This window comes from Dyella silvae, assembly GCF_026421305.1.
Taxonomy (GTDB): Bacteria; Pseudomonadota; Gammaproteobacteria; order Xanthomonadales; family Rhodanobacteraceae; genus Dyella; species Dyella silvae.
The window spans coordinates 684,845-739,419 of the sequence record NZ_JAPJBQ010000002.1 but is presented as its reverse complement, the minus strand read 5'-3'; the positions used below and the strand labels follow the sequence as shown (position 1 = coordinate 739,419).

At 63.4% G+C, this 54,575-nt stretch carries 60 protein-coding genes (2 of these 60 running past the window's edge); 26 read left to right on the top strand and 34 right to left on the bottom strand.

The features are described from left to right. The 6 genes from OQE56_RS07570 to efp all read right to left on the bottom strand — a co-directional run. Nucleotides 1–498 carry the 5' portion of a squalene/phytoene synthase family protein gene (locus tag OQE56_RS07570; protein ID WP_267223062.1) on the bottom strand. Its footprint begins 342 nt before the window's first position, so the window shows 498 of its 840 coding nt (coding positions 1–498); it begins with the start codon at nt 496–498; its stop codon lies off the left edge, out of view. Next, nucleotides 495–1,175 (bottom strand): HAD family hydrolase, encoded by a 681-nt coding sequence (locus tag OQE56_RS07565; protein WP_267223061.1) that lies wholly within the window; start codon nt 1,173–1,175, stop codon nt 495–497. Before OQE56_RS07565 ends, OQE56_RS07570 begins: the two co-directional genes overlap by 4 nt. Then, nucleotides 1,172–1,894 (bottom strand): bifunctional 2-polyprenyl-6-hydroxyphenol methylase/3-demethylubiquinol 3-O-methyltransferase UbiG, encoded by a 723-nt coding sequence (gene ubiG / locus OQE56_RS07560; protein WP_267223060.1) that lies wholly within the window; start codon nt 1,892–1,894, stop codon nt 1,172–1,174. Before ubiG ends, OQE56_RS07565 begins: the two co-directional genes overlap by 4 nt. A gap of 30 nt (nt 1,895–1,924) precedes the next feature. Continuing rightward, nucleotides 1,925–2,179, bottom strand: coding sequence for a YciI family protein (locus OQE56_RS07555; protein ID WP_267223059.1), 255 nt, complete (start codon nt 2,177–2,179; stop codon nt 1,925–1,927). Nucleotides 2,180–2,189: 10 nt separating this feature from the next. Beyond that, nucleotides 2,190–3,530 carry a TRZ/ATZ family hydrolase gene (locus OQE56_RS07550; RefSeq protein ID WP_267223058.1) on the bottom strand — a complete coding sequence of 447 codons (1,341 nt, stop codon included), beginning with the start codon at nt 3,528–3,530 and terminating at the stop codon, nt 2,190–2,192. Between the two features lie 250 nt (nt 3,531–3,780). Next, a complete protein-coding gene (efp, locus tag OQE56_RS07545) occupies nt 3,781–4,350 on the bottom strand; it encodes an elongation factor P (protein WP_109125560.1) in 570 nt (189 codons plus the stop codon). A gap of 83 nt (nt 4,351–4,433) precedes the next feature. Between efp and epmB the strand changes: the two genes are divergently transcribed. Then, complete coding sequence (epmB, locus tag OQE56_RS07540) at nt 4,434–5,444, top strand: EF-P beta-lysylation protein EpmB (RefSeq protein ID WP_267223055.1); 1,011 nt, start codon at nt 4,434–4,436, stop codon at nt 5,442–5,444. A gap of 147 nt (nt 5,445–5,591) precedes the next feature. Then, nucleotides 5,592–7,640 carry an EAL domain-containing response regulator gene (locus OQE56_RS07535; protein ID WP_267223053.1) on the top strand — a complete coding sequence of 683 codons (2,049 nt, stop codon included), beginning with the start codon at nt 5,592–5,594 and terminating at the stop codon, nt 7,638–7,640. A gap of 1,041 nt (nt 7,641–8,681) precedes the next feature. Here OQE56_RS07535 and rplS read toward each other — a convergent pair. From rplS to ffh, 5 genes are all read right to left on the bottom strand, one after another. Beyond that, nucleotides 8,682–9,071 carry a 50S ribosomal protein L19 gene (gene rplS, locus OQE56_RS07530; RefSeq protein ID WP_019463592.1) on the bottom strand — a complete coding sequence of 130 codons (390 nt, stop codon included), beginning with the start codon at nt 9,069–9,071 and terminating at the stop codon, nt 8,682–8,684. A 27-nt stretch (nt 9,072–9,098) separates the two neighbouring features. After that, nucleotides 9,099–9,866, bottom strand: a complete 768-nt coding sequence (gene trmD, locus OQE56_RS07525; protein ID WP_267223050.1) for a tRNA (guanosine(37)-N1)-methyltransferase TrmD — start codon at nt 9,864–9,866, stop codon at nt 9,099–9,101. Nucleotides 9,867–9,899: 33 nt separating this feature from the next. Beyond that, nucleotides 9,900–10,415, bottom strand: coding sequence for a ribosome maturation factor RimM (gene rimM, locus OQE56_RS07520; protein WP_267223048.1), 516 nt, complete (start codon nt 10,413–10,415; stop codon nt 9,900–9,902). A gap of 2 nt (nt 10,416–10,417) precedes the next feature. After that, nucleotides 10,418–10,672, bottom strand: a complete 255-nt coding sequence (rpsP, locus tag OQE56_RS07515; protein WP_038616072.1) for a 30S ribosomal protein S16 — start codon at nt 10,670–10,672, stop codon at nt 10,418–10,420. Nucleotides 10,673–10,813: 141 nt separating this feature from the next. Continuing rightward, nucleotides 10,814–12,205 carry a signal recognition particle protein gene (ffh, locus tag OQE56_RS07510; protein ID WP_267223045.1) on the bottom strand — a complete coding sequence of 464 codons (1,392 nt, stop codon included), beginning with the start codon at nt 12,203–12,205 and terminating at the stop codon, nt 10,814–10,816. A gap of 176 nt (nt 12,206–12,381) precedes the next feature. Here ffh and OQE56_RS07505 point away from each other — a divergent pair, with 176 nt between their 5' ends. The 3 genes from OQE56_RS07505 to OQE56_RS07495 are packed head-to-tail and all read left to right on the top strand — an operon-like array spanning nt 12,382 to nt 14,660. Beyond that, nucleotides 12,382–13,182 carry a cytochrome C assembly family protein gene (locus tag OQE56_RS07505; protein WP_267223043.1) on the top strand — a complete coding sequence of 267 codons (801 nt, stop codon included), beginning with the start codon at nt 12,382–12,384 and terminating at the stop codon, nt 13,180–13,182. Further along, nucleotides 13,179–14,039 carry a formyltetrahydrofolate deformylase gene (gene purU / locus OQE56_RS07500; RefSeq protein WP_267223041.1) on the top strand — a complete coding sequence of 287 codons (861 nt, stop codon included), beginning with the start codon at nt 13,179–13,181 and terminating at the stop codon, nt 14,037–14,039. Before OQE56_RS07505 ends, purU begins: the two co-directional genes overlap by 4 nt. Before the next feature lie 12 nt (nt 14,040–14,051). Continuing rightward, complete coding sequence (locus OQE56_RS07495) at nt 14,052–14,660, top strand: glutathione S-transferase family protein (protein WP_267223039.1); 609 nt, start codon at nt 14,052–14,054, stop codon at nt 14,658–14,660. Nucleotides 14,661–14,744: 84 nt separating this feature from the next. Here the strand turns inward: OQE56_RS07495 and radA are convergent, their stop codons facing one another. Further along, complete coding sequence (gene radA / locus OQE56_RS07490; RefSeq protein ID WP_267223037.1) at nt 14,745–16,127, bottom strand: DNA repair protein RadA; 1,383 nt, start codon at nt 16,125–16,127, stop codon at nt 14,745–14,747. 170 nt (nt 16,128–16,297) lie between these two features. Here radA and OQE56_RS07485 point away from each other — a divergent pair, with 170 nt between their 5' ends. Continuing rightward, nucleotides 16,298–16,519, top strand: coding sequence for a DUF3079 domain-containing protein (locus OQE56_RS07485; RefSeq protein WP_267223035.1), 222 nt, complete (start codon nt 16,298–16,300; stop codon nt 16,517–16,519). 15 nt (nt 16,520–16,534) lie between these two features. Here OQE56_RS07485 and alr read toward each other — a convergent pair whose 3' ends face one another. From alr to OQE56_RS07450, 7 genes are all read right to left on the bottom strand, one after another. Then, a complete protein-coding gene (gene alr, locus OQE56_RS07480) occupies nt 16,535–17,623 on the bottom strand; it encodes an alanine racemase (protein WP_267223032.1) in 1,089 nt (362 codons plus the stop codon). A gap of 217 nt (nt 17,624–17,840) precedes the next feature. Then, nucleotides 17,841–18,050, bottom strand: coding sequence for a SadB/YajI family lipoprotein (locus tag OQE56_RS07475; protein WP_267223030.1), 210 nt, complete (start codon nt 18,048–18,050; stop codon nt 17,841–17,843). Nucleotides 18,051–18,221: 171 nt separating this feature from the next. Next, a complete protein-coding gene (locus OQE56_RS07470) occupies nt 18,222–19,658 on the bottom strand; it encodes a replicative DNA helicase (protein ID WP_267223028.1) in 1,437 nt (478 codons plus the stop codon). 211 nt (nt 19,659–19,869) lie between these two features. Then, on the bottom strand, nt 19,870–20,319 hold the full coding sequence (rplI, locus tag OQE56_RS07465; protein ID WP_267223026.1) for a 50S ribosomal protein L9: 450 nt from the start codon (nt 20,317–20,319) through the stop codon (nt 19,870–19,872). Nucleotides 20,320–20,423: 104 nt separating this feature from the next. After that, complete coding sequence (rpsR, locus tag OQE56_RS07460; protein ID WP_017462785.1) at nt 20,424–20,654, bottom strand: 30S ribosomal protein S18; 231 nt, start codon at nt 20,652–20,654, stop codon at nt 20,424–20,426. Nucleotides 20,655–20,669: 15 nt separating this feature from the next. Next, a complete protein-coding gene (gene rpsF, locus OQE56_RS07455; RefSeq protein ID WP_267223020.1) occupies nt 20,670–21,107 on the bottom strand; it encodes a 30S ribosomal protein S6 in 438 nt (145 codons plus the stop codon). Between the two features lie 167 nt (nt 21,108–21,274). Further along, complete coding sequence (locus tag OQE56_RS07450; RefSeq protein WP_267223018.1) at nt 21,275–21,601, bottom strand: HesB/IscA family protein; 327 nt, start codon at nt 21,599–21,601, stop codon at nt 21,275–21,277. A gap of 126 nt (nt 21,602–21,727) precedes the next feature. Between OQE56_RS07450 and asnS the strand changes: the two genes are divergently transcribed. The 7 genes from asnS to OQE56_RS07415 all read left to right on the top strand — a co-directional run bounded on the left by asnS (nt 21,728) and on the right by OQE56_RS07415 (nt 27,831). Further along, nucleotides 21,728–23,128, top strand: coding sequence for an asparagine--tRNA ligase (gene asnS, locus OQE56_RS07445; RefSeq protein WP_267223016.1), 1,401 nt, complete (start codon nt 21,728–21,730; stop codon nt 23,126–23,128). A 14-nt stretch (nt 23,129–23,142) separates the two neighbouring features. Beyond that, a complete protein-coding gene (locus tag OQE56_RS07440; protein WP_267223014.1) occupies nt 23,143–24,018 on the top strand; it encodes a MalM family protein in 876 nt (291 codons plus the stop codon). A gap of 36 nt (nt 24,019–24,054) precedes the next feature. Then, on the top strand, nt 24,055–24,369 hold the full coding sequence (locus OQE56_RS07435) for a hypothetical protein (RefSeq protein ID WP_267223012.1): 315 nt from the start codon (nt 24,055–24,057) through the stop codon (nt 24,367–24,369). A gap of 50 nt (nt 24,370–24,419) precedes the next feature. Further along, nucleotides 24,420–25,208, top strand: a complete 789-nt coding sequence (locus OQE56_RS07430) for an SDR family oxidoreductase (protein WP_267223011.1) — start codon at nt 24,420–24,422, stop codon at nt 25,206–25,208. Between the two features lie 76 nt (nt 25,209–25,284). Next, the gene (locus tag OQE56_RS07425; RefSeq protein ID WP_267223010.1) at nt 25,285–26,736 is read left to right on the top strand and encodes an aldehyde dehydrogenase; all 1,452 of its coding nucleotides are present in this window, start codon (nt 25,285–25,287) and stop codon (nt 26,734–26,736) included. 10 nt (nt 26,737–26,746) lie between these two features. Continuing rightward, nucleotides 26,747–27,415 carry a carbonate dehydratase gene (can, locus tag OQE56_RS07420; RefSeq protein ID WP_267223008.1) on the top strand — a complete coding sequence of 223 codons (669 nt, stop codon included), beginning with the start codon at nt 26,747–26,749 and terminating at the stop codon, nt 27,413–27,415. Further along, nucleotides 27,412–27,831: a RidA family protein gene (locus tag OQE56_RS07415; protein ID WP_267223006.1), complete on the top strand. Its 420-nt coding sequence runs from the start codon at nt 27,412–27,414 to the stop codon at nt 27,829–27,831. Before can ends, OQE56_RS07415 begins: the two co-directional genes overlap by 4 nt. A gap of 115 nt (nt 27,832–27,946) precedes the next feature. Here the strand turns inward: OQE56_RS07415 and OQE56_RS07410 are convergent, their stop codons facing one another. From OQE56_RS07410 to OQE56_RS07395, 4 genes are all read right to left on the bottom strand, one after another. Then, the gene (locus tag OQE56_RS07410; protein WP_267223004.1) at nt 27,947–28,201 is read right to left on the bottom strand and encodes a hypothetical protein; all 255 of its coding nucleotides are present in this window, start codon (nt 28,199–28,201) and stop codon (nt 27,947–27,949) included. Between the two features lie 186 nt (nt 28,202–28,387). Next, the gene (gene hutG, locus OQE56_RS07405) at nt 28,388–29,170 is read right to left on the bottom strand and encodes an N-formylglutamate deformylase (RefSeq protein ID WP_267223002.1); all 783 of its coding nucleotides are present in this window, start codon (nt 29,168–29,170) and stop codon (nt 28,388–28,390) included. Nucleotides 29,171–29,283: 113 nt separating this feature from the next. Next, entirely contained in the window at nt 29,284–30,630 is a 1,347-nt protein-coding gene (gene gorA, locus OQE56_RS07400) for a glutathione-disulfide reductase (RefSeq protein WP_267223000.1), read from the bottom strand. A gap of 59 nt (nt 30,631–30,689) precedes the next feature. After that, nucleotides 30,690–31,949 carry an NAD(P)/FAD-dependent oxidoreductase gene (locus OQE56_RS07395; protein ID WP_267222999.1) on the bottom strand — a complete coding sequence of 420 codons (1,260 nt, stop codon included), beginning with the start codon at nt 31,947–31,949 and terminating at the stop codon, nt 30,690–30,692. Between the two features lie 53 nt (nt 31,950–32,002). Here OQE56_RS07395 and OQE56_RS07390 point away from each other — a divergent pair, with 53 nt between their 5' ends. The 4 genes from OQE56_RS07390 (at nt 32,003) to OQE56_RS07375 (ending at nt 35,106) form a co-directional block, all read left to right on the top strand. After that, nucleotides 32,003–33,352, top strand: coding sequence for a hypothetical protein (locus OQE56_RS07390; RefSeq protein ID WP_267222997.1), 1,350 nt, complete (start codon nt 32,003–32,005; stop codon nt 33,350–33,352). A 94-nt stretch (nt 33,353–33,446) separates the two neighbouring features. Next, nucleotides 33,447–34,019, top strand: coding sequence for a C40 family peptidase (locus OQE56_RS07385; protein ID WP_267222995.1), 573 nt, complete (start codon nt 33,447–33,449; stop codon nt 34,017–34,019). A 202-nt stretch (nt 34,020–34,221) separates the two neighbouring features. After that, nucleotides 34,222–34,674, top strand: a complete 453-nt coding sequence (locus OQE56_RS07380; RefSeq protein ID WP_267222993.1) for a MarR family winged helix-turn-helix transcriptional regulator — start codon at nt 34,222–34,224, stop codon at nt 34,672–34,674. A gap of 3 nt (nt 34,675–34,677) precedes the next feature. Next, nucleotides 34,678–35,106 (top strand): organic hydroperoxide resistance protein, encoded by a 429-nt coding sequence (locus tag OQE56_RS07375; RefSeq protein ID WP_267222991.1) that lies wholly within the window; start codon nt 34,678–34,680, stop codon nt 35,104–35,106. Between the two features lie 1,267 nt (nt 35,107–36,373). Here OQE56_RS07375 and OQE56_RS07370 read toward each other — a convergent pair. Continuing rightward, entirely contained in the window at nt 36,374–36,859 is a 486-nt protein-coding gene (locus tag OQE56_RS07370) for an FKBP-type peptidyl-prolyl cis-trans isomerase (RefSeq protein ID WP_267222989.1), read from the bottom strand. Nucleotides 36,860–36,877: 18 nt separating this feature from the next. Beyond that, nucleotides 36,878–38,152, bottom strand: a complete 1,275-nt coding sequence (locus OQE56_RS07365; RefSeq protein ID WP_267222987.1) for an MFS transporter — start codon at nt 38,150–38,152, stop codon at nt 36,878–36,880. A gap of 164 nt (nt 38,153–38,316) precedes the next feature. On the opposite strand from OQE56_RS07365, the gene OQE56_RS07360 reads away from it, so the two are divergent. From OQE56_RS07360 to OQE56_RS07350, 3 genes are all read left to right on the top strand, one after another. Next, entirely contained in the window at nt 38,317–38,997 is a 681-nt protein-coding gene (locus OQE56_RS07360; protein WP_267222985.1) for a methyltransferase domain-containing protein, read from the top strand. 177 nt (nt 38,998–39,174) lie between these two features. Beyond that, nucleotides 39,175–40,509 (top strand): DEAD/DEAH box helicase, encoded by a 1,335-nt coding sequence (locus tag OQE56_RS07355; RefSeq protein ID WP_267222983.1) that lies wholly within the window; start codon nt 39,175–39,177, stop codon nt 40,507–40,509. 118 nt (nt 40,510–40,627) lie between these two features. Further along, nucleotides 40,628–41,116 carry a hypothetical protein gene (locus tag OQE56_RS07350; RefSeq protein ID WP_267222981.1) on the top strand — a complete coding sequence of 163 codons (489 nt, stop codon included), beginning with the start codon at nt 40,628–40,630 and terminating at the stop codon, nt 41,114–41,116. A 45-nt stretch (nt 41,117–41,161) separates the two neighbouring features. On the opposite strand, the gene OQE56_RS07345 is transcribed toward OQE56_RS07350, so the two are convergent. From OQE56_RS07345 to OQE56_RS07335, 3 genes are all read right to left on the bottom strand, one after another. Then, nucleotides 41,162–41,713: a GNAT family N-acetyltransferase gene (locus tag OQE56_RS07345; protein ID WP_267222979.1), complete on the bottom strand. Its 552-nt coding sequence runs from the start codon at nt 41,711–41,713 to the stop codon at nt 41,162–41,164. Then, nucleotides 41,710–42,558, bottom strand: coding sequence for an S-formylglutathione hydrolase (fghA, locus tag OQE56_RS07340; RefSeq protein WP_323748566.1), 849 nt, complete (start codon nt 42,556–42,558; stop codon nt 41,710–41,712). Before fghA ends, OQE56_RS07345 begins: the two co-directional genes overlap by 4 nt. Before the next feature lie 335 nt (nt 42,559–42,893). Next, complete coding sequence (locus OQE56_RS07335) at nt 42,894–43,643, bottom strand: SDR family NAD(P)-dependent oxidoreductase (protein ID WP_267222977.1); 750 nt, start codon at nt 43,641–43,643, stop codon at nt 42,894–42,896. Nucleotides 43,644–43,762: 119 nt separating this feature from the next. Here OQE56_RS07335 and OQE56_RS07330 point away from each other — a divergent pair, with 119 nt between their 5' ends. Together OQE56_RS07330 and OQE56_RS07325 are read left to right on the top strand one after the other, a co-directional pair. Further along, nucleotides 43,763–45,643 (top strand): DEAD/DEAH box helicase, encoded by a 1,881-nt coding sequence (locus OQE56_RS07330; protein WP_267222975.1) that lies wholly within the window; start codon nt 43,763–43,765, stop codon nt 45,641–45,643. Between the two features lie 200 nt (nt 45,644–45,843). Beyond that, nucleotides 45,844–46,644 (top strand): dioxygenase family protein, encoded by an 801-nt coding sequence (locus OQE56_RS07325; protein WP_267222973.1) that lies wholly within the window; start codon nt 45,844–45,846, stop codon nt 46,642–46,644. Here the strand turns inward: OQE56_RS07325 and OQE56_RS07320 are convergent. Then, nucleotides 46,631–46,984, bottom strand: coding sequence for a cupredoxin domain-containing protein (locus OQE56_RS07320; protein WP_267222971.1), 354 nt, complete (start codon nt 46,982–46,984; stop codon nt 46,631–46,633). The genes OQE56_RS07325 and OQE56_RS07320 overlap by 14 nt on opposite strands. Next, nucleotides 46,981–47,922 (bottom strand): metallophosphoesterase family protein, encoded by a 942-nt coding sequence (locus OQE56_RS07315; RefSeq protein ID WP_267222969.1) that lies wholly within the window; start codon nt 47,920–47,922, stop codon nt 46,981–46,983. The genes OQE56_RS07320 and OQE56_RS07315 overlap by 4 nt, the downstream gene beginning before the upstream one ends. A 153-nt stretch (nt 47,923–48,075) precedes the next feature. Between OQE56_RS07315 and OQE56_RS07310 the strand changes: the two genes are divergently transcribed. Together OQE56_RS07310 and OQE56_RS07305 are read left to right on the top strand one after the other, a co-directional pair. After that, nucleotides 48,076–48,645 carry a sigma-70 family RNA polymerase sigma factor gene (locus OQE56_RS07310; RefSeq protein WP_267222967.1) on the top strand — a complete coding sequence of 190 codons (570 nt, stop codon included), beginning with the start codon at nt 48,076–48,078 and terminating at the stop codon, nt 48,643–48,645. Then, nucleotides 48,632–49,408 (top strand): anti-sigma factor family protein, encoded by a 777-nt coding sequence (locus OQE56_RS07305; protein WP_267222965.1) that lies wholly within the window; start codon nt 48,632–48,634, stop codon nt 49,406–49,408. Before OQE56_RS07310 ends, OQE56_RS07305 begins: the two co-directional genes overlap by 14 nt. Before the next feature lie 9 nt (nt 49,409–49,417). Here OQE56_RS07305 and OQE56_RS07300 read toward each other — a convergent pair whose 3' ends face one another. Together OQE56_RS07300 and ypfJ are read right to left on the bottom strand one after the other, a co-directional pair. Then, complete coding sequence (locus tag OQE56_RS07300; protein ID WP_267222963.1) at nt 49,418–49,777, bottom strand: YkgJ family cysteine cluster protein; 360 nt, start codon at nt 49,775–49,777, stop codon at nt 49,418–49,420. A gap of 173 nt (nt 49,778–49,950) precedes the next feature. Next, nucleotides 49,951–50,823 (bottom strand): KPN_02809 family neutral zinc metallopeptidase, encoded by an 873-nt coding sequence (gene ypfJ, locus OQE56_RS07295; protein ID WP_267222962.1) that lies wholly within the window; start codon nt 50,821–50,823, stop codon nt 49,951–49,953. A gap of 115 nt (nt 50,824–50,938) precedes the next feature. Between ypfJ and OQE56_RS07290 the strand changes: the two genes are divergently transcribed. Continuing rightward, entirely contained in the window at nt 50,939–51,334 is a 396-nt protein-coding gene (locus tag OQE56_RS07290; protein WP_267222960.1) for an MAPEG family protein, read from the top strand. Nucleotides 51,335–51,367: 33 nt separating this feature from the next. Here the strand turns inward: OQE56_RS07290 and OQE56_RS07285 are convergent, their stop codons facing one another. Beyond that, on the bottom strand, nt 51,368–52,927 hold the full coding sequence (locus OQE56_RS07285; protein ID WP_267222959.1) for a TerC family protein: 1,560 nt from the start codon (nt 52,925–52,927) through the stop codon (nt 51,368–51,370). A gap of 218 nt (nt 52,928–53,145) precedes the next feature. Here OQE56_RS07285 and OQE56_RS07280 point away from each other — a divergent pair, with 218 nt between their 5' ends. Continuing rightward, nucleotides 53,146–53,952, top strand: a complete 807-nt coding sequence (locus tag OQE56_RS07280) for a CPBP family intramembrane glutamic endopeptidase (protein WP_267222958.1) — start codon at nt 53,146–53,148, stop codon at nt 53,950–53,952. Nucleotides 53,953–54,016: 64 nt separating this feature from the next. Here OQE56_RS07280 and OQE56_RS07275 read toward each other — a convergent pair whose 3' ends face one another. After that, nucleotides 54,017–54,575 carry the 3' portion of a Maf family protein gene (locus OQE56_RS07275; protein WP_267222956.1) on the bottom strand. Its footprint extends 11 nt past the window's final position, so the window shows 559 of its 570 coding nt (coding positions 12–570); its start codon lies off the right edge, out of view; it ends in the stop codon at nt 54,017–54,019.

Below are 54,575 nucleotides of genomic sequence, written 5' to 3'. Positions count from 1 at the left end.
CAGACGCAACAGCGAAAACAACAGATGTGAAAGCGTCGCTACCCTCGCGGCCCGCTCGCTGGCGGTGCCCTCACCAAACCACCACGCGGTTTCCAGCGAGGCGATGGCTCCATGCAGCAACGAACTGGCAGCGAGCTGGGCAGGAAAATCGGCTGCCGTGCCCTCCTCCAGCTGCGCCATGGCCGCCAGCACGGGCGCCACCCATTGCTCGCCCGGCAAGACGTGGGCACGGTCGTCGTCAAACAACACCTGGGTCAGCGGGTGGCGTCCGCCGCTGGCCGCCGCGCCCGAGAGTTCTTCGGCCCACCAGTTCAACTTGCCGGCTGCCACCTGCGGTTCACGGATGCCGTACGCGGCGGCGAGCAGTTCCTGCTCCAGCGCTGCCAGCGCAATATGGCCGGGATAGTTGTTCTGATCGACGAAGGCGAGCGCGATGCGCTGCTGTGGCTGTACCGCGAGCCACTTGTCGATATAGCTCTGCAGGGCGCTATCGCTCATGCCGTGACCTGCAACTGGCGCAGGCGCGCCGTCAGATCAGACGGCTGGTTGAGCACAAGATCGGCGTTCCACTGATGCGGATCGCCGCCATCCAGATAGCCCCAATGCACGGCGATGGTGTACATGCCGGCAGCGCCGCCAGCGAGAATGTCGCGCCGGTCGTCACCTACGAAGAGGCAGCGCGCAGGGTCCAGCCCCGCGAGTTCGCAAGCCAGCAGCACCGGCGCCGGATCCGGCTTCTTTACCGGCAAGGTATCGCCCGAGATCACCGCCGCCGCGCGATGTCCCCAGCCGATGCGCTGCACCAGCTCATCGGTGAGAAACGCCGGCTTGTTGGTGACGATGCCCCACAGAATGCCCTGCGCCTCGATCGTCTCCAGCAATTCGTCGACACCTTCGAAGGGGCGCGTATGCTCCGCCATCACCGCCTCGTACAGTGCGAGGTAGCGTGGCACCAGCTGCAACAATTGCGCTTCGTCAATGTCGGGAAAGGCGCAGCGCAGAATCGCTCGCGAACCGCGCGATACCACTTCGCGCACGGGCTCGAATGGCGGCACGGCCACACCCATTTCCTCGCACTGCAACTTCAACGCGCCGTACAAGTCGACGGCGCTGTCGAGCAAGGTGCCATCGAGATCGAACAGCACGCCCTGGATAGCTTGTGGAAAAGGCTTCATGCGGGCTTTCGGGCGCTGATCAGGTAGTTCACCGCGGTGATGCGGCTGAGCCACGCCTTGCGGTTGATGGGGTTGTAGCCAAGGCCCGAGACGTCTTCCACTTCGAGGCCCGCGTGACGCATCAGACGCCCCAGCTCGGACGGCTTGAGGAACTGCGCATAGTGATGCGTGCCACGCGGCAGCATCTTCATGATGTATTCCGCGCCGAGAATGGCCGCACCGAACGCGGCCGGCGTACGGTTGAGCGTGGACATCACCACGATACCGCCCGGCTTCACCATGCGTGCCAGATCGTTCACCAGCGCTTCGGGATCGGGCACATGCTCGATCAGCTCCATGCAGCAGACCGCATCGAAACTCTCCGGCTCGGCCGCGGCAAGATTGGCCGATGACTGCACGCGGTAATCCACATCGAGCGCCGGTGTTTCCAACCGCGTTTCGTGCAGATGCAGTGTCGCGATCTCGATGACCTTCTCACCCATATCGATGCCTGTGACGTGCGCACCGGCCTTCGCCAGCGCTTCGCTGAGCAAGCCACCGCCACAGCCGACGTCAGCCACGCGTGCGCCGCGCAGGTTCAGGCGATCGGCAACGTAGGCCGCGCGCACCGGATTAAGGTCATGCAACGGCCGGGACTCGCCATCCGGATCCCACCAGCGCGCGGCGAGCTTGCCGAAGCGGGCGATTTCCTCAGGACTTACATTGGTTGCGGCTTGCATCGAGAGCATCCTTGGGAACGTGCGCGCAGCTTAACGCGCGTTCCATTCGTAGACCGTGATGTCCCAGCCGCCACTGGTGTAGGCCGGGTCTGTATGAACGATACCGCGTGCTTCATCCATGTCGTTGGCGAACAGCAGGTAGGCGCCTCCGGATTGGTCGCTGAAACCACCGGACATTTCCAAACGGCCACCGGCACGCAGACCTTCGAGGAAGTCCTTGTGGGGCTGCACGACCGCCGGATCGAAATCCGGACGGCGCATGGCCATGACGAGATAACGATTCATCGTCGTTCCCTCAGCACGCATCAATGGCAGCGATGCGCTCGCGCCAGGCATGCGTCTTGGCCAGCACGGCATCGGTATCGATGTCAGTCAGTACGCGGCCGGCCAGCTTGCGCACGCCGTTGATCCACACGTCGGTGACCTGATGACGGCCGGTGGCGTAGGCGAGCTGCGAAGCGATGTGGAACAGCGGCTGAGTTTCCAGATCCGACAGGCGCACGGCGGCGAAGTCGGCCTGTTTGCCCGCCTCGATGGAGCCGATGCGATCTTCCAGCCCCATGGCGCGCGCGCCGTTGAGCGTCGCCGCGCGCAGCGCATAGGCTGCGTCGAAGGCCGCCGCATCACCCGCCACCGCCTTCGCCAGCAGCGCCGCCGTGCGCATCTCACCGAACATATCGAGGTCGTTGTTAGACGCGCAGCCGTCCGTACCGATGGCGACGTTCACGCCAGCCTGGCGCAGCTTTTCCGCCGGGCAGAAGCCCGAAGCGAGTTTGAGATTGGATTCCGGGCAATGCACCACGGAGACACCCGCTTCCGCGCACGCAGCGATCTCTGCGTCGGTCAGTTGGGTCATGTGCACCGCGATCAGTCGATCATTGACGATGCCCAGCTTCTGCAGGCGCTGGAACGGACGCAGGCCACTCTTGGCCTTCTCCTCTTCCACTTCGTGCGCGGTTTCGTGCGTATGCAGATGCACCTGGATGTCGAGCTGATCGGACAGCACGCGAATGCGCTCGAAACTCTCGTCCGACACGGTGTACGGCGCGTGCGGCGCAAACGAGGTGCCCACCAGCGCGTCGCCGAGGAAGCTGTCGTGCACTTCGATGGCGCGGTCGAAATACTCGTCCTGCGTCTTCGCCCACGCGGTGGGGAATTCGATGACCGGCAGACCCACCACGGCACGAAAACCCATGCGGCGATAGGTGGCGCCGATGACATCGGGGAAGAAATAGTTTTCGTTGGTGCAGGTGGTGCCGCCGCGAATCATCTCCGCCACCGCCAGCTCGACACCGTCGCGCACGAACTCGGGCCCGATCACCTGCCCTTCGACCGGCCAGATATGTTTCTGCAGCCACACCATCAGGGGCAGATCGTCGGCGAGGCCTCGCAGCAGCGTCATGGGATTGTGCGTGTGGCTGTTGACCAGGCCGGGAATCAGCACGTGCTCGCCCAGCTCGACGCGCTCACGCGGCGCGTAGGCGGCGCGCGCTTCGCTGATCGGCAGCAGGGCCACGATGGTGCCTTTGTCGACAGCCACGGCGTGGTGCTCGAGCACGACAGCATGCGGCTCGACAGGCACGATCCAGCGGGCTTCGATCAACAGGTCGACGGGTTGCGGGGCGGTCTGGCTCATCCTGGGCTCGCTCTTTTTCGATGTTTGGATACGACATGGGGCGGATCACCTTGCGGTGGCCGCCCCATGGTTGCCTGATGTCATGACGACTCAGGCATCGTCGCTCCAGCGAAAGTTGGAATCCGGTGACTTTGTCTTGCAGCGTGCGAAGCGGGAATTGCGTGCTTCGCACAACGTACTTCACTGGATCCCTGCTTTCGCAGGGATGACGAACCGGCAAAGGCGCGGGCGCAGCCCGCGCGCCGGTTCGTCACTTGCCGACGCGGCTGACGTACTCGCCCGTGCGGGTGTCGACCTTGATCACTTCGTCAGTGGTGACGAACAGCGGGACGCGCACCACGGCGCCGGTTTCCAGCGTGGCCGGCTTGCCACCGCCACCCGAGGTATCGCCACGCAGGCCCGGATCGGTCTCGGTGATCTTCAGTTCGACGAAGTTCGGTGCCTGCACGGTGATGATCTCGCCGTTGAACAGCGTGACCACGCACTCTTCCTCGCCCTTCAGCCACTTGACGGCATCGCCCATGCCAGCCTTGCTGGCCTGGTGCTGCTCGAAGCTTTCCTGGTGCATGAAGTGCCAGAACTCGCCATCGGAGTACAGGTACTGCATGTCGGTATCCACGACGTCGGCGACTTCGAAGGAGTCGCTGGACTTCATGGTCTGCTCGGTGGTGCGGCCGTTCTTCAGGTTGCGGATGAAGATGCGGGTGAACGCCTGCCCCTTGCCGGGCTTGATGAAGTCGGCGTCCGTAATGACCCACGGGTCATTGTTGTGAAGGATCTTCATACCCTTCTTGACGTCGTTGAGACCGGCGGTGGCCATGTATTGCGCTCCAGATGTGAGACCGCCGGGAGGCGGCTAGAATAGGGGCTTTCCCGGGCCCGAAGCCCGTTTCAAGACCCACTATGATAACCGCAAGCCACGCCGCCCGCCTATCGCCGCCCGAGACCGACTGGCGCACGCTGTGGCGCGAGGCCATTACCGATCCCCGGGAACTGCTCGACGTGGTGGGCCTCGCTCACCTGGCCGACCGCCTGCCGCCCGGCCACGCAGGCTTTGCCGTCCGCGTACCACGGGGTTTCGTGGCGCGCATGCGTCTGGGCGATGCGCAGGATCCACTCCTGCTGCAAGCCCTGCCCCAACTGGCCGAGCTGGACGTGGCACCTGGCTACAGCACCGATGCCGTGGGTGATATGGCGTCCCGATCCGCCCAGGGCGTGCTGCATAAGTACGAGGGGCGGGCCCTGCTGATCGCCAGTGGCAGCTGTGCCATCAACTGCCGCTACTGCTTCCGCCGCCACTTTCCCTATGGCGACGAGATGGCCGCCGCCGGCCAGTGGCGCAAGGCGCTGGAGCATGTGCGGCAGGATACGTCGATCACCGAACTCATCCTTTCCGGCGGGGACCCGCTGTCGCTGGCCACGGCCAAGCTGGAGGAACTGACCCGCGGCCTGGCTGACATCCCGCATGTGACCCGCCTGCGCATCCACACCCGCCTGCCAGTGGTGCTGCCCGAGCGGATCGATGTGGCGTTCACCGATTGGCTTGCGGCTGTGCCCTTGCAGAAAGTCGTCGTGCTTCATGCCAATCACGCCAACGAGTTTGACGCGCAGGTCGATGACGCCTGCGCCCGACTGCGCGAAGCGGGCGCCACGCTGCTCAACCAATCGGTGCTGCTGCGTGGCATCAACGACGATGCCGAAACGCTGGCTGCGTTGTCCGAGCGCCTGTTCGCGGCGGGCGTACTGCCCTACTACCTGCACCAGCTCGATCGCGTGCAGGGTGCAGCCCATTTCGAAGTGGACGACACCCGCGCCCTGGCGCTAGTGGAAGCCGTCCGCCATCGCCTGCCTGGGTACCTGGTGCCCAAGCTGGTGCGTGAAGTGGGTGGCGAAGCATCGAAGCATCCCCTGTAACCGAACTACGGCACACTTGTGGGCCCCGTCACTTCCGGAATATTTCTGCTGGCAGTGACCGGCGGAATCCGCTAAAACCACGGATGGCCCGCGCCCTGCCCCGATGGCAGGTCAATCTCCTGCAGCGCGAACAATGGATAGCTCGACGTGCCCACAAAAACTGACCAGGTCATCAAGATCCTTTTCATTGAGAAGTCAGTCGAAGACGCGGAACAAATCATCAGTCTGCTGCGCAATAGCGGCATCGCCGTGCGCCCCGCGCGGGCGACCAGTGCGGAGCAGATCACGGCCGCACTCGACGAACTCGGTCCCGACATCGTTCTGTTTGACCCCGCCATAGGCACGCTGGAGCTGCGCGAGGTCTCGCGCCTGCTCGATGCCCATGGCCGCGACCTTTCGCTGATTGCGCTGGTTGGCCAGGTGGACAACACCACCATCACCGAACTGTTCGTCGGCGGCGCGCGCAGCGTGGCGCTGCGACCGCAGCCCAAGCAACTGATGGCGGTGATCCAGCGCGAATTCGACGCGCTCAATGCCCGCCGCCAGCTGCGGCGCCTTGAAGCGGCATTGCGTGAGTCAGAACGACGTTGCGACGCCCTGCTGGATTCCTCCACCGACGCCATCGCGTATGTGCACGAAGGCATGCACGTTCGCGCCAACCAGGCCTATCTCGATACCTTCGGCTACACCGAATTCGACGACCTGCTCGGCTTGCCGGTGCTGGACATGATCGGCCCCAGCGATGCCGAAGAGTTCAAGGTCACCCTCAAGGGCCTTTCCCGCGGCGAGAAACCCAATGCTCCGATTGAGCTGCAGGCACGCCGCGCCGATGCATCCAGCTTTAAGGCCAGCGTGGAATTCGCCCACGCGATGTTCGAAGGCGAGCCCTGCCTGCAGGTAGTGTTCCGCCGCCAGAAGATCGACGCCAATGTGATCGAGCAGCTGCAGCGCGATCCGGTCACCGGCCTGTTCAACCGTGCGCGCATGCTCGAGTGCATTGACCAGGCCGTGGCCGCCGCGACCCAGGGCACCAAGGGCCAGTCGTTGCTGTTGATCGAGCCGGACAACTGGCAATCCATCGTGGCAGGCATTGGCCTGGCCAAGGCGGACGAGCTGCTGGCCGCGTTCGCCAACCGTGTGGAAGGCGTGCTCGGCGCGCACGACACCGCGGGCCTGCTGGCCGAGCACACCGTGGGCGTGTTGCTGCACACCCGCAACGACGAAGGCATCAAGACCTGGATCGCCAGCCTGCAGCAGGCCATCGCCGGCGGCATTTTTGACCTGGGCTCCCGCTCCATCACCGTCACCGCCAGCATCGGCGGCAGCATGATGGGCGAGAAGAACGCCAACACCGAGCTGCTGCTCAACCAGGCCAGCCAGGCGTTGCGCAACGCGCAGAGCCAAGGCGGCAACCGCATCGACCTGCACGACCCGGCCGCCCGCGAGAAGGCCGACGAGGAACGCGAGCGTTACTGGCTCGGCGTGCTCAAGCAGGCGCTTATCCAGAACGATTTCGTCCTCTACCACCAGCAGTCCATCAGCCTGCAGGACGCCGAAGGCGAATTCTCCGAAATCCTGCTACGCCTCAACGGCCCTCAGGGCGAGGTGTTGCCCGGCTTCTTCATGCCCATCGCGGAGAAACACAACCTCACGCCGGCCATTGACCGCTGGGTGCTGAACCAGGCGATTGAGCACCTCAAAACACGCGAGCGCTCAGGTACCCAGACCACGTTCTTCGTCAAACTGACCTCTGGCTCGCTGGAAGACACCGAGCTGCTGCCTTGGCTGGGAGAGCGCCTCAAGCGGGCCGCCCTCACCAACGGCAAGCTGGTGCTGGAAACCACCGAGAGCAAAGTGGTGACGGCGCTGCGCCCGGCGCAGGAGTTCATCAACTCCTGGAAGAAGCTGGGTGGTCAGTTCGCACTGGAACAGTTCGGTTCCGGCCTCAACTCGTTCCAGTTGCTCAACCACATCGATGCCGACTTCCTGAAGATCGACCGCAGTTACATGGCGGACCTGCCTCAGCAGCAGGAAAGTCAAAAGAAGGTGGCCGAGATCTGTCGCCAGGCGCGTGAGCTGAAGAAGCAGACGATTGCCGAATGGGTGGAAGACGCTGCCAGCACGTCGCTGTTGTTCGCCTGCGGCGTGGATTTTGTGCAGGGTAACTTCCTGCAGGAGCCGCAGCGGTTGATGTGATCGTTCGCGCCGTGAGGGATTGCTTCTCTTGGGGTGGCCCGGGCGCTTCTTTTAGGAAGATGGCTGAGGCGAGGGGTGGATACTCGCCTCGACGCTGACTCCCCCTCACCGTCATCCCAGCGAACGCTGGGATCCAGTGACTTTGCTCTTGGATCTGATCTGGCGTTCCCGCCAGCGTGCCGCTTACGCAGCGGGCGTTTCGACCTCCTGCCGGAGGCCGAGTCACTTTTCTTTTGCTGGCCCAAAAGAAAAGTAACCCAAAGAAAATGGCCTGAAGAGCTGGCAGCATTGCGCGGGGATAAGCCCGAACGCGCGAGGCGCGTCGTTGCTTGGCAACCTCCGCCGCCACACAGCGGGTACTTCCAGGCGCTTCGCAACGCGCCATCGCGGAGAGGACTTAAAGCAGGTAGTCGCTACGCTTCCTGACCGCACAGGCTGGGTAAAGAGGACGCTACGCTTCCCGAACGATGTGGAGAACTCGCCGTGTAACGGCAAGGTCCTTCTGCGAGAAAGCAGGAACATCGAAGCTTGGCGGCGCGATGTGCAGCGCAGCTGCACGAGCCGTCGGCTTTAGGCTCTGGACCTTCGGGTCCCCGTATGAGGCGGCGGGCGGGTGGAGATCAGGCCCCGTAGGGGTGGCTGGCATGGATGCCAGCCACTTTTCGTCGGGGCAGGAGCCCCGTCGAAAAGCCCGGAACCCGTCCGCGGACCTGGAGGGCGAAGCCCGGAAGGCGCCTCATCCGGGGTGCCATTTCTTTTGGTTACTTTTCTTTGGGCAAGCAAAGAAAAGTGACCCGGCCTCCGGCAGGAGGTCGGAAGCCCGCGGCAGGCGAGCCCGGTCGCCGTATCGCGACAACCAAGTGCAAAGTCACTGGACCCCGGCCTGCGCCGGGGTGACGACAAAGATGAAGCGGTGAGGCAAGTACCCACCCCTCACCCCGACCCTCTCCCCGAAGGGGAGAGGGAGACAAGTCAAACGCACAAACAAAAACCCCGCGGATCGCTCCGCGGGGTTCTTGGCAAATCTGTAAGACGCCGGGATTACTCCGCGGCAGCCTTCTTCGCAGCCTTGGCGGCGGAGACAGCGGCGACGTCTTCCTTGATGCGAGCAGCCTTGCCTTCCAGATTGCGCAGGTAGTACAGCTTGGCGCCGCGAACCTTACCCTTACGCTTCACTTCCAGCGAGTCGATGGCCGGGCTGTGAGCCTGGAACACGCGCTCCACGCCGGTGCCGTGCGAAATCTTGCGCACGGTAAAGGCCGAATGCAGACCGCGGCTGCGCTTGGCGATGACGACACCCTCGAACGCCTGGACGCGCTCGCGGTTACCTTCCTTCACCTTCACGTTCACCACCACGGTGTCACCAGGGCCGAACTCCGGCAGCTGGCGGGTGATCTGCTCGGCTTCGAACTGTTCGATGATCTTGTTCATGGCAACACCTGTCTGTTCACTGTGCCCTTAATGGGCCGTATCGTCGTGCCGCGTCTGCTGAGCATGCTCGCGGCGGAATTCTTCCAACAGCGCACGGGATTCCGCATCCAACGCGCGCTGCGCCAAAAGATCGGGACGCCGCAACCAGGTCCGTCCCAGCGATTGCTTCAGGCGCCAGCGGCGGATAGCCGCGTGGTCGCCGGAAAGCAGTACATCCGGCACATCACCCAGTGCGTCATGCACCGGTTTTGCATAGTGCGGGCAATCCAGCAGTCCGTCCGAGAACGAATCCTGCTGCGCCGACTGCGCGTCGTTCAACGCACCGTCCTGCAAGCGGCCCACGGCGTCAATGATCACTGCCGCGCCCAACTCACCGCCAGACAACACATAATCGCCGATGGAGAGCTCCTCGTCGACTTCGTGCGCCAGCAAACGCTCGTCCACACCTTCGTAACGCCCACAAAGCAATGCAATGCGCGGCAATCTCGCCAGCGCTTCCACCCTGCCCTGCGTCAGCCTCGCACCTTGCGGGCTGAGATAAATCACATGCACCGGCTCCGGTGCCGCCTCACGCATTGCCTTGAGAGCATCGCGCAAAGGCTGAATCAGCATCACCATCCCGGGTCCGCCGCCGCATGTGCGGCCGTCCACGGTGCGGTAATTGTCGGTGGCGTAGTCGCGCGGGTTCCAGGTTTCCACCTGCAGCAGTTCACGCTGCTGAGCCCGTCCTACCACACCTACCGCAGCGCACTGACGCATGAAGTCGGGAAACAGCGTGACGACATCGATGCGCATGATCCTCAACCCATTTAGCAGCGCGTGGCGCGCTCAGAATTCAGGATCCCAGTCCACCACCATGCGCCCGCCGGACAAATCCACCGAACGCACAAAAGATCCCTGGACAAAAGGAATCAGCCGCTCGCGCGTGCCGTCCTTCACCACCACGACATCGTTGGCGCCGGTCGCGAACAGATGACTGACCCGACCCAATGCCACGCCTTCCGTGGTGACGACCTCGAGACCTTCGAGATCAACCCAGTAATACTCGTCCTTGCCGGGAGGTGGCAGCAGTTCGCGGGAGACATAAATGTCCTGACCCACCAGTGCTGCTGCACCATCTCGGTCATCCACGCCAGGCATCTGGGCGATGAGCCCCTTGCCCTGCGGACGACCTTTCACTCCCGTGATCTCCGTCTCCATACCCGGCGCCGAACTCAGCAGCCAGGGCTGGTAGGTGAAGATCCGCGTGCGAGGCTCGGTCCAGGATTCGAGCTTGACCCAGCCCTGCACGCCGTACAGCCCGACGATGCGTCCCACCAGGACGCGCCGACTGGCTGCCGTCATACTCAGGCAGCCTGCTGCTTGCCGGCTTCCTTGACCAGGGAGGCGACCTTGTCGGTCAGCTGCGCACCCTTGCCAATCCACTCCTGCACGCGAGCAACGTTCAGCTCAAGGCGCTTGTCCTTGCCCGAAGCCACCGGATTGTAGAAACCCACGTTCTCGATGCTGCGACCGTCGCGCTTGTTGCGCTGGTCGGTGACAACGATGTGGTAGAACGGACGGCCCTTGGCGCCGCCGCGCGAAAGACGAATCTTGACCATAAGTAAAAGCTCCAGAGTTGCCGTATGCCGGCAGCACGCACGAGGCCGTGCGCGGTAAACGCGGCATTTTAATGAATTTTGAGGAAAAAGGAAGAGCTGACAGGCAAATCCGGCCGAAAACACCGGCCGGGCCGTTCAGACTCAGCGCATCGGCGGGAAACCGCCACCCATGCCGCCCATGCCGCCCATGCCCTTCATGGCACCGCGCATCTGCCGCAGCAGGCCCTTGGTGCCACCCTTGGAGAGCTTGGACATCATTTTTTCCATCTGCATGTACTGCTTGAGCAGACGGTTCACGTCGGCCGGCTGAGTGCCCGAACCGCGTGCCACGCGGGCACGGCGCGAGCCGTTGAGCAGATCCGGATGACGACGTTCCTTTTTGGTCATCGACTGGATGATCGCGATCATGCGCTTGACCTCGCCATCGTTGACCTTGGATTTCACATTTTCGGGCAGGCTTGCCACACCCGGCAGCTTGTCCATCAGGCCGGCCAGGCCGCCCATGCTGTTCATCTGCTCGAGCTGGTCGCGCATATCGTTGAGATCAAAGCGCTTGCCCTTGATGACTTTCTCGGCGAGCTTCTGCGCCTTTTCCTGATCGACCTTGCGCTCGACTTCCTCGACCAGCGACAGCACGTCGCCCATGCCGAGGATGCGCTGCGCAACGCGATCCGGATGGAATGGTTCCAGCGCATCGGTCTTTTCACCTGCGCCGAGAAACTTGATCGGACGGCCAGTGACGTAACGTACCGACAGCGCCGCGCCGCCACGCGCATCGCCGTCCGTCTTGGTCAGCACCACGCCGGTGAGCGGCAGCGCTTCGGCGAACGCCTTGGCGGTATTGGCCGCGTCCTGACCCGTCATGGAGTCGACCACGAACAAGGTTTCGATCGGCGTGATCGCGGCGTGCAGCGCCTTGATCTCCGCCATCATGGCTTCGTCCACGTGCAGACGGCCGGCGGTGTCGACCAGCAACACATCGACCACTTCGCGGCGCGCGGCAGCGATGGCGTTCTTGGCAATGTCGACCGGGTTCTGGCCCGCTTCCGACGGGAAGAACTTCACGCCCACCTGTTCGGCCAGCGTGCGCAACTGTTCGATAGCCGCCGGACGGTACACGTCGCAGCTGACCACCATCACCTTCTTCTTTTTGCGCTCGGTGAGGAAGCGGGCGAGCTTGGCCACCGTGGTGGTCTTACCCGCACCCTGCAGGCCCGCCATCAGCACAACGGCCGGCGGCTGCTGCGCGAGGTTGAGTTCGGTGTTGGCGGTGCCCATCAGGGCGGTCAGCTCATCGCTGACCACCTTCACCAGCGCCTGGCCCGGCGACAGGCTCTTGAGCACTTCCTGGCCCACCGCGCGCACCTTTACGCGCTCGACCAGCGCCTGCACCACCGGCAGGGCCACATCGGCCTCCAGCAGGGCGATGCGTACTTCGCGCAGCGATTCGCGGATGTTCTCTTCGGTCAGGCGACCGCGCCCACGCAAGCGGTTGACGGTGGCAGAGAGGCGTTGGCTGAGGGACTCGAACATGGATCAGGCCGGTGGGCGGAAACGGCCGATTATAGCGGGGGTTGTGCTCCAGGGATGCTCCCTCGTACCTGAACCCTGGTCCGCCACCACCTTTTGTTGCTAGGGCGCCACCCGCCGTCAACCCGCGTCGCTTCACCCCTCCCGCGCTTTTCGGCCCTATGCCACACTCGCCCGCTATGGCCGTCACCCTCCTCTTCGCCCTGCTTGCCATCGTGCTCTACCTCACCGCCGCCGCAGGCCTGGCGCGGCCGCTGCTGAGCGGCGGTCAGCCACTGAGCCGCACGGCCCTGAGTCTGGCGGGCACAGCTGTACTGATTCACGCGGGCATTCTGCTGAGCATGCATCGCGGCGCGGTTGACCTTCATTTCTTCGCCGCGCTGTCACTGGTCGCCTGCGTGGTCTCGGCGCTGACACTCTTGGTTAACCTGTCGCGCCCGGTCGCTGCCTTGGGCGTGATCGTTTTTCCGCTGACGGCCCTGCTGCTTGCCGTGGATACCTTTGCGGCACCGGTGACCTCGCCTGAGCCACTGGAGTGGCAGATCAAGCTGCACGTCACCGTGGCGCTGCTTGCCTTCAGCGTACTGTCGATTGCGGCCGCGCTGGCCATCCTGCTCGCGGTGCAGGAGCGCGCGCTTCGTCACCGCCAGTTCGGGCCGTGGCTGCGTGCACTGCCGCCGTTGACGCTGACTGAAACGCTGCTGTTCCGCCTGATCGGCGCCGGTTTTCTGTTGCTCACGCTGACCCTGCTGACCGGCATTCTGTTTGTCGACAACTTGTTCGGCCAGCACCTGATCCACAAGACGGTGCTGTCGATCATTGCGTGGCTGGTGTTCGGTACCCTGCTCTATGGACGCTGGCGTCATGGCTGGCGCGGCCGCAGCGCCGTCAACCTCACCCTGGTTGGAATGGGCGTGCTGTTGCTTGCTTTCTTCGGCACCAAGGCGGTGCTGGAGTTGATACTCCATCGCGTCCCATGACCGCCGCCCGCCAGTTTGTTCTCACCCTGTCCTGTCCGGATCGCGCCGGCATCGTGGCAGCGGTGTCGAACCACCTGGCATCGAATCACTGCAACATTCTCGAAGCACAGCAGTTTGGCGACGCTGAAACGGGCCGCTTCTTCATGCGGCTGGTGTTTGAAAGCGCGCAGCTTTCATTCGATGAGCTGAAGCGCGGCCTCGACACGTTCGCTCCCTCGCTTGCCATGCAATGGACCCTGCGTGACCGCGCACAACGCCGAAGGGTGATGCTGCTGGTGTCGAAGTTCGATCACTGCCTGGCGGATATCCTCTATCGCTGGCGCATCGGCGAGTTGCCCATGGATATCGCGGGCATCGTCGCCAACCATCCGCAGGAGACGTATCGTCACCTGGATTTCGACGCGATTCCGTTCCATTACCTGCCCGTGCACCGGGAACACAAAGCGGAGCAGGAAGCCGCGCTGTGGTCGCTGATCGAGCAATCCGGCGCTGAACTGGTGGTGCTTGCGCGTTATATGCAGGTGCTGTCGCCTGACTTTGCCAGGCGTCTGGCTGGCCGATGCATCAACATCCACCACTCGTTTCTGCCGGGCTTTAAGGGCGCTCGCCCTTACCATCAGGCGCACCGACGTGGCGTCAAACTGATTGGCGCGACCGCTCACTTCGTCACCGCCGATCTCGATGAGGGACCCATCATCGAGCAGGATATCGAGCGGGTGTCGCATGCCGATACGCCGGACGACCTTATCCGTATCGGCCGCGATATCGAACGCCGCGTGCTCGCCCGCACACTGAGGCTCTATCTCGACGACCGCGTGTTGCTCAACGGCGGCAAGACGGTGGTTTTCCATTCCTAGACGGAGGCATTCGTGGAACTGATCGGCATGCTCGACTCGCCCTACGTCCGCCGCGCGGCGATCTCGCTGCGCCTGCTGGGCGTACCGTTCACCCATCGCTCGTGGTCGGTATTCCGCAACTTCGACCAGTTTCGCCAACTCAATCCGCTGGTGAAGGCGCCCACGCTGCAGTTGGACGACGGCACGCTGCTTACCGAGTCCGGGCTGATCATCGACTGGGCCGAAACCATCAGCGACCGCCCCAGCCTGATGCCAAGCGAACCACAGACTCGGTTGCGTGCATTGCGGTTGACCGGTATTGCCCTGGCGGCGAGCGAGAAGAGCGTGCAGATCGTTTACGAACACAAGCGCGATGCGGACAAACGTGATGCTGGCTGGCTGGAGCGCGTGACGGGGCAGCTCCGCTCGGCTTATGACCTGCTTGAACGCGAACTGGAAGGCGTCCATGGCTGGTTGTTCGGCGATACGCCGACGCAGGCAGATATCACCCTCGCCGTAGCCTGGGGCTTCACCCAACTGGTGGTAGCGGACGCCATTGATGCGAAGGCTTATCCGCGACTGGTCGCTTTTGCGCAGCACGCGGAACAGCACCCTGACTTTGCGGCGCTACCGGCCACTTGAGCAGGTCATCTTTTGTAGTGCGCGACCGCGGAGTTGAAGCGGCCGGTCGCGCACAAGTGCGCTCCCACAGGTGGCGTCTGACGATCAACGGCAGGCGTCGATGGCTTGCGAAAGCCGCTCCACCGGGACGATTTCCATATCGCCAACCTTTGCCTTCTTCGGCGCATTCGCCTTGGGCACGATAGCCTTCTGAAAGCCGTGGTGCGCCGCTTCCTTCAGGCGCTCCTCGCCGTTTGGTACTGGGCGAATTTCACCGGACAAACCCACCTCGCCGAACGTGATGGTTTTCTCCGGCAACGGCCGGTCTCGCAAACTGGACAGCACCGATAGCAGTACGGGCAGATCCGCGGCCGTTTCCTGCACGCGAATGCCGCCCACGACGTTGACGAACACGTCCTGATCGTAGGCGGCGACGCCACCGTGCCGATGCAGCACCGCCAGCAGCATCGCCAGGCGATTCTGCTCGAGACCCAAAGCCACACGGCGCGGATTGCCCAGCGACGATTGATCCACCAGCGCCTGCACTTCTACCAGCAGCGGACGGGTGCCTTCGCGCGTCACCATCACCGCACTACCGGATGTCGGGCCACTGTGTGTCGAGAGAAAGATCGCCGAGGGATTGGGCACTTCGCGCAGCCCCTTCTCGGACATGGCGAACACGCCCAGCTCGTTCACCGCGCCGAAGCGGTTCTTGAACGCGCGCAGCACACGAAAGCGGCTGCCCGATTCGCCCTCGAAATACAGCACTGCATCCACCATGTGCTCGAGCACGCGCGGGCCGGCAATACCGCCCTCTTTCGTCACGTGACCGACCAGAAATACCGATGTACCGGTTTCTTTGGCAAAGCGCGTGAGCTTGGCGGCCGATTCGCGCACCTGGCTAACCGAGCCCGGCGCAGCCGTCAGCAGCTCCGTCCAGATGGTCTGAATGGAATCGATCACCAGCACGCGCGGTCGGTTGCTGAGCGCTTGCTCGATGATGCGCTCGATGCAGGTTTCCGCCAGCGCATGCAGCGGCGCCAGGGGCAGATCCAGACGTTGCGCACGTGAGGCCACCTGAGCCAGCGACTCTTCGCCAGTGACATACACACTGCTCATCTGGGTGCCCAGCGTACCCAGCATCTGGAGCAGCAAGGTGGATTTGCCAATACCCGGATCACCGCCGATCAGCACCACCGAGCCGTCCACCAGACCACCGCCAAGCACGCGGTCGAGCTCGCCGATGCCGGTGAGCGTACGCATTTCCGCATGAAGCGCCACTGCGGTCAGCGGCGTCACCTTCGGCGAACCGGATGCTGCGCCGGCGTAGCCCGCCGTGCTGCGCGCTGCGCCCGCCGACTTCACTGCCGGCTGCACCACGATTTCACTCAGGGTGTTCCACGCCCCACAGTCCACGCACTGGCCCTGCCACTTGGAGTGCTCCGCGCCGCAATCGGTGCAGACATAGGCGGTTTTGGCTTTGGCCATGCGTGGTTCCTGAAAGCGTCGCGAGGAGCGACAAGCTTAGCGGGGCAGCATCGCAATCCGCGAGACGCCGGCAGATGACGACATTACGAAGCGCTTTTGCCCTAGATCACGAGGCGATCAGAGGTAACTTGCTACTTTCCCTACCCGGTGCCTTACCCATCGGCCCGGACATGGCAAAGAAGATTGCATTATTTCCCAAGCACCCCGAGCGTATCTGCTGGGGCTGCGACAAGTACTGCGCCGCCGACGCCCTCGCCTGCGGCAATGGCTCGGGCCGTACGCCGCACCCTATCGAGATGCTCGGCGACGACTGGCTTGAGCAGGGTGACTGGGGCTTTGATCCGGACGAGGTTGCCAAGGCCAGGGCCCGGGCTGGAAAGACGGAACCCTGACCATCTTCCTGTTACTCAGTTCTCGTCTTCAACGAACAGCACGCGTTTCGTCATGCCGCAGGTGAGGTCATAAGAGATCGTGCCCGCCTGGGCAGCGATGATCTCCACCGGCAGCTCCGGACCCCACAGGGTGACGCGATCGCCGACCTTCGCATGCGGCGCGGCGCGAAGATCCAGCGTAATCAGATCCATCGACACGCGTCCGATAAGCGGCACCTGATGATCCCCCACCAGCACGGGCGTTCCCGCCACTGCGCTACGTGGATAGCCATCGCCGTAACCCACGGCAGCAACACCCACCGACATATCTTCCGGGCAGGTCCACGTGCCGTTGTAGCCGATGCGTTCGCCCTTGCTGATCCGATTGATGGCGATCAGACGAGTGCTTAGCGTCATCGCTGAGCGAAAACCAAAATCCGCGCCCGTCTTGCCGTCCACCACCGACAAGCCATAGAGCAGGCCACCCGTACGCACCCAGTCGCCGCGCGCGTCGGTCCAGCCAAGCAGGGCAGCCGAGTTGGACAACGAACGAGGCCCGCTCAACCCCTGCGTAGCCTCAGCGAAGCGGCGTATCTGTGCCGGTGTCTGCGTACCGTCGAACACTTCGGATTCGGCAAAATGGGTGAGCAGACCAATCTCCGGATCGATGCCCGGCATGGCCGCCAACTGAGCGTGCACGAACGGCACCGCTTCAGGCGCAAAGCCCAGACGATGCATGCCGCTATCCACCTTCAGCCACACGCGCAGCAGACCACGTGCAGGCGACGCTTCACGCAGCCATTGGAGTTGTTCTTCGTGATGGATCGCCGCATCGAGGTTAAGGCGCTGCATCTCGGCGATATCGCTGGCGCGATCGGGCCCTGACAACACCACAATGCGCTGACGATGCCCGGCTGCGCGCAAACGCAGACCATCCCCCAGGGCTGCCACCGCGAAAGCATCAGCATCGCCGTCCAGAGCGCGCGCCACGCGCTCCAGCCCATGACCATAGGCATCGGCCTTGACCACGGCCATCACTTTCGCGGGCGCGGCCATGGCCTTGATGCGGGCCAGGTTGTGGCGCAATGCGCCCAGATGAATGGTGGCGACAGTAGTGCGACTCATGCCTGCTTGGCGTCGTGACGACGACGCGAAATGTAAAGGGTGGATGGGAATGCGGACCGGCCGGCCCAGAACGGGACAGAGATTAACAGCCCTTGCGGGAACTGGCGGCCCACGGCAAGCACCCTAGCCTTGCAGGACGGCGCCCCGGGGCCACTCAGATGGCTTTCTCAGGGCAATCGGCGCCACCCCGCCCTACCTGGCCGATGGGCAGCCACGATCAGCGCGTATCGCAATGCTTAAGGGCGACGCGCCGGGCTTTGTCGTACTCATGCTGGGTCATGGCGCCCGAATTCAATGCATCCTGCAGATCGGTCATCTGCTTACCGCACGTTTCATTGTTGTTCTGCACCACACGCGGACCGCCTCCGCATCCCGCGAGCAGCACACAACAACCGAACATCAGGGCGGGTATCAACGACTTGTTCATGACAGTCAGGCACCCAAGGCTTCCGCGCGAACACGAGCACAAGCTTGCGCCGATGATCATGAACCTCGCCGAGGTCAGATGCCCAGCGCGCGCGTAACGCCTCCGGCTGTACAGCGACGGTTTCGCTAAATCAAGAACTTGTCAGCGATGAGACGCGCGCTGGAAATCGCGTTACTCGAATGCGCCCACAAACGAATCCGGCGCGTAATTTTCGAACTTGGTGTAGTGACCAAGGAAGGTCAGCTTCACCGTATCGGTCGGGCCGTTACGCTGCTTGCCGATGATGATTTCGGCGAGTCCCTTATCGGGCGATTCCTTGTTGTAGTACTCGTCGCGGTAGATGAACATGATCACGTCCGCGTCCTGCTCGATAGCGCCGGATTCGCGAAGGTCGGACATCATCGGACGCTTGTCCGCACGCTGTTCCAGCGAGCGGTTCAACTGCGACAGCGCGATCACCGGGCAATTGAGTTCTTTCGCCAGGCCTTTCAGCGAGCGCGAAATCTCGGAGATTTCGGTCGCGCGGTTTTCCTTCATGCCAGGCACCTGCATCAGCTGCAAGTAGTCGATGACGATAAGGCCGAGGCCACCGTGTTCGCGATGCAAGCGGCGGGAACGCGAGCGCATTTCCACCGGCGAAAGGCCCGGCGTGTCGTCGATGAAGATCTTGGCCTCGGACAGCAGCGCGATGGCGTTGGTGACCCGCGGCCAGTCTTCCTCAGCGAGATCGCCATTGCGCAGGTGCTGCGCATGGATGCGGCCCACCGAGGAGATCATACGGAAGGCCAGCTGCGAGGCCGACATTTCCATCGAGAAGATCGCCACGGCTTTCTTGCCGCGCATCGCCACCGCTTCGGCCATGTTCACCGAAAACGCGGTCTTACCCATGGAGGGACGTGCCGCGACGATGATCAGGTCGGAGGGCTGCAAGCCCGACGTGAGCTCGTCCAGATCGGAGAAGCCGGTGGAAACGCCGGTGAGCTGCCCTTTGTTTTCGAAACGCTCGGAGAGAATGCGGAAAGCGTCCTTCACTGCTTCCCGCATGGACACTGTGTCTTTCTTACCGCGCGCACCCGACTCGGCGATCTTGAACACCGCCTGCTCGGCGCGCTCCAGCACTTCCTGCACGGTTTTGCCTTCGGGCTGATAACCGTCTTCGGTGATGCCGGTGCCCGCGTCGATCAGCTGCCGCAGCACGGACTTCTCGCGCACGATCTCAGCGTAGGCGGCGATGTTTGCCGCGCTGGGCGTGGTGTTGGCCAATTCGATCAGGTACGCAGCGCCACCCACCATCTCAGCCAGGCCATTGGCTTCGAACCAGTCGCCCAGCGTCACTGCATCGCAAGGCATGCCTTTGGATGCCAGCTCGGTGATGGCGCGCCAGATCAGGCGGTGGTCTTTGCGGTAGAAGTCCTGCTCGCTGAGACGGTCGGCCACCTTGTCCAGCGAATCCGGCGAGAGCATGAGGCCACCCAGCACGGCCTGCTCCGCATCGGTCGAATGCGGCGGCATGCGCAGCGCATCGAAGCTCGACGGCGGTTTGCGCTCGCGGTCGGAACGGCGGCGGCGGCCACCGGGTTCGTCGGAACGGTCGGAAACGAAGGACATCGCGGTTCCTCGGAGAAAACCGACGGCAATCCGGCGGCGGCATGGCAATGGTCACAGAGCATACGCGGCGCCATCTCAGGCTTCGAGACAATAACTCTGTGGAAAAGCTGTGTTTATCTGTGGATAAGGCGGTGGGTAAAACCACGCGCCAGACCAAAAGCAAACGGGCGCCCGGAGGCGCCCGTCTGGGTATCGCGAGCGATGGAGCGGCTTACTTTTCGCCGATCACGATCACCTTGACCACGGTCTGCACGTCAGCGTGCAGCGCGATCACGGCTTCGAACTCGCCGGTGTGGCGGATCGGGCCTTCGCCCTGGATCACTTCGTTCTTGTGCACGTCGTAACCGGCGGCTTCCAGAGCCTCGGCGATTTCGCGCGGACCGACCGAGCCGTACAGCTTGCCTTCCGGGCTGGCGTTGACGGTGATGGTCACCGAAGCGCCCTCCAGCTTGGCCTTGCGGCCTTCAGCGCCGGACAGCTGCGAGGCTGCCTTGGCTTCGTACTCGGCGCGGCGCTTCTCGAAAGCTTCGAGGTTGGCGGCGTTGACCGGCACGGCCTTGCCCTGCGGCAGGAGGTAGTTACGACCGTAACCCGGCTTGACCTTGACCTTGTCGCCCAGGTTACCGAGGTTGCGGACTTTCTCGAGAAGAATCAGTTCCATGATGGTTCCTTTTCGTTAGCGCCGAATGGGCCCGACGCAGCCGTGGACGGTTGTCCGAAGAGTTTGACGGTGCGCCGGGTGTCACCACCCGGCGCACGCCACGATCAGACGTCGTGGTTGTCGGTGTACGGCAGCAGCGCCAGGAAGCGGGCGCGCTTGATGGCGGTTGCCAGCTGGCGCTGGTAACGAGCCTTGGTGCCGGTGATGCGGGACGGAACGATCTTGCCGTTCTCAGTGACGTACTGGCGCAGCGTGTTGAGATCCTTGTAATCGATCTCCTTCACTTTTTCAGCCGTGAAGCGGCAAAACTTGCGGCGGCGGAAGAACTTGGACATGGCTTAGGCTCCTGCTCAGTCGTCGCTGTCGCGATCGTTGTCGTTGTCGTCACGGTCACGGCGACCCGGACGCTCGTCACCTTCGCTGTCGTCATCGCGGCGGCGCGAAGACTTGGCATCGTCCTTTTCCTTCGACTTCAGGATGAAGGACTGCTCGGTATCAGCGGCATCGCGCTTGATGACCAGATGGCGCAGCACGGCGTCGTTGAAGCGGAAGCCCGACTCCAGCTCGTTCAGCGCGTTCTGGCTCACTTCGATGTTGAGCATGACGTAGTGAGCCTTGGCCAGGTTCACAATCGGGTAAGCGAGCTGGCGGCGGCCCCAGTCTTCGAGACGGTGGATCTTGCCGCCGTCGGTTTCGATCAGCGCCTTGTAGCGCTCGATCATGGCCGGGACCTGTTCGCTCTGGTCAGGGTGGACCAGAAACACGACTTCGTAATGTCGCAGGGACATCGTGGGGTAACTCCTTGTGGATGCGGCCGTTATGGCCTCGCAGCCTCCCGCCCTATGCGGTGAGGCAAGGTTCTGCCCAGGCCTTTTGAGCGTGGACAGAAGCGGAAGTGTAAAGGAATTCAGCAGCTTGGGGCAAGCCGATGGCGGCCAGCCTCATTTCGGCCGTCTCAGCCGACGGTGAAACTCTCGCCACAACCGCACTCGCCGGTGGCGTTGGGGTTGTGGAACACGAAGCTGGCGTTGAGGCCCTGGCGCTGGAAGTCGATTACCGTGCCATCGATCAGCGGCAGGCTCTTGCCTTCGACGATCAGCGGAATGCCGTCAACATTCAGCGTCTCGTCACCCTCGCCCACCGACTGTGCAAGGTCGACCACATAACCGAAGCCCGAGCAGCCGGTCTTCTTGACGCCGAAGCGCACGCCTGCGGCGCCGGGGGTACCGGCAAGGAAGGACCGCATGCGTTCGCTGGCGGCGGGAGTGATGGTGATGGTCATGGGCAATGCAAAACGCCGAAGGTCGGAAATCGGGTGCGAAGGGTCGCTACCTGAACGATCCCTACATTATCATGGCTAGTTCTACTTACGCGTCCGATATGCGGCGCCCAGCAGGAGTTTCAATCCATGGCGGTGGTAAGCGTCAAGCAGGCTCTTTCCGGTTCGATCGAAGCCGGCAGTGTCGTCACGGTGCGCGGTTGGGTGCGCACGATCCGCGATTCGAAGGGCGGACTGTCCTTCGTCAATGTGACCGATGGTTCCTGCTTCGACCCGATCCAGGCGGTGGTCACCGACAAGGTGTCCAACTACGAGAACGAGGTGAAGCACCTCACCACCGGCGCCGGCCTGATCGTCACCGGCACGCTGGTGCCGTCGCAGGGCAAGGGGCAGCGCTTCGAAATCCAGGCGGATACAGTCGAAGTCACCGGCTTCGTGGACGATCCGCTCACCTACCCGATCCAGCCGAAGCCGCACACCATGGAGTTCCTGCGCGAAGTGGCGCATCTGCGCCCGCGCACCAACCTGTTTGGCGCGGTGACCCGCGTGCGCCACACGATGATGACGGCGATCCATCGCTGGCTCACCGAGCAGGGCTTCTTCTGGATCAATACGCCGATCATCACCACCTCCGACGCCGAAGGCGCAGGCGATATGTTCCGCCTGTCCACGCTGGACCTGGCGAACCTGCCGCGCACGCCGGAGGGCAAGATCGATTTCCGCAAGGATTTCTTCGGCCGCGAAGCCTTCCTCACCGTGTCCGGCCAGCTCAACGTCGAGGCCTACTGCCTGGCGATGAGCAAGGTGTACACGTTTGGCCCGACCTTCCGCGCCGAGAACTCCAACACGCCGCGCCACCTGGCCGAGTTCTGGATGGTGGAGCCGGAAATCGCCTTTGCCGACCTCCACGCCAACGCCGATTGCGCCGAGGGTTTCCTCAAGGCCATCTTCAAGGCCGTGCTGGAAGAGCGCGCGGATGACATGGCGTTTTTCGCCGAGCGCGTGCAACCGGATGCGATTAGCCGTCTGGAAGCCTTTATTGCCGAACCGTTCGAGCGCATCGACTACACCGATGCAATCGACATCCTGAAGAAGTCGGGACAGAAATTCGAGTTCCCGGTGGCCTGGGGCATCGACCTGCAGACCGAACACGAGCGCTATCTCGCCGAAAAGCATGTCGGTCGCCCGGTGGTCGTGATGAACTACCCCGAGCAGATCAAGGCCTTCTACATGCGCCTGAACGACGATGGCAAAACCGTCGCCGCGATGGACGTGCTGGCGCCGGGCATCGGCGAAATCATCGGCGGCAGCCAGCGCGAAGAGCGTCTGGATTACCTTGACCGCCGCATGGTGCAGTTCGGCCTCGATCCGGCCACCTATGGCTGGTACCGTGATCTGCGCCGTTACGGCACCGTGCCGCATGCCGGCTTTGGCCTGGGCTTCGAGCGCCTGCTGGTTTACGTGTGCGGCCTCTCCAACATCCGCGATGCCATCCCCTATCCGCGTGCGGCGGGAACGGCTGAATTCTGATTTACGGTTGACTCATGCGTTATCGCCAGATCGTTGCTTCTGCACTTCTCCTTTCCGCCACCATGCTGGGGGGCTGCCACAGCGCGAAGTCGCTGGTGCCACCCAACCTGCGGGGACCGGAAGACAGCCGTAGCAGCCTCGATCAGGCGAAGCAGGCACTGCAGCAGGCCACGCCTTGCTGCAGCACCTTTGCCGATCTCTCGTTCCAGAACACGCTGCCGTGGAAGCCGAAGAAGTTCGAGCTGGGTCCCGGCAGCCTGGTGGCCAGCATCAATGGCGACCGCAGCTATTTCCTGAGCTTCAGCCTGCCGCGCGAAGCAACCCTCCCCTATCGCATCGCCTTCAAGGCGGCGCTGAATGGCCGATGGCTGCGTGCCAGTTACCTGTTCGCGCCCACGGTAGTGATCCTGGATGACGCGTTCCAGCCGATCAGCTCGCAGGATGTCGGCCTGTGCGAACACATGGGCTGGACGGATGAAAGCACCGGCGCCTTCGGCAGCGTTGAAGTCACCGACAAGCGCGCGCGCTATCTGGTGCTGTACAGCTCGGCCAAGCAGCAATCGGGCAGCACCTACTGGGAGCAGTCGCCGGCGGCGTTTTCCGCCGAGGCTCCGGTGAAGATGGCGGCCACCGGCACATTCAAGGTGCCGCACGGTCCCGACGGCACGGTCTGGCTCGGCATGATGGATAAGACTTATCAGGGCGCCGTCGACAACGCGATCTGTGCCAAGGCGCCACAAGGCGATGGCGTACTGAACACGCTGCGTGATGTCATTCCGTTGCCGACCATCGGCGACAGCAGCAAGAGCGATACCTCTAAGGCGCCCTCCGGTGGCAACGCCGCCAGCAACGGTGCTACACCAGCAGCCGGCGGCGCCGCCAAGGACTGAACGCGCTCACCCGCAACAAACTAAAGACAGGCACGCATGATCGAGCTCTACCTATCACTATTGATGACCGGCGTCGCCTGCTTTCTGCTGCACTTCGGCGCGCAGTACCGCGTTGCTTCGCTGCTACAGCGAAATCATCCGCGTGAATGGCAGATCATTGCCGAAGCAGAGGGCCGCCCAACCAATCTGATGCGCACCTGGATGCGCCTGCAACTGGCATTGCGCTCGCCGGTGCTGCCTGCGCTGGAAGACAGCGCCATCACCCGTTGGCGGCTGGCCTGGCGCTACAGTTTGTGGGCCGCATGGCTTTGCTGGTTTGGCGCGCTGGGTATTCAGCTCAACGCGCGCTGATTTAAGGCGATACTTCGTCAGTGTCGCCTTAACCTTTCAAGGAACCCGTCATGCAGCTGGATCTGAGCGGACGTCACGCACTGGTTTGCGGTGCTTCGCAAGGCATCGGGCGCGCCAGCGCCATCGAGCTTGCCGAACTGGGTGCCAGCGTCACCCTGCTATCCCGCTCCGCGGATGCACTCAAGGCAGCGACTGACGCGCTCCCTCGCCGGCAAGGCCAGCACCACCGGTGGTTTGCCGTCGACATGTCGCAGACCGAGCTACTGCGGGAAGCACTGGCCGACATGGTGGATGACCACCCGCTCGAAATCCTCATCAACAACACCGGCGGCCCGCCGGGCGGCCCCGCGCATACGGCAGGCGCGGACGCATTCGAAACCGCGTTCCGCCAGCATCTGCTGGCTGGCCAGACCCTGGTACAGGCCTTGCTACCGGGCATGCGTGCCAGCGGCTATGGCCGCATCGTGAACATCATCTCCACCTCGGTGAAGGAACCCATCGCCGGCCTCGGAGTTTCCAACACCGTACGCGCCGCCGTGGCCAGCTGGGCCAAGACGCTTTCGAGCGAACTGGCCGCCGATGGCATTACGGTCAACAACGTACTGCCCGGCTATACCCGCACCGCACGACTGGATGGCCTGCTCGCCGCGCAGGTACGCAGCACGGGCCGCAGCGAGGAAGAGATCGCCCAGGGCATGCTCGCCACGGTGCCGGCACGACGCTTCGGTGAGGCCGCCGAGGTGGCCTCGGTGGTGGCTTTCCTGTGCACGCCGGCAGCGGCCTATGTGAATGGCGTCAGCATTGCGGTGGATGGCGGACGGACCCGCTCGCTTAGCTAATCCCCTACGCCTGGCCGGGAAAGGCATACGCCTGCGTCCGGTGCAATTACCGGGCTCAGGCCTTAAGCTTGCACGGATGCCAAACCTGCGCCTCGCCAACCTGATCGACGGCCGCCTTCAGGCGCCACGCAACGATCGCTGGCTGGATGTGTTCGAACCGGCCACGGGCCAGGTCTTCGCACACTGTCCTGATTCCTCCGCTGATGATGTCGCTGACGCCGTGGCTGCCGCTCAACGCGCCGCGTCCGCCTGGGCATCCACGCCAGCCGAACAGCGCGCACAGTTGCTGCACAAGCTGGCTGACCGGATCGAAGCACGGCTGGACGATTTTGTTGCCCTCGAATCACGCGACAGCGGCAAGCCGCTCAGCCTTGCGCGCAACCTCGACATTCCACGCGCCATTTCCAACCTGCGCTTTTTCGCGGCCACCATCATGGGGTGGAGCAGCGAATCGCATGCCATGGAAACCGGTGCGATCAACTACACGCTGCGCCAGCCGCTCGGCGTCGTCGGCTGCATCAGTCCGTGGAACCTGCCGCTGTACTTGTTCACCTGGAAAATCGCCCCTGCCCTTGCGGCCGGCAACACCGTGGTGGCCAAGCCGTCGGAGATCACGCCCTGCACAGCCGCCCTGCTCGGCGAGCTGAGCGTCGAGGCCGGGTTTCCGCCCGGCGTGCTGAACATCGTGCTGGGTCGCGGCCCCACCGTGGGCCAGGCCATCGTCGAGCACACCGCCGTGAAGGCGGTGTCGTTCACTGGCAGCACGCGCACCGGCGCGCATATCGCCGCTGTGGCCGCGCCGCAGTTCAAAAAGGTGTCACTGGAACTGGGCGGCAAGAACCCCGCCGTGGTGTTTGAAGATGCCGACCTGAGCGACGCCAACCTCGACACCATCGTGCGTTCGGGCTTCGCCAACCAGGGCGAGATCTGCCTGTGCGGCTCGCGCCTGCTGGTGCAGCGATCCATCTACGACGCCTTTCGCGAACGCTATCTGGCGCGAGTGAAGGCCTTGCGCGTAGGCGACCCGAGCGAAAACGGCAGCGATCTTGGCGCACTGGTCTCGCAGGAACATTTCGACAAAGTGATCGGTTGCATCGAACAGGCGCGCAATGAAGGCGGACGCGTGCTTTGCGGCGGTGAAGCGATCACCGTCGACGGGCGATGCGCCGATGGCTGGTTCGTGGCCCCCACCGTGATCGAGGGGCTGGGCAGCGACGCCGTCACCAACCAGCACGAAATATTCGGGCCAGTGGTAAGCCTGATTCCCTTCGAAGATGAATCCGACGCGCTGGCCATCGCCAACGGCACCGGCTACGGCCTGGCCGCCTCGGTGTGGACGCGCGATCTGGCGCGCGCCCATCGCTTCGGCGCCCAACTCGATTTCGGCATCGTGTGGACCAACTGCTGGCTGTTGCGCGACCTGCGCACGCCCTTTGGCGGCACGAAACAATCCGGCCTCGGCCGCGAAGGCGGCGCGGAAGCACTGCGCTTCTTTACCGAGCCGAAAAACATTTGCATTCGCTACTGAGAACTTCCCCGTGAAAAGCCCTCTGCAGAACCTGCTCGACAGCAACCGTGAATGGTCCGCCGCCGTCCGCGCACAGGATCCCCGGTTCTTCGAACGCCTCGCGCAGCAGCAGGCGCCCAAGTATCTGTGGATCGGCTGCTCTGACTCGCGCGTACCTGCCACGCAGATCGTGGATCTGCCGCCGGGTGACATCTTCGTTCAGCGCAATGTCGCCAACGTGGTGTCGCATACCGACCTCAACTGCCTCAGCACCATCCAGTTCGCCGTCGACGTACTCAAGGTCGAGCACATTCTGGTGGTAGGCCACTACGGTTGCGGTGGCGTGCAGGCGGTGCTCGACGATCGCCGCCTCGGGCTCGTGGACAACTGGCTGCGCCACGTGGGTGATGTCGCCCAGAAGCACTCGACGCTACTCACCTCCATCGACATGATGAACCTGCGCAATGCCCGCCTGTGCGAACTCAATGCGATGGAACAGGTGGTCAATGTCTGCCACACCACCATGGTGATGGACGCCTGGGAGCGCGGCCAGAAACTGACGGTGCACGCCTGGTGCTACAGCTTGTTCGATGGTCACGTTAATGACCTTGGCATGCACGTGAGCTCGCGCGACCAGCTCAAACCCGCCTATGAGCGCGCCATGCAGCGCCTGGGCACCATCCCCGAGTTCAACCGATGAAAGGTGTCGTCCGCACCGAGCAGGCGCCAGCACCGGTGGGTGCGTATCCGCATGCGCGCCGGGTGGGCAACTTGCTGTTTCTGTCCGGCGTGGGTCCGCGCACGCCGGGAAGCAACGCAATTCCCGGCAACGTGTACGACGACGGCGGCAAGCTGACTGGCTACGACATCGAGGCGCAATGCCGTCAGGTGTTCGCCAATGTGCGTGCAGTGCTCGAAGCGAGTGGCGCACGCTGGGAAGATCTGGTCGACGTCACCGTGTTTCTCACCGACATGGCGCGCGATTTCTCAACCTACAACAAGCTGTACGCCGAGTACTTCGCAGGCGTCGATGCCTGCCGCACGACGCTTGGCATCACGGCCTTGCCCACGCCTATTGCGATCGAGCTGAAATGCATCGCTGCGATCCAGGAGTGAATGGCGCGTAGTGTGAAACGAGAGAAAGCCCTCTCTCACTTCTCACTCCTCTTCACTCACTTCTCCACAAAAAAGCCCCGGCGCACAGGCGCCGGGGCTTTTTTGTGATCATGACTCAGTGGCTGGGCGCGGTCTGTGGCAGCGTGGACTTGGCCGTACGCTTGGCGGACTTGCTGCCCTTCTGCTTGGGCTGACCGGTGCTGGCCTTGTTGCTCTTCTTGTTGTGGTGATGGTGCGACGAAGCACTGGCCGGCTGGGCTGCAGCTGAAGGGGTCGCGGGCGCTGCCTGCGGGGCAGCATCCTGAGCCAGCACAGAACCGGAGAGAGCCACACCCGCCACAAGCAGGGAAGCGATCGCGAACTTACGCATGGTGATAAACCTCGACATCGTTTGCCGCGGACCCGGCCGGAACCCGGCAACGCGAGTGGCGCGACGGCAACAACATCGCATGTTTCAATGCATGCCGGAACTGGAATTTTCCCGCCTGCATGCAAGATTCCGGCGACCCGGATCTTGACATTGCAACTCCCTAACAACGCTCGAAGCTTTTTGCGATCACGCGACGCACAAGCGCAGCAGCTGGCCGATGATCTCCTGCAGCCGCGAGGCCTTCGCCTCGTCGTAGGCAAAGCTGTCTTCGTCCATATAGTTGAGCTGCGCCAGCTCCAGCTGCACGGCCTGCACGCCTGTTTCCGGCTTTCCGTAATGACGGGTGATGTAGCCACCCTTGAAGCGGCCGTTGATCACAAAGCTGTAGCGCGACTGGCTCTCCATCGCGGTTTGCAGCGCCGCCTGCAATGCAGTCGAGCAGCTGGCGCCATCGGCGGTGCCGATATTGATATCGGGCAACTGACCCTCGAACAGCATCGGTACGCGACTGCGGATGGAGTGCCCTTCCCACAACACGACACGGCCGTGCGCTGCACGCACACGCTCAAGTTCTTGCGACAGCGCCTGATGGTATGGCCGCCAGAAGTCATTCACTCGGCGTTGAATTTCCTCCGCCGAAGGCTCCTCACCCTCCAGGTACAGCGGCTCGCCGTCGAAGCCGATGGTCGAAACCAAGCCTGTTTCGCGACGTCCCGGGTACAAAGCCTGACCGTCCGCCGGACGATTGAGATCGACCACATAGCGCGACGCCAGCGGCCGGATCACGCTCGCGCCCAAAGCCTTGGCCAACGGTTCGTACAAACGGCCGACGTGCCAGTCGGTGTCGACTGACCGCCGCGCATTCGGTTGCATGCGAGAGGCGATCGCATCGGGAATATGGCTGCCGTCGTGCGGCAGACTGATCAGCAACGGCGCGGTGCCTTGGTGGAGCGTGTAGGGCGAGGTCATGCGGCGAGTTTAGCGGGGTAGGAGCAGGAGTGAGTAAAGAGGAGTGAGCAGTGAGAGAAGAGCTTGGGCTTTGTTCCCTCTCACTTCTCACTCTTCTTCACTCACTTCTCGCTTCACCCAATCAGCACCAGCTCCTCGGCTGAGGAGGGATGAATGGCGACCGTCGCTTCAAGGTCGCGCTTGCGCAGTCCCATGGTCATCGCTACAGCAAAGCCCTGCAGCATTTCGTCTGCGCCGGGGCCAAGCACATGCATGCCCACCACGCGCTCGTCGTCGCCGGCACAGAGCACTTTCATCAACGTCTTGGAAGACTTGCCGGTGACGGCGTATTGCAGCGGTGTGAAGCGGCTGCGATAGACGCGCAGTTGATCGCCGTGTACGTCCCGGGCTTGCTCTTCGGTGAGCCCCACCATCGCGAGCGGCGGTTCGGCAAACACCACGCTGGGGATCGTGTCGTAGTTGAGCCGGCTCTCCGGCTGCCCGCCGAACAGCCTGTCTGCCAATCGGCGGCCTGCCGCCACGGCCACTGGCGTCAGCTCGGCGCGTCCGGTGACATCACCCACGGCGCAGATACCGGTCACGTTGCTGTTTTGCCAGCCATCGGTGATCACATGCCCTTCGCCATCCACCTCGACGCCAGCCGCCTCCAGATCCAGACGGTCACTGTTCGGCACACGGCCGATGGCCCATAGCACCGCATCGTAGGGGCCATAGGCGCCCTGCGCGGCATCGTCGATCATGATGGCGTCACCCTCACGGTGCAGGCCTTTCACCTGCAACCCGTGACGCACTTCAACGCCCTGCTCTTGCATGCGCGTTTGCAGCGCATCCGCGAGCTCCGCGTCGAAGTCGGTCAGCAGGCGACGACGCAGGTGCAAGGTCACCTCGCTACCCAATGCGTTCAACAGCCCGGCAAACTCAACTGCAATGTAGCTGCCGCCAATTACCGCGATGCGGCGCGGCAAGGTTCGCAGATCAAAAATGTCGTCGGACACCATCCCCAGTTCGAAACCTGGCACGTCGATGCGGCGCGGCCGCCCGCCCGTGGCGATGACGATTTGCGTGGCGCGCAATTCCGCGCCACTCGAGGTAGCGATGGTATCCGCCGAGACAAACCGGCCGGTCTCGGCGAACACCTGGATGCCCGCCTCGGACAAGCGCGCGAAGTAACGCTGACGAATGCCGTCGATGTAGTTGTGGCGCAGCTGGCGAAAGTGCTCCCAGTCCAATGCGCCGGGTGAGGAGGCAAAACCGTAGTCCAGCGCGAGACGTTGCTCCTGCGCCAACTGCGCGGCAAACCACAGCGCCTTTTTGGGTACGCACCCCACGTTCACGCACGTGCCGCCCATGGCACCCGGTTCTAGCAAGGCAACGCGCGCGCCGTGACGCGCTGCGCGAAACGCCGTAGCCAATCCACCCGATCCACCGCCGATCACGATCAAGTCGAAACTTTCAGCCATGCACTTCTCCTGTCCCTGCTCCTCACCCTAAATGAGGTGATGAGCAGGTTGCGTATAAGTCACACGCCAAAGCGTGCCGGCGCGTAGGGCGTGGGATCGATCGCCGGCGTCTGGCCATTCATAAGGGAGGCCACCAGCTCACCGGTCGCTGCCGACATGCTGACGCCCAGCATGCCATGCGCAGTGGCCAGCATCAGATTGGACCAACGCGTACTCGGACCGATGATCGGCACTTCATCCACGCTCATCGGACGCCAGCCCCACCATTCCTCCAGCAGTTGCGGTCCTTCAGGTACGTGTAAGCCTTCGGCCGCCCCGCGGCGCAGCGCGTCAAGGCGGGTGCGGTTGAGTCCTTCCGCGTACCCGGAGAATTCCATGGTGCTGCCCAGACGAAAACCGCTTTCCCAGGTGGTGACGCACACGGCGGCCTCGCGCAATACCAACGCATGACGCGGCACCAGCGACGGACGTGTATAGGTCAGGGAGTATCCCTTGCCCGGTTGCATGGGCAGGCGCAGATCCAGCAGTGAGGCGGTCAAGGGTGACCATGCGCCCAGCGCCATCACCACACGATCGGCATGAAATTCACCACGCGTCGTGCGCACGTGATCGATGCGGCCGCTCTGCGTGCCGAAGCCTTCGATGCGCGCGCCAGTCTCGATGGTGCCGCCGAGCTCCGTCACGCGACGCGCCAGCTCGGCGGCGTAGCGATCTGGCCGGAGCCGTGCATCGCCCGGATGAAACAGGCCGCCCGCCACGCCCGGCTTCAATGCGGGTTCGCGGGCTTCCACTTCATCGCCGCGCAGCCGCTCCACGACCACGCCAAGGCGATCGAGTACCTGAGCGTGATGCACTTCATCGGCCTTCAGCGCCTTACCGGTGCGATAGACATACAGCTCGCCTTCCTGACCAAACTCACAGTCGAACTGCTCATCACGCACCAGTGTCGCCAGTAAGGCTCGCGATCGTTGCAGGATGGCCGAGCGAGCATGTGCCGCGTGCTCAAAATCGCGCCAGTTGCAGTGCCGGGCGAAGCCAAGCAGCCAGCGCAGGCGTGGGCCGTCGAAACGGGGATTGAGGTAGAGCGGCGCATCGGCTCGCAGCATCGAGCGCAACGCCACGCCGAGCATGCCGGGCATCGCCAGGGGAGCGGCATGACTGGGGGTGATCGTTCCACAATTCCCGTGCGAACTGCCGCAGCCCGGGGTACCCTGCTCCAAAATTCGCACGGTAGCCCCGGACTTCAGCAGGTAGTACGCGCAGGCCAGGCCGATAACGCCGCCGCCAAGAATCAACACATCGCTGCGTGAAGCATCCATCCGGTTATTGTAGCGTCGCAATGGCCCGGCCCTAACCCCACAGGATCTGTGCGATGGATACGTCAGAACTGAAGTCCGGCAGGATGGTGTACGCGTGGCGTTTCGCTGCCGCGGCTGCAGCAGCGATGGTCTTTACCTCCCCGGCTTTCGCCGGGAACCAGCAGCAACAGCAGCAGCAACCGCCGCCGCCGGAGCGGCCAGCTACGGCATCCTCGGCCATGCAGGTCTCGCGCGATCTGTTTAGCGAAACGGCGCATATCAAGAACGACCTGAAGCGTTACCTCTATCTGCGTGACGTCATGCCGCAGTTAACCAGGGACGATCGGTTGATCGACCAGCAGTTGTTGTCCACCGTCGATGACGAGCTTGGGCTTTACGACGAAGCCATCAACGACTTTCCATTCGACAACCGCGTGCAGACGCCGGTGCCATTGCCCGCGCCCGCCGACTGGCAAATCGCCGATGCGGCAACCGAAATTGCCAAGCTCGCCACCGACCGGCACATCGTGATGATCAACGAGGCGCATCACGATGCACACACCCGCGAATTGACGCTTGCGCTGTTGCCCAAGTTGCGCGCCGAGGGCTTCACCTACTTTGCGGCCGAGGCCCTGGGCAACAACGACAAAGAACTGATGCGCCGCGGCTACCCCGTGGCCACCAGTGGCAGCGAGTACCTGCATGAGCCGCTGTATGGGCAGATCATTCGCGAGGCGATCCGGCTTGGCTTCAAGGTCGTGGCGTATGAATCGGAAGCCGACGTGCTTGCCGATCGCGAAGCGGGCCAGGCCCGCCTGCTCTATGAGCAGGTATTCGCCAAGGACCCGAAGGCGAAGCTGTTCGTACACGCGGGATATGCCCACATCGACAAGGCGCCGGGCAACCTGGGCGGCACCATCAAGCCGATGGCCATGCAGCTCAAGCAACTCTCCGGGTTCGATCCGCTCTCCATCGACCAGACGCGTTGGCGCGACATCGGGCCGATGCCCAAGAAGGATCTCTACAACCAGCTCTCAGCGCTGTTCCCGGTGGAGCGGCCGTCGGTGCTGATCAGCCGCCAGAACGGCAGCGTGTGGGCATCCGACCCGGTGCGCCACGATGTCGATGTCATCTTGCCGCCCTCCGGCCATCAGCGCCGGCCTCACTGGCTAAGCCTGGACGACACCCGCCAGACCCGTGTGATCTCAAGCGAGATGTGCCAGCGTCAGCTGCCCTGCGTGATCGAAGCACGCTATGCCAACGAGAGCGACGATGCCATCCCGGTCGACCGCTATGTGTTCACCGCCGACAACAACATCAACTCGATCTATCTCTGGCCCGGCGAGTTCAAGATCACGGCACATGACCGGGAAGGCCGCAAGGTAAGCGAACGCAATATCACGGTGGAAAAGCCGAGCTCATGAGTGGCTGAGCCCGGCTCGAGTAATCACTTAAAACTTCCCTCCAAGTTATTGATTTGATACCCTCGGCGCCGTCTCATGCCCGAGGGGAAGCGTGATGTACCTGGACCCCGCCGAACCATCCTTGCGCTCGGCCGCGGCCTGGCGCGTGGCGCGTGGCGCGTTACTGGGAGCGGCGATCCTGCTGTTGGCTGCCTGTGCCAGCAACACGCGCCGGCCTGAGGCTACCTACAAGGACTCCCGCTCTTCCCTGGCCAACCTGCCGGCACGGGCGCCATCAGGCGCCACGGGCACGGCGAACGATGTGCTGTTTCGCGCCATCGCGCTCGTCGGCACACCGTATCGCTGGGGAGGCAATACCCCTGATGGCGGCTTCGATTGCAGCGGTCTGGTCGATTACATCTACCGCAACGCCGCCGGCCTCATGCTGCCGCACAGCTCCCGCGAGATGTCCCAATTGAATGGCCCACAGGTGCGCCAGATGAGCGACCTGGTCAGCGGCGACCTGGTGTTTTTCGGTGGAAACAGCGGCATCAGCCACGTGGGTGTCTACGTAGGCAAGGGCCGCTTCGTACATGCCCCCAACAGCGGCGGCACCGTGCGGCTGGACGACATCGACGGCCCCTACTGGCGCGATCACTTCGCCTTCGGCAAGCGTTTGCTCGACTGACCCGCGTTTTTGCCCCCAAGCCATGAAGGGTTTCCGCACCCTTTAGACCGTCGTTTCACCAGGCCGGGCGCAGCCTCTGGCTCTTTCCCAGGCGACCGACGGATCCGGCAGCCACCGCCACCCTCGCCCTTAGGCTCCGCCTATCGCTTCGATCGAAAAATTGAATTGTACACAATCTAATTTTGCACTTAGGATTTGCTCCATGAAACGGAAGCCCACCCCCGACCACCTGCTGCTGGACCAGCAACTTTGTTTTGCGTTGTATGCCGCCTCGCGGTCCGTCACCGGCATCTACCGGCCGCTGCTCGACCCACTGGGGCTGACCTACCCGCAATACCTGGTGATGCTGGTGCTATGGGAGCAGGACGGCCTCACCGTCCGCGAGCTGGGCCAACGGCTGCAGCTGGATTCGGGAACGCTCACGCCCCTGCTGAAGCGACTACAGGCCGCTGGTCTGATCAGCCGCCAACGCCGCCAGGAAGACGAGCGCGAGGTGGACATCCGCCTCACCGAAGCGGGTCTGGCCCTGCGTGACCAGGCTGAAGATGTACCGAAATGCATGGCGCAGCGCCTGCAACTGGCACCTGATCAGATGCGAACGCTGCGCGATGAACTGAAGCAACTCACCCGGCAACTCTCCCCCACCGAGGATTGATCCATGAACATCAGCAAGATTCTCTATACCGCCAATGCCACCGTCACCGGCGGCCGCGAAGGTCACGCCAAGAGCGACGACGGCGTGCTTGATCTGCAGTTGGTTGTGCCCAAGGGCCTGGGTGGCCCGGGTGGCGCCGGCAGCAATCCGGAGCAGCTGTTTGCCGCCGGTTATGCCGCCTGTTTCGAAGGTGCGGTGCGCTTCGTCGCTCGTCAGCAGAACGTCGCTCTCAAGAGCGCCTCGGTGACTGCGCACGTTGGCATTGGCCCGCGCGAACCGACCGGCTTTGGCATCGCGGTGAAGCTGGACGTGAGCCTGCCGGGCATCGATCGCGCCGTGGCGCAGGAGCTGGTCGACACCGCACATCGCGATATCTGCCCGTACTCGCATGCCACGCGTGGCAATGTGGATGTGGAAATCACGCTGGTGTAAGCGGATTTCGCTTGATGAAAGCAATGGCGGCGCCCCGATGGGCGCCGTTGTTGTTTGTGGTGGACGATCGGATTCGCTTTGATTGCCGCTTCGATGCATTGGGGTTGAGCGACGCTCGGCGTGCGCGGAACCCGTTAGTTCTGCTCCCTCTCCCCTCCGGGGAGAGGGCTGGGGTGAGGGGCGGGTGCTCGCGACAATGTCGGTTTCCCTCACCGTCATCCCCGCGAAGGCGGGAGGCGCTTCACAACAGTCGCAGGCTGGTCATCCAGCGACTTTGCTCTTGGCTCTGAACATGGCGTTCCCGCCAGGGTGCCGCCTACGCGGCGGGCGTTTCGACCTCCTGCCGGAGGCCGAGTCACTTTTCTTTTGCTGGCCCACGCACGCGCAGGAGCGCGTGCGAACGGCGAAGCCGGCCCGAAGGGCGGAGGGCAGGATGCCCGGAGTCAAAGAAAAGTAACCCAAAGAAAATGGCCTTAAGAGCTGGCAGCATTGCGCAGGGATAAGCTCGAACGCTCGATGTGCGTTGTTGCTTGGCAACCTCCGCCGCTACACAGCGGGTACTTCCAAGCGCTTCGCAACGCGCCGTAGCCATGAGGACTTAAAGCGGAGCCTCGCTCTCGCTCTCGCTTTGGCTTTGGCTTTGGCTTTGGCTTTGGCTTTGGCTTTGGCTTTGGCTTTGGCTTTGGCTTTTGATCTACCGGGTCCCCGTATGAGGCGGCGGGCGGGTGGAGATCAGGCCCCGCAGGGGTGGCTGGCATGGATGCCAGCCACTTTTCGTCGGGGCAGGATGCCCCGTCGAAAAGCCCGGAACCCGCACGCGAACCTGAAGGGCGAAGCCCGGAAGGCGCCTCATCCGGGGTGCCGTTTCTTTTGGTTACTTTTCTTTGGGCAAGCAAAGAAAAGTGACCCGGCCTCCGGCAGGAGGTCGGAAGCCCGCGGCAGGCGAGCCCGGTCGCAGAAGCGCTACATCACCGCAGAAGAGCAAAGTCACTGGATGACTCGCTACGCTCGCCCCTTCGGGGCCGCCCTGCGGGCGTTCTGCGCGCTTCGCGCTTGTCCTGCCTTCGCAGGGATGACGGTGAGGGGGTTCAACGGTGTCGCGAGCACCCAATGGGCGTTCTGCGCGCTTCGCGCATGCCCGGCCTGCACCGGAACGACGAGCAAAAGCTCCGCGAACATCAACCTCAACCAACCACCAACAAAAAAGCCGCCCCAATCGGAGCGGCTTTGCGGAGTTCCCTCCCATAGAGAGGGAAAACCAACGCTATCAGTGCGCCTCGGCACCCGGCGGATGCGCGTGGCCATGAGCGATTTCTTCTTCAGTACCGTCACGCACTTCATTGAGCGTCACGTCGAAACTCAGCGTCTTGCCAGCCATCGGATGGTTCAGATCCACGTCGACCGTGCTCATGCCCACCTTCTGCACCACCACCACGCGGTGGCCGCCTTCCTTCAGCGCCAACACCGTGGTCATGCCCGGCTTGAGCTTGGCTGCCTGCTGGAAGTACTTCTTCGGCACGCGCTGCGTCATACCTTCCTGACGCTCGCCGTAGCCTTCAGCCGGAGCGATGTGCGCCTGCAGCTGCTCGCCGGCCTCGCGGCCTTCCAGCGCCTTCTCCAGACCGGGGATCAGCTGGCCATGGCCAAGCAGCACCCACAGCGGTTCGTTGCGATCGAGGGAGCTCTCGACCTTCTCCCCGTCCACCGTCAGCGTGTAGTGGAGCGAGATGACCTTGTCCTTGCCAGCCTTCATTGCATGTCTCGTGATGGATCAAACCCGGGATTCTAGCAGCCCCTCCGGCTGGCTGCCCGTGCCGGGCCGGGCCTTGCCAAAGCGCACCCCGTGCGCCTCCGGCCCAAGCCAGGCCAGCACGGCTAGCAGCAGGGCGACGCCGATGATCCAGGCCGACATGGCGAAGGCCAGGTCACCGCCATGCCATTTGGCGATCCACAGCTGGGCATTGGCGGTCACCGCGGCCAGCAGGTTGCCGGTCTGGTAGGCAAAACCTGGCAGGGTGCCGCGCACCTCGTCCGGCGACAGTTCGTTCAAATGGGTGGGCACCACGCCCCAGGCGCCCTGCACCATCACCTGCACCAGGAAGGCGCCCAATGCCAGGGCCCACAGCGAGCCGCCGTGAGTCCACAACGGAACGACGGGGATCGCCAGCAGTGCAGCGCCGATGATGGCGCGGCGACGCCCTATACGTTCGGACAACGCACCAAAGAACAAACCTCCCACCAGCGCCCCAAGATTGAGCATGGCCACCAGCATGAACGCCGTGCCCGACCCGGTCGGCAAATGCAGGCTCTCCTCTTCGAAGGTGTGGTACAGGTCCTGCGAGCCATGGCTGAACATGTTGAAGGCCATCATGAGCAGCATCAGGTAGATCGCCAGCTTCCAGCGCCCCCGCATGGATTCGAGCAGCCCTTTCTTGTTGCCGGCCTTTTGGCCTTCCTGCCACACCTCGGACTCGGGCACGGTGCGGCGGATATACAGCACCAGCAACGCCGGCAATGCACCCACCACAAATAGCCCGCGCCAGCCGATGTGGTCCACCAGCAACCAGTTCGCCAGCGCGCCCAGGAAGAAGCCGCAGGGATAGCCGCTCTGGAGCAGTCCCGACACCAGGCCGCGTGCCTTCGGCGGTATCGACTCCATCGCCAGCGACGCACCGATACCCCACTCGCCGCCCATCGCAATGCCAAACAGGAAGCGCAGCACCAGCAACATGGTGAGCGACGTGGAAAACGCCGTCGCCAGCTCAAATAGCGAGAAGAGAACGACGTCGAGCATCAGAATCGGGCGCCGGCCATAGCGGTCAGCCAGCCGTCCAAACAGCAGTGCACCGAGCGGTCGCGCCGCCAGGGTCAGAAACAAGCCGTAAGTCACCTCCTCCTTGCCGACCTGGAACTCCTTGGCCACGCCAAGAATCACAAAGGTGAGCAGGAAGTAATCGAACGCATCCAAAGTCCAGCCGAGAAAGCTGGCCAGCACCGTGTGGCGCTGGGTGGTGGTCAGTTCTCTCAGCGGCGCGAACAACGACATGGCCATTTCCACAGGTTGATCGTGTCCGCCCCCATGCGGCACGCAAGGCGCCAAGCGAACCATCATGTCCGGCACAACGCAAGGGCGGCCATGGCGGAATGTGCATCGGCGGGCGCAGAGGCGCAAACTCCTCTTCACGTTATGCAGTCACGGAGTCGGCTGACATGCCAGACATGGATGCCACCGCGCTTTATCGCATTGCCGATTCGTACGATCACTGGTTCCAGCGCCGCTATGTCAAAGGCAAGCTGGCCACCGACCCCGCTTACGCCGCGACGGCCGCGTTGATCGCTGAGCGTCCCATGCCATTGCTGGATATCGGTTGCGGCATCGGCCTGCTGGGGCGATACCTGCACGCACGAGGCGTCATCACCGGCTATCTCGGCATCGACAATGACCCGCGCAAAATCGAAGCCGGCCTGCGTGCCTTTCGCCTTGCCGGACTGGAACAGACCCTGCCCTTGCGCCACGTCGACGGCCTCGCCCGACAGCCGCTGCAAGGCCACGTCGCCCTGCTCGACGTACTGCACTACCTGCCCGCCACCGGTCAGCGCGCCATGCTGGAGAACGCCGTCGCCCACCTGGCGCCTGGCGGCCTGCTGATCGTGCGCAACGTCATGCGTGAGCGGAGTTGGCGCTATGCCTTTACGCGGATGTCGGAGTTCTTTCTTCGCTTGAGCGGGTGGATGCAGGTGGGTGCACAGCACTATCCAAGCATCGATGAATTGCGTGCTCCGCTGGAGGCTGCAGGCCTCAGAGTCAGCGTCCGTTCACTTCATGGCAAAACGCCGTTCGACTGCTACCTGCTTGTGGCTGAAAAGCGAGGAGTGAGTGAAGAGAAGTGAGGAGTGAGAGCTGGCTTTCACTTTGCTTTCTCTCACGTCTCTCGCCCCTGCACTTACTCTTTCAAGCAGATCAACCGCTTTTCAGCTATACTCCGCGGCACGGCCTCACGCCGCCCCCCCTCATTTTGAATTCTGCAACGCGGTTCGACGAACGCTCCGGGTTGCTCTGGAGCTTCCATGTCTTTCGAATCGCTGGGCCTCGCGCCCGCGTTGCTGCGTGCGCTTGCCGAACAAGGCTACGCCGAACCCACTCCCATCCAGGCCCAGGCCATTCCGGTTGTTCTGGAAGGCGGCGACCTGCTTGCTGCCGCACAAACCGGTACCGGCAAGACTGCAGCGTTCGCGCTGCCGCTTTTGCAGCACCTGTCCAATGCCGGCGCCACCATGACACGCCGTCCCCGCGCTCTCGTGCTCACGCCGACGCGCGAGCTGGCCGCCCAGGTGAACGACAACCTGCGCGACTACGGCAAGTACCTGCGCGTCAGCAGCACCACCATCTTTGGCGGCGTCAGCATGGGCCCGCAGATGCAGGCGCTTCGTCGCGGTGTGGACGTGGTCATTGCCACGCCGGGTCGCCTGATCGATCACATGCAACAGCGCTCTCTGGATCTGTCCGGCATTGAAGTGCTGATCCTGGACGAAGCCGACCGCATGCTCGACATGGGCTTCCTGCCGGCGCTCAAGCGCATCCTCGCCGCGCTGCCGAAGCGTCGTCAGACGTTGCTGTTCTCGGCAACGTTCGCAGGCCCGATCAAGGCGCTGGCCATGCAGTTCATGCATCAGCCGCGCGAAGTGTCGGTGACGCCCGCCAACACGGTCGCCACCACCGTGACGCATCACGTGCATCCGGTGGATGCGGGTAAGAAGCGCGACCTGCTGCTGCACGTGCTGTCGCAGGACAGCCGCCGCCAGACGCTGGTGTTCAGCCGCACCAAGCACGGCGCCGACAAGTTGGTGACGTTCCTGGGAGCCGCCGGCATGCGTGCCGCCGCCATCCACGGCAACAAGAGCCAGAATGCACGTACGCGTGCACTGAGCGACTTCAAGACCGGCCGCGTGACGGTGCTGGTGGCGACCGATATCGCCGCGCGCGGCATCGACATCGATCAGTTGCCCATCGTGATCAACTTCGATCTGCCGATGGTGGCGGAAGACTACGTGCATCGCATTGGCCGCACGGGTCGCGCCGGTGCCGACGGCATGGCCGTGTCGCTGGTGAGCCACGATGAATCGGGCCTGCTGCGCGACATCCGCAAACTGCTCAAGCAGGACATCGCGGTCAGCGACGTGCCGGGTTTCGAGCCGTCGCATCCGCTGCGCACCGACGCTGCCGCGCCCCGCCCTGTGCAGGGCCAGCGTCAGCCGCGCCCGGCGGCTCGTCCGCAGGGTGGTCGCCCGCAGGGTTCGCACCGTCCGCATGGCCATGCCGGCCAGGGCTACGGCGGCGATCGCCCCGCAGAAGGCAACCGCAATCGCCAGCGCCGCCGTCGCCCGGCCGCCAGCAAGGCCTGAGGGACGCCCCTCCCGGCCGATTCCCGAGTTCAACGCGGCCACCCGGCCGCGTTAACGGGCCGCTCATCTGCGCGGCGCGACATTACCGGTTACAACAACGCCCCAGCGGAGTACCGGCATGCAGCGCCCGAAGTCCGTTCCGCTTATCACCGGCCTTGCCTTGCTTGCCATCGCGGCAGTGATCGCCACCATCGCGATCCCCGCGTGGCGTAGCAGCCACATTACCCAGCGTCTGGACGAAGCACTGCAAGCCGGCGAAGCCGCCAAGCTGGTGGTGATGGAGGCAGTGACCACACGCGGCGGTTTGAATCAGCTCAAGCCTGGCGACCTCGTGTTCAATGCCCAGTCGTCGCTCAACCCGTACGCATCGCGGGTCGATATCTCCGAGAGCGGACGCATCACCATCACGACCCGGGACACCGGTGCTTCGCCGGATCCCGTGTTTCTGCTTACGCCGCTGGACAACAGCGCCGGTGCCGGTGGCTCACCACTGATCTGGAGTTGCGATCTGATCGCCGGCAATCCTCAGTGGATGCCGCAACGCTGCGCGCGTCCCGCCACACCTCCACCGGCCACGCCGGCAACCGCGGCAAGCGCCAAGAGCTGAGCAGCCCCGCAGAACCGGTGTAGACAGGGCGGCGTCGCGAAGACGTTACGAATCGCAAATGCGCGCCGTCAGCACGTGGTCTTCCCACACGCCAGCAATCTGCAAGTAGCGCTTGGCGTAGCCTTCGCGCTCGAACCCAAGGCGTTCGAGCAGGCGGCCGCTGCGCTCGTTGCGCGGCATGTAGCTGGCCATTACACGATGCATGGCGAGTTGATGGAAAGCGCACGGCAGCACAGCACCGAGCACTTCATGCATCAACCCCTGACCCTGCCGGCAAGCAGCGATGCTGTAGCCAAGATGGCAGGCCTGAAAGGCACCGCGCACTACGTTAGAGAACGTGAAAGTAGCGAGGATCTCTTCGCCAGCCAAATCCAACGCGAAGAACGGATAGGCTCGGTCGAGACGAACCACCTCACGCGCCTCGGCCAGAGTCTGCGTGCAATGGTCCAGCGTGAAGTACGCGGTTTCGCGTAGCGGCTCCCACGGGGCCAGATGCTCTCGGTTCTGCACCCGATAACGCAACAGCCGCGACGCATCGCCCGCTTCGGCCAGCCGGATGAGCGCGCGGGGTGTCGTGATGGGATGCAGCAGGTTCACAACCGGCCCAGCGCCCTGGCGTGGTGGCGCAGATGATCGTCGATGAAGCTGGTGATGAAGTAATAGCTGTGGTCGTAGCCTGCATGCCGGCGTAGCAGCAACGACTGCCCGCCCTCGGCACAGGCCTGATCGAACAGCTCAGGCTTCAGCTGCGTAGAAAGAAACGCATCCGCTTCGCCCTGATCGATCAGGATGGTGCCGTCGAAAGTCCGCCGGCGAACCAGTTCGCACGCGTCATACGACGCCCACGCAGACCGGTCGTCACCGAGATAGCGCGAAAAGGCTTTCTGCCCCCACGGCACCTGACTGGGCGCGACGATGGGCGCAAACGCGGATACCGAGCGATAGTGCTCCGGATGACGCAAGGCGATGGTCAACGCGCCATGCCCGCCCATGGAGTGGCCGGTGATACCGCTATGCCCGGTATCGACCGGAAAATGCCGCGCAAGCATCGCCGGCAGTTCGTCGACGACGTAGCTGTGCATGCAAAAACGCGACGACCACGGCGACTGCGTGGCATCGACGTAAAAGCCCGCGCCTTCACCAAACTCCCAGTCGCCGGTGGCACCGTCAATCCCGGTATGGCGCGGGCTGGTGTCCGGCATCACCAGTATCAGGCCCAGCTCTGCAGCCATACGCTGCGCGCCGGCCTTGATCGTGGCGGTTTCTTCGGTGCAAGTGAGCCCGGCAAGAAAGTACAGGACCGGACAGCGTTCGCTCGCGGCCTGCGGCGGCTGAAAAAGCGCAAACCGCATCGGTCCGCCGCAGCTTTCGGAGTAATGCCGATAGAAGCCCTGCACGCCACCGTGGCAGCGCTGCTCGGAGATGGTTTCAATCCCTGTCATCGTCGCTTTCCCTGTCAGGACGCTAGCCGCCATGATAGCGGAAGCACTTAAGGCGACACTGACCAAGTCTCGCCGTCGTCATGATGTCTGGAAGGTTCGCAGGTGCAGGCGCGTGGCGCAGGGAAGACTGGCCGTCTTGCCAAGCCACGCGGCTGTGCCTGCGGGCCTTCCAGACATCACCTCTTCCATTGAAATTTATATGAGGGGCCGTCCCTGTCTGCCCGCATCTCTTCGGGGCGTCGACTCGACAGGCGGCCAGCCTGCCTTCGCCGACGCCCCTGTGATCTGCAGGCAGACAGGGACGGTGACGACGGCGAGACGTGGTCAGTGTCGCCTTAACGCTCCTGATCTGTGGGGCGCATCAGCACTTCGTTGATGTTGACGTGCGACGGCCGCGACACGCAAAACACGATGGCATCCGCCACATCCGTCGATTGCAGCTGACGCATGCTGTCGGCCCAGGCATTGAGCGCATCTTTGGTGGTGGCATGGCCGATGTGATCGCGCAGTTCGGTCTCCACCACGCCGGGTTCGATCACGCTGACGCGGATGTTGTGCTGATACACCTCGCGGCGCAGCGCTTCGGAAAACGCCACCACACCGAACTTGGTGGCCGAATAGGCGGCCGCATTGGGATTGGCCACGCGCCCCGCCGTCGACGAAATGTTGACGATGTGGCCATCGCGCCGCTGGCGCATGCCGGGCAACGCGGCTTGCGTGGAAGCGATCAGGCTGAGCACGTTGAGCTCCAGCATGCGTCGCCAGCGTCCGAGATCTGCTTCCTCGACGGGCTCGAGGTACATGACGCCGGCATTGTTCACGAGAATGTCCAGGCGGCCGTAGTGTGCTTCCGTCTCGGCAACGATGCGCTGGGCCTCGTGCTCGGAGCTCAGATCGGCCACCAGCAAGGTGGGCTCGGCACCCAGCGCCTCCAGTTTTAGCGCCAGCGCTTCGAGCCGGTCGCGCCGACGGGCCGCAACTGCGACCTTGGCACCCGCCTCGGCCAACGCCAGCGCGGTGGCCTCCCCAATTCCCGACGAAGCACCGGTCACCAGCGCGACACGACCATCAAGACGTCCAGACATGACATTTCCTCGGTAAATTCACGATCAGGCGTAACAAAAGCCCCGGTTTAAGCGGGTCAGCCTGCTACAATAGCGACATTCTCCCGCATGCCGCCGTGCATGCCATGTCGAGGTTCCCCATGTCCTCCCCGTCTTCCGATTCCCAGCCGGCAGCCGTCGGCTTCGCTGCGCTTGGCCTTCAGCCAGACGTTCTGCGCGCGCTTTCCGACGTCGGCTATGAATCGCCGTCACCCATTCAGGCCGCTACCATCCCGCCGCTGCTCGAAGGCCGCGATGTGCTTGGCCAGGCGCAGACCGGCACCGGCAAAACCGCTGCGTTCGCGCTGCCGATCCTTTCGCGCATCGATCTGAAGCCGGGCAAGCCGCAGGCGCTGGTGTTGGCGCCCACGCGTGAACTCGCCATTCAGGTGGCCGAAGCATTCCAGCGTTATGCCGCCCATCTGCCGGGCCTGCAGGTGCTGCCGATCTACGGCGGCCAGAGTTACGGCCCGCAGCTGCACTCGCTCAAGCGCGGTGTGCACATCGTGGTGGGTACGCCCGGCCGCGTGATCGATCATCTGGACCGCGGCACGCTCGACTTGTCCGAGCTGAAGTTCCTGGTGCTCGACGAAGCCGACGAAATGCTGCGCATGGGCTTTATCGACGACGTGGAGAAAGTGCTGCAGGCGACGCCGCCGGAGCGTCAGGTGGCCCTGTTCTCCGCCACCATGCCGGCGCCGATCCGCAAGATCGCGCAGCACCACCTGAAAGACCCGCGTGAAGTGACGATCAAGTCGTCCACCACCACCGCAGCGAACATCCGCCAGCGCTACTGGTTCGTCAGCGGCATGCACAAGCTCGATGCGATGACGCGCATCCTCGAAGCCGAGCCGTTCGACGCGATGATCATCTTCGCGCGCACCAAGCAGGCCACCGAAGAACTCGCCGAGAAGTTGCAGGCACGCGGCCTCGCCGCAGCCGCCATTAACGGCGACATTGCGCAGGCGCAGCGCGAGCGCGTGATTCAGCAGCTGAAGGACGGCAAGCTCGACATTCTCGTTGCCACTGACGTGGCAGCACGCGGTCTCGACGTGGAGCGCATCAGCCACGTCATGAACTACGACATTCCGTACGACACGGAAAGCTACGTGCACCGCATCGGCCGCACCGGCCGTGCCGGTCGCAGCGGCGAAGCGATCCTGTTCGTCACGCCGCGCGAAAAGGGCATGCTGCGTGCGATCGAGCGCGCCACCCGCCAGCCCATCGAAGAGATGAAGCTGCCGACGGTGGAGGCGGTCAACGACGTACGCATCGCCAAGTTCAAGCAGCGCATCAGCGACACCATCGCCGTGGGCGAGCTGGCCATGTTCCAGCAGCTGATCGAGCAGTACGAGCAGGAACACAACATTCCGGCCATCGAGATTGCTGCCGCGCTCGCGCGCATCGCGCAGGGTAACCAGCCTCTGCTGCTGACGCCGCCGCCCAAACGCGAATTCGCCCCGCGCGAACCCGGCCGCGAACGCGAGCACGGCCGCGACCGTGGCGATCATGAACACCGCGGCGAACGCGAGCATCGCTCGCGCGACCGCGATGCCGGACCGCGCGATTTCACGCCACGCCCGGTGCGTCCGCACAACACCGAGGAAGGCAAGCGCACCTACCGCATCGAAGTGGGCCATGAGCATGGCGTGAAGCCGGGCAACATCATCGGCGCCATCGCCAATGAAGCTGGCCTGGAAAGCGGTTTCATCGGCCGCCTCAGCATTCGCGGCGAGTACAGCCTGATCGATCTGCCGGACGGCATGCCGGCGGAAGTGTTCCAGCACCTGCAGAAGGTGTGGGTGAGCCAGCAGCAGCTGCGCATCAAGGAATGGGATGGCAACGACAGCGGTGCCGGCGATACGCCGCCGCGCCGTCCTGGCGGCTTCCATCCGGGTGGTGGCGGTGGCTTCAAGAAGCATGGCGGCAAGCCGCGCCCGCATGGCCACGGTGGCGGCAAGCCGCCGCGCCGCGGGAAGTAATCGCGAGGCGCGGCAGCGCCCTCGCCACGTTCTACCCGTCATTCCGGCCCGCGCCGGAATGACGGATGAAAGTCGCCGCGCACCAGAGAGATGACGGCGTCATCTCCATCGTTCCATTCCGGTGACGCATTGTTCACCCCACGAACGCTGCAATTTCGCGCGAAACTTCTACCCTATGGCGGTCCCCCGAGGTAACCGCCATGACTGCCCTGCCCAGCCTGTATATCTCCCACGGATCGCCGATGACGGCCATCCAGCCCGGGCTCGTGGGTGAACGCCTGGCCGAACTGGCGCAGCAATTGCCGCGCCCCAAAGCAATCGTGATCGCTACCGCGCACTGGTTGGCGCGCCAGCCGCACGTCGGTGGCGCAGCGCGGCCGGAGACTATCCACGATTTCTACGGATTCCCTCAGGCGCTGTTCGATATCCAGTATCCCGCCAAGGGCGATCCCTCGCTGGCGGCGCAGGTCACCGAACTCTTGGACAAGGCGGGTTTGCCCACCACGCTCGATCCCACACAGGGACTTGATCACGGTGCCTGGGTACCGCTTCGACTGCTCTACCCCAAGGCCGATATCCCGGTAGTGCCGCTGTCGATCCAGCCACAACTCGGACCCATCCATCAGTACACCTTAGGCCGCGCACTCGCGCCGTTGCGCGACGAAGGCGTCCTCGTGATCGGCTCTGGCAGCATCACGCACAACCTGCACGATTTTCGCGCCGGCTACAGCGAGGAGCGCGAAGCACCCTACGTGCGTCCCTTCATCGAGTGGATCGAGCGCAAACTCGCCGAGGGTGATGTTCCTGCCCTGCTCGACTACCGGCGCCAGGCACCATTCGCCGAACGCGCGCATCCCACCGACGAGCACTTGTTGCCGTTATTCGTGGCCCTCGGCGCAGCGGGCGAAGATTCGCGCGCCACGCGCATCGATGCAGGTATCGACTATGGCTTGCTCGCCATGGACACCTACCGCTTCGACCACGTCGTCACTGCACAATGATGGTGCCCACCATCATCGGATGGATGGAACAAAAGTAGCCATACGTACCCGCGTGAGTGAAGGTGACCGCATAACTGTCACTGGTATCGAGTGCTTTCGACATCGTGAACTGACCGCCCGCACTCGTGACGACGTGGGGTTCGTCGTCACGATTGGTCCACACCACGCGGGCGCCAGCCGGCACGGTAAGCGTGCGCGGCGAGAATGCGAAGTTCCGAATATCCACGGCATAGGATTTCGCCGGCGCAACGCTCGTTGTATTCGCCGCGAAGGCGAGCGGCGCCGTCGCACTCAAGGCCGCACTCAGCGCCAGCGTTTGCAGGATACGTAACACGCTCATGACATGACCTCGTCGGTGATGGCCAGCAGGTGATTGCCCTGCACATGGCGTACGTCACGAATGCCCAGATGGCGATGCAGATCCGAGGGTGCCACGTCCTTCATTGGCCCTGGTCCAGGACCGACGCCGGGAGCCGGCTGTGGGTACGCCGTGGAGCGCGCGGTGTAGAACGTGATCGTGCCCTCCACCTTTTGCTGAATCTGGTGAATATGCCCGTTCAGCACGCTTACCGATCCAAAGCGCCGCATATAGCTGACCGCTTCATCACCGTCGTCTGTGCCCCAGCCCCACTGCGGATACAACGACCACAACGGCATGTGCGCGAACACCACCAACGGGGTGTCGGCGGAAAGGCTGGCGAGATCCTTCTTCAACCACGCAAGCTGATCGCTGCCCAGCGAACCCAGACCACCCGCCTTCAGGTTGAGCACATTGATCAACCCTACGAAATGCACGCCGCGATGATCGAAGCTGTACCAACCACCATTTTGCTGACGCTCGCCGAAGCGGCGGAAGAACTCGGCGCCGTTGTCGCCGATGACGTCGTGTTCACCCGGCACGTAAAACACCTTGCTGGGGTGTGCGTCCTGCATGAGGCCGGTCAGCGTGTCGAATTCCTCGGGCCGTGAAAGATGGGTGAGATCGCCGGTATGCAGGAGGAAATCGGGTCGTGTCGACTGCGCATTCACCATGGCCAGCGACGCACGCAAGGTTGCAGCCACGTCCATATTCGGCGCCTTGTGGAAGCCGATATGCGAGTCGCTGATCTGCACGAAGCTAAAGGTGGCGTCTGCCGCCGCGGCGCTGCCCGCTGAGGTCAGCGGCTTGGCGCTCAACACGCCTCCGTTCATCAGCCACAGCGTGCCGGCCCCCGCCCATGCCATGCATTTGAGAAATTGGCGGCGGCCATCGATCGGTTGTTCATCGGTATCGCGCATCGTCGTCATCTCCGGGTATTGGCAACGGGTACGGCACCCGCTGCCCTTACCTTGATTACCGGCCTGGCGGCTCCTCTATTCCCACGGGCCACGCCGAGACACTTTGCCCACGGCGGTTGGAATAAAGTGTCGTCAGCCGAGGTATCCCCTCTTATGCCGACCGAGTCGAACGCCAGCCTGCGGGACGACACACCACGTAGCGTGCGTTTCGAGACGCAGGTGCTGCCGTACCTCGACGCCGCCTACAACCTGGCGTTCTGGCTTGCACGCAACCCAACGGATGCGCAGGACGTCGTGCAGGAAGCCATGCTCCGCGCATTGCGCTACTTCGAAAGTTTCCACGGTGGCGATGCACGCGTGTGGCTGCTGGCCATCGTGCGCAACACCTACTACACGATGCGTAACCGCGCGCCGCAGGAAACGCTGCGCGACGACTGGGATGACGAAGCGCATCCCCTGGTGGATGAAGGCCCCTCGCCCGAGGCGCTTACCTTGCTCGCCGTCGATGTCGGCGCCTTGCAGGCAGCACTGGAACGTCTGCCGTCACCGCTTCGCGAAATGATCGTGCTGCGTGAACTTGAAGAGTGTTCGTACAAGGAGATCGCCACCATCACCGGACAGAAAATCGGCACCGTGATGTCCCGTCTCGCGCGCGCACGCGAGCGCCTGAAAACCGAACTAACCTGCCGGCCCAAGGAGGTACGTCGCCATGATGTGCGATGACGCCGGGCTGCTTCTGCACGCCTATCTCGATGACGAACTGGATGCCGCCAATAGTGCGGCAATGGCCCGCCATCTCGACACCTGCGCCACTTGCAAGGCGCGTTACGATACGTACACGACGATGCACAAAGCATTGGCGCAGCCGACGCTGTATCACCGTGCGCCCGATGCGCTACGCCAACATTGGCATGCCGCGTCGCCGACCAGTGCCTACACGCACGTTCCGCCAAGGCGCAAAGCCCCTGTTGCAGTGGCCATGGCGGCGGGGTTCGCCGGCGCACTGCTGCTTTCCGGCCCGGCATGGTTCCAGCTGCTGCGTCCGCATGGCGGAGCCGACCCCATCGTGGCCCAGGTGATTTCAGGCCACGTGCGCTCGTTGCAAGACCAGCATCTGATGGACGTGGTGTCGACCGACCAGCACACGGTCAAACCCTGGTTCGAAGGCAAGCTCGATTTTTCGCCACGCGTGAAGGATCTGGCGAGCGAAGGTTTTCCGCTGGTTGGTGGCCGGCTGGACGCCATCGACGGCCACAGCGTCGCGGCGCTGGTGTACAAACGCCGCCTGCATGTGATCAACCTGTACCAATGGCCGATGGAAGGCGCGGCGTCTGCGCAAGCGGTGACACAGGAGCATGGCTATACGGTCATCCGTTGGAACGCCGACGGCATGCGCTATATCGCCATCTCCGACGTTAACGAGGGTGATCTGAAGCAGTTTGTGCTCGCGTTCCAGAATGAGGCTGGCGCTCCCCCAGCACACTGACCGGAAGGCTCAGGCCGCCGAGGAGCTGGCCCAATCCGCAGGCGTCAATGCCGGCAGACCGTGTCCAAGGCGCGCCTTGTCACATTGGGGGCTCGGACGGCCAAACTCCCAGGAGGGTTCCACTTCGCGGCACACCGAAGGACGCCGCTCATAGACGCCGCAATGGGCGGCCTCGCCCACGGTACCCTGCAACGCCACGCAACGCGGCCTGGACGCTTGCGTCCCGCGCATGACGAGGCGATGCGGGTCGAGTGTCTCGGTGAGCTCGGGCGGCACCACGCCGCCCAGGGCTGCGTCGGCCTCTGACCAATGGAAGGCCACGCGAAAATAGGCGCAACAGGCACCGCAACTTAGGCAGGGATGCAGCATGCAGAGACGTCTGAGTAACGCACCCCGAGGCGCGCAGACCACCATTTTAGAACGGTTATCCCACACACGACGCAGGGATGGCCGCTGGCTTCACTTGCTTGTCATCGAGCCCCGGCGCCTTTCGACAGCCAAAGGCGGGGCACGCCGGGACTACGGCCAAACATAGACCTTGCTCAGGGCTCGCCCTGGAACGTGTTGCAACTCGCCATGTCGCCACTGTCAAAGCCGGCGCGGAACCATTTCACGCGCTGCGCCGAGGTGCCATGCGTGAACGAGTCGGGCACCACCCGGCCTTGCGCCTGCTGTTGCAGCGCGTCGTCGCCGATCTTGCTAGCCGCGTTGAGCGCCGATTCGATGTCGCCCGGCTGTAGCCACTGCAGGCGCTGCTGGCTGTGATTGGCCCATACGCCAGCAAAGCAGTCAGCCTGCAACTCCTGCCGTACCGACAAACCGTCAGCGCCTTCCATGCGGGCGCCGCGGCGGCGAGCCTGCTCCACCTGGTCGAAGATGCCGAGCAGCTTCTGCACGTGATGACCCACCTCATGCGCAATCACATAGGCGCGGGCAAAGTCGCCCGATGCCTGAAACCGGGTCGCCAGTTCCTGGAAGAACGCCACGTCCAGGTAAACCTTCTGGTCCCCAGGACAGTAGAACGGCCCCACCGCGGTCGACGCGGCGCCACAGGCGGTGTTTACGCCACCGCTGAAGAGATCCAGTTTGGGGTCGACATACTGCCGGCCATGCGCGGTGAAGATGTCGCCCCAGGTCTTTTCGGTGGAGCCCAGTATCGCGCTCACGAAATCCTTGGTCTGAGGGTCGACCGCCGCCTGACGGCCGCTTGGCGCGGCTACCTGCTGCTGCCCGCCGGTATCCACCTGGCTGAACAGTGCGGTCGGGTCTTTGAAGAACACCAGGCCCAGGATGGCCAGGATGATGATGCCGCCCAACCCCAGGCCGCGCCCGCCACCAAAGCGCGGACCACCACCGCCGCCGTCGCCGCTGTCGACTTCGACATTCTGACTGCGCTCGCCTTTCTGCCAATCCATAGGACGCCCCTCACTCGCATCGCACCGGCGGTCGCAAAACGATAACCCCTCCCGCCCCCTCCCGCCACGTGCCGGTGATGGCTAAAGTGAGCCACCTTTTTTGCGAGAGCCCGCCATGACCCAGCACCTGCCCGCCATCGTCGTTCTGCTCACCATCCTGCTGCAGTTCGGCACGGTCTGGGCCACTGGCCATGCGCGCGAGAAGTACGGCGTCAAGGCGCCAGCCATCAGCGGTCATCCCGGTTTTGAGCGCGCCTGGCGCGTTCAGATGAACACGCTGGAATCCACCGCCATCTTCCTGCCGACGCTATGGCTGGCCGTGCAGTACGGATTTTCGCTGTGGGGCGGCCTGGCCGGTCTGGTCTGGGTGTTCGGCCGCGTGTGGTACGCGGTGGCTTACCTGAAGGATCCGGCCAAGCGTGGCCCGGGCTACATGGTGTCATCGGCTGGCTGGGGTGTGGTGCTCGTGCTCGGGGTGGTGGGGCTGGTCCGCGCGCTCTTCATCGGATGAGATGTCATGGGTCGCGCACTTATGCGCGACCCGTCACTCCTCGACCGGATGAACCTTTAGCCGTTCGATGCGCGCACCGTCCATCGCCACGACCTCGAAGCGCAGGCCTTCGCTGATGAACGTGTCGCCAACGTTGGGCAGGCGGCCGAGTTGCTGCAACACATAGCCTGCCAGCGTCGAGAAGCTGTCGTCGCTGCTCAGCTGGTATCCAAGCAGGTGTTCGACTCGGCGCAGATCCAGGCTGGCGTCCAGTGTCCAGCTGCCATCGCTCTCTTGCACGGCAGAAGGGTCGCCACTGTCTTCGTCAGGGAACTCGCCCGCGATCACCTCGAGCACATCCGTAGGTGTCACCAGGCCGAGCACGCTGCCGTACTCATCGACAATCAACGCCACCTGTAGCGGTGAGCGTCGAAACTCGTCGATCAGGCGCAGCACGCTCAGTGATTCCAGCACGGTGAGCGGCTTGCGCACCACTTGCTCGACGTCGATGCGACCGTGCTCCAGCAGGCTTGCCAGCAGATCGCGCGAGGACGCCACGCCCACCAGCTGATCCAGATCGTCACCTGCCACCGGCAGCCACGCATGACTGGATGCGCTCACTTCGGCACGCAACTGCTCGGCGCCTTCGCGCGGATCGATCCAGTTGATTTCAGGACGCGGCGTCATGATGGAACGCACCGGACGGTGTGCCAGATCCAGCACGCCACGCACCATGGCTAGCTCATCCTTGCCGAACACCGCCATGCCGGAATCGGTGCTGTCAGCCGTCGTCTTCACAGCATCGGCTTCGTCATCGCTGCCCGCACCGCCCAGCAAGTTCAACACCGCCACGGCGGTGCGGTCGCGCAGCGTACGCGTACTACTGAACAGGCTGCGCCGACGGTTGTGGCGCATGGTCTGGTTAAAGACCTCGATCATGATCGAGAAACCGATGGCCGCGTACAGATAGCCCTTCGGAATATGAAAACCGAAACCTTCTGCCATCAGGCTGAAGCCGATCATCAACAGGAACGACAGACACAGGATCACCACGGTCGGTCGCGCATTGACGAAGTTCGTCAGCGGCTTGCTGGCGCAGATCATCAGGATCATCGCGATGACCACCGCGATCATCATCAACGACAGGTGATCGACCATGCCAACGGCGGTGATGACCGAATCGATCGAGAACACCGCATCCAGCGCCACGATCTGCACCACCACCAGCCAGAAGCGCGCGGGTACGCGCTTGGCGGTGTCGTGATCGTCATCCGGCTCCAGCCGCTCGTGCAGCTCCACGGTAGCCTTGAACAACAGAAAGGCGCCGCCCAGCAGCAGAATGATGTCGCGCCAGGAGAACGACACCGTACCCAGGACGAGGATGGGTGCCGTGAGCTTCACCATCCACGACATAGCCCCAAGCAGGGCCAGTCGCATCACAAGCGCGAGCGACAGGCCAAGCACACGGGCCCGGTCGCGCTCCTTTGCCTGGAGCTTGTCGGCAAGAATCGCGATGAAGACGAGATTGTCGATGCCGAGCACGATCTCCAGCACCACCAGGGTGAGGAGACCTGCCCATGCCGTAGGGTCGGCCAGCCAGTCGAATGCGAACATGAGTGGGCACCGAAGCGCCGTTTTCCTCCTTGGAACGTCCGCACACTATACAGCGCGACCTTGTGAAAGCCGTGAAAGCCGAAGCGCCTTTGCTCCAACCATGCCAAAGGGCAGGATTGCGCGGGCGTGATAGCAAGGGCTAGCGTGATCACGTCAGCCAACGAGCGCGATGCGTGCTGGCGAACCTGCCCTGCTCGCGCGCCCGCTGGACCGTTTTGATGGATGCGAACCGCCCGACAATTCCCCACGTTTCGCCCTTCGCCCTGACGCCGCAGGCGCCCACTTTGTGGCAGGCCTTCGGTCTGATCGCGCTGTACTTCGCACTACAGCTGACGATAGGCGGTCTGATCAGCCTCACGGCCGGTCTGTTTGCCGTGATCCAGCACGGCGGCGACATCAATGAGGTCATCACACAAGGGCGGCACTGGCTGGCTCATTCCGATAGCAGTGCCATCGCCGTGATGGCGACCCTGCTGGCTTCCGCTGCGCTGATCTTCTACCAGGCACATCGCTGGTGGCCGGCACTGTGGTCGCAGAGCGATTTGCCTGGATTCGGCTTTACCCGTTCGAACCAAATCGTCATCTATGTCGTTGCGATCGCCCTGGGCACCATGATGCCCTTCGTCGGCGGCGCGCTCACGCAATGGCTGGCCCATGGTCATCAGGTAAGTCAGGACATCAAGCAACTCGGGGCGAATACGTCGCTACTGGTGCGTCTGCCGCTGGCGCTGCTGGTGGTCAGCGTAGGGCCGCTGATAGAAGAGCTGCTGTTTCGCGGCGTGCTGCTTTCGGCCGTCGCACGTCACGTTGGCAATGGCTGGGCCGTCGCACTGACCGGCCTGTTGTTCGCCTGTGTCCATCTGCCGGATCTGGGCTTCCTCTGGTACGCACTACCCAATCTGGCGTTGCTCGGCCTGATCCTCGGCTGGCTGCGCGTGCAGTCGGGCTCGATCTGGCCTTCGGTGATCGCGCACGGCATGAACAACCTGCTTGCCGTGGTTTCCTGGTTCATGGTGAGTCACTAGCCACGCCCCGGTTCACATGTAGGAGCGCACAGGTGCGCCTCGACATGGGCCACCAAGCGAGCGCTTAAGCGTGAATCAACGAACGCGCGCGCAACAACCGCGCCGTCTCGAACACCGGCAGGCCCATCACGCCGGAATGACTGCCATCGAGATGCTCAATCAACGTCGCCCCGTGGCCCTGGATGGCATACGCACCCGCCTTGCCAAAGGGCTCGCCGGTGCCGATATAGGCAGCGATCGCAGCGTCATTCAGCTCGGCCATGCGCACGCGCGACAGGCTGGTGTCTGTCCACTCACCCGCCCGGCTCACCAGCCATACGGTGGAGATCACGTCATGTACGCGCCCCGATAAACGCCGCAACATGACTGCTGCATCGGCAGCGTCCACCGGTTTGCCGAACACTTCATCGTCAAGCACCACTTCAGTATCCGCGCCTAGTACCACGGCGCCCGGGCCCTCCAGAGCAGCAAGCCCCGCACGCGCTTTCTCGCGCGCCACGCGGCTCACATACTCACGCGGCGACTCCGCCAGCGCACGCTGCTCAGGCACATCGACATCGACGATGCGAAACGTCACTCCGATCTGTTCGAGCAGCTGGCGGCGACGCGGCGACTGTGAGGCG

Excerpts from the sequence above, each read along its gene's own strand:
- OQE56_RS07565 (WP_267223061.1), bottom strand. The coding sequence starts at position 1,175 with ATGAAGCCTTTTCCACAAGCTATCCAGGGCGTGCTGTTCGATCTCGAT.
- ubiG (WP_267223060.1), bottom strand. The coding sequence starts at position 1,894 with ATGCAAGCCGCAACCAATGTAAGTCCTGAGGAAATCGCCCGCTTCGGC.
- OQE56_RS07555 (WP_267223059.1), bottom strand. The coding sequence starts at position 2,179 with ATGAATCGTTATCTCGTCATGGCCATGCGCCGTCCGGATTTCGATCCG.
- OQE56_RS07550 (WP_267223058.1), bottom strand. The coding sequence starts at position 3,530 with ATGAGCCAGACCGCCCCGCAACCCGTCGACCTGTTGATCGAAGCCCGC.
- efp (WP_109125560.1), bottom strand. The coding sequence starts at position 4,350 with ATGGCCACCGCCGGTCTCAACGACGTCAAGAAGGGTATGAAGATCCTT.
- epmB (WP_267223055.1), top strand. The coding sequence starts at position 4,434 with ATGATAACCGCAAGCCACGCCGCCCGCCTATCGCCGCCCGAGACCGAC.
- rplS (WP_019463592.1), bottom strand. The coding sequence starts at position 9,071 with ATGAACAAGATCATCGAACAGTTCGAAGCCGAGCAGATCACCCGCCAG.
- trmD (WP_267223050.1), bottom strand. The coding sequence starts at position 9,866 with ATGCGCATCGATGTCGTCACGCTGTTTCCCGACTTCATGCGTCAGTGC.
- rimM (WP_267223048.1), bottom strand. The coding sequence starts at position 10,415 with ATGACGGCAGCCAGTCGGCGCGTCCTGGTGGGACGCATCGTCGGGCTG.
- rpsP (WP_038616072.1), bottom strand. The coding sequence starts at position 10,672 with ATGGTCAAGATTCGTCTTTCGCGCGGCGGCGCCAAGGGCCGTCCGTTC.
- ffh (WP_267223045.1), bottom strand. The coding sequence starts at position 12,205 with ATGTTCGAGTCCCTCAGCCAACGCCTCTCTGCCACCGTCAACCGCTTG.
- OQE56_RS07505 (WP_267223043.1), top strand. The coding sequence starts at position 12,382 with ATGGCCGTCACCCTCCTCTTCGCCCTGCTTGCCATCGTGCTCTACCTC.
- purU (WP_267223041.1), top strand. The coding sequence starts at position 13,179 with ATGACCGCCGCCCGCCAGTTTGTTCTCACCCTGTCCTGTCCGGATCGC.
- radA (WP_267223037.1), bottom strand. The coding sequence starts at position 16,127 with ATGGCCAAAGCCAAAACCGCCTATGTCTGCACCGATTGCGGCGCGGAG.
- OQE56_RS07485 (WP_267223035.1), top strand. The coding sequence starts at position 16,298 with ATGGCAAAGAAGATTGCATTATTTCCCAAGCACCCCGAGCGTATCTGC.
- alr (WP_267223032.1), bottom strand. The coding sequence starts at position 17,623 with ATGAGTCGCACTACTGTCGCCACCATTCATCTGGGCGCATTGCGCCAC.
- OQE56_RS07475 (WP_267223030.1), bottom strand. The coding sequence starts at position 18,050 with ATGAACAAGTCGTTGATACCCGCCCTGATGTTCGGTTGTTGTGTGCTG.
- OQE56_RS07470 (WP_267223028.1), bottom strand. The coding sequence starts at position 19,658 with ATGTCCTTCGTTTCCGACCGTTCCGACGAACCCGGTGGCCGCCGCCGC.
- rplI (WP_267223026.1), bottom strand. The coding sequence starts at position 20,319 with ATGGAACTGATTCTTCTCGAGAAAGTCCGCAACCTCGGTAACCTGGGC.
- rpsR (WP_017462785.1), bottom strand. The coding sequence starts at position 20,654 with ATGTCCAAGTTCTTCCGCCGCCGCAAGTTTTGCCGCTTCACGGCTGAA.
- rpsF (WP_267223020.1), bottom strand. The coding sequence starts at position 21,107 with ATGTCCCTGCGACATTACGAAGTCGTGTTTCTGGTCCACCCTGACCAG.
- OQE56_RS07450 (WP_267223018.1), bottom strand. The coding sequence starts at position 21,601 with ATGACCATCACCATCACTCCCGCCGCCAGCGAACGCATGCGGTCCTTC.
- asnS (WP_267223016.1), top strand. The coding sequence starts at position 21,728 with ATGGCGGTGGTAAGCGTCAAGCAGGCTCTTTCCGGTTCGATCGAAGCC.
- OQE56_RS07440 (WP_267223014.1), top strand. The coding sequence starts at position 23,143 with ATGCGTTATCGCCAGATCGTTGCTTCTGCACTTCTCCTTTCCGCCACC.
- OQE56_RS07435 (WP_267223012.1), top strand. The coding sequence starts at position 24,055 with ATGATCGAGCTCTACCTATCACTATTGATGACCGGCGTCGCCTGCTTT.
- OQE56_RS07430 (WP_267223011.1), top strand. The coding sequence starts at position 24,420 with ATGCAGCTGGATCTGAGCGGACGTCACGCACTGGTTTGCGGTGCTTCG.
- OQE56_RS07425 (WP_267223010.1), top strand. The coding sequence starts at position 25,285 with ATGCCAAACCTGCGCCTCGCCAACCTGATCGACGGCCGCCTTCAGGCG.
- OQE56_RS07415 (WP_267223006.1), top strand. The coding sequence starts at position 27,412 with ATGAAAGGTGTCGTCCGCACCGAGCAGGCGCCAGCACCGGTGGGTGCG.
- OQE56_RS07410 (WP_267223004.1), bottom strand. The coding sequence starts at position 28,201 with ATGCGTAAGTTCGCGATCGCTTCCCTGCTTGTGGCGGGTGTGGCTCTC.
- hutG (WP_267223002.1), bottom strand. The coding sequence starts at position 29,170 with ATGACCTCGCCCTACACGCTCCACCAAGGCACCGCGCCGTTGCTGATC.
- gorA (WP_267223000.1), bottom strand. The coding sequence starts at position 30,630 with ATGGCTGAAAGTTTCGACTTGATCGTGATCGGCGGTGGATCGGGTGGA.
- OQE56_RS07395 (WP_267222999.1), bottom strand. The coding sequence starts at position 31,949 with ATGGATGCTTCACGCAGCGATGTGTTGATTCTTGGCGGCGGCGTTATC.
- OQE56_RS07390 (WP_267222997.1), top strand. The coding sequence starts at position 32,003 with ATGGATACGTCAGAACTGAAGTCCGGCAGGATGGTGTACGCGTGGCGT.
- OQE56_RS07385 (WP_267222995.1), top strand. The coding sequence starts at position 33,447 with ATGTACCTGGACCCCGCCGAACCATCCTTGCGCTCGGCCGCGGCCTGG.
- OQE56_RS07380 (WP_267222993.1), top strand. The coding sequence starts at position 34,222 with ATGAAACGGAAGCCCACCCCCGACCACCTGCTGCTGGACCAGCAACTT.
- OQE56_RS07375 (WP_267222991.1), top strand. The coding sequence starts at position 34,678 with ATGAACATCAGCAAGATTCTCTATACCGCCAATGCCACCGTCACCGGC.
- OQE56_RS07370 (WP_267222989.1), bottom strand. The coding sequence starts at position 36,859 with ATGAAGGCTGGCAAGGACAAGGTCATCTCGCTCCACTACACGCTGACG.
- OQE56_RS07365 (WP_267222987.1), bottom strand. The coding sequence starts at position 38,152 with ATGTCGTTGTTCGCGCCGCTGAGAGAACTGACCACCACCCAGCGCCAC.
- OQE56_RS07360 (WP_267222985.1), top strand. The coding sequence starts at position 38,317 with ATGCCAGACATGGATGCCACCGCGCTTTATCGCATTGCCGATTCGTAC.
- OQE56_RS07355 (WP_267222983.1), top strand. The coding sequence starts at position 39,175 with ATGTCTTTCGAATCGCTGGGCCTCGCGCCCGCGTTGCTGCGTGCGCTT.
- OQE56_RS07350 (WP_267222981.1), top strand. The coding sequence starts at position 40,628 with ATGCAGCGCCCGAAGTCCGTTCCGCTTATCACCGGCCTTGCCTTGCTT.
- fghA (WP_323748566.1), bottom strand. The coding sequence starts at position 42,558 with ATGACAGGGATTGAAACCATCTCCGAGCAGCGCTGCCACGGTGGCGTG.
- OQE56_RS07335 (WP_267222977.1), bottom strand. The coding sequence starts at position 43,643 with ATGTCTGGACGTCTTGATGGTCGTGTCGCGCTGGTGACCGGTGCTTCG.
- OQE56_RS07330 (WP_267222975.1), top strand. The coding sequence starts at position 43,763 with ATGTCCTCCCCGTCTTCCGATTCCCAGCCGGCAGCCGTCGGCTTCGCT.
- OQE56_RS07325 (WP_267222973.1), top strand. The coding sequence starts at position 45,844 with ATGACTGCCCTGCCCAGCCTGTATATCTCCCACGGATCGCCGATGACG.
- OQE56_RS07320 (WP_267222971.1), bottom strand. The coding sequence starts at position 46,984 with ATGAGCGTGTTACGTATCCTGCAAACGCTGGCGCTGAGTGCGGCCTTG.
- OQE56_RS07315 (WP_267222969.1), bottom strand. The coding sequence starts at position 47,922 with ATGCGCGATACCGATGAACAACCGATCGATGGCCGCCGCCAATTTCTC.
- OQE56_RS07310 (WP_267222967.1), top strand. The coding sequence starts at position 48,076 with ATGCCGACCGAGTCGAACGCCAGCCTGCGGGACGACACACCACGTAGC.
- OQE56_RS07305 (WP_267222965.1), top strand. The coding sequence starts at position 48,632 with ATGATGTGCGATGACGCCGGGCTGCTTCTGCACGCCTATCTCGATGAC.
- OQE56_RS07300 (WP_267222963.1), bottom strand. The coding sequence starts at position 49,777 with ATGCTGCATCCCTGCCTAAGTTGCGGTGCCTGTTGCGCCTATTTTCGC.
- ypfJ (WP_267222962.1), bottom strand. The coding sequence starts at position 50,823 with ATGGATTGGCAGAAAGGCGAGCGCAGTCAGAATGTCGAAGTCGACAGC.
- OQE56_RS07290 (WP_267222960.1), top strand. The coding sequence starts at position 50,939 with ATGACCCAGCACCTGCCCGCCATCGTCGTTCTGCTCACCATCCTGCTG.
- OQE56_RS07285 (WP_267222959.1), bottom strand. The coding sequence starts at position 52,927 with ATGTTCGCATTCGACTGGCTGGCCGACCCTACGGCATGGGCAGGTCTC.
- OQE56_RS07280 (WP_267222958.1), top strand. The coding sequence starts at position 53,146 with ATGGATGCGAACCGCCCGACAATTCCCCACGTTTCGCCCTTCGCCCTG.